Raw genomic sequence first — 57,671 nt, 5'->3', positions numbered from 1 at the left:
CCACCCCGGCCCGGATCCAGCGGGCGTGGGGATCTACTCGGCCCTTGAGCGCCCGGCTGGCTGCGCCGGCGATGACCAGCGGGTCGTCGCTGGGATCCTCCAGGACGACGGTCCGGCCAGCTGAGCAGAACTGCTGGGGCGCATAGGGGCTGGTGGAGCAGAAGACCCGCACCCTGCCGCACAGGCCGTGCTGTCGACGCAGGCGGCGGCAGGCCTTCTGGGCGTAGATGCTCAGCGCCTGGGCCAGGGTGGCGTAGCCCTCTATGGGGTGGGAGAACATGCGCGAGCACAGAATCTGATCGGTGCGCACGCCCCTGGCGGCATCCGCCTCGGGCTCGATGCAGGGTCGCCCCCTCAACTCCAGGACGGTGCGCTGCAGCATGACGGAGAACCGATGCCGGATCAGGGAGGGATCGGCATCGCGCAGATCCAGGGCGGTGGTGATGCCCATGCCCATGAGCCTGCCGGTCAGCCGCCGGCCCACTCCCCAGACCTGGTCGATGGGCACTGATGCCAGAGCCTGGTCGCCATACTGGGACTCCACCTGGCTCCAGAGGGTGATCCCCTCGGTCGAGGGATGGTCCTTGGCCCAGTGGTTGGCCACCTTGGCCAGGGTCTTGGTAGGCGCCACACCCACGCTGACGGGAATGCCGGTGCATCGCAGGACCGCGGCGCGCAGCTCCCGGCAGATCTCGACGGTGCGCTTGTCGTTCCAGATGCTGTCCATGAAGCACTCGTCGATGGAGTAGATCTCCTGGTTGGGCAGGAAATGGGCCATGATGGCCATCATGCGCCTTGAGAGGCTGGCATAGAGCTCATAGTTGGAGCTGCGGGCCACCACCCCGTCCTGCAGGGCCCGGTCGCGAATGGTGAACCAGGGTGTGCCGTTGGTGATGCCCAGGGCCTTGGCCGGGCGGTTGCGGGCCACTACGCAGCCGTCGTTGTTGGACAGCACAACCACCGGGCGATCAGCCAGGGAGGGGTCGAAGACGGCCTCACATGAGGCAAAGAAAGAGTTGGCATCAGCCAGGACCACCCGGCCTGTCAGAGCGGTCCCGGGTGCCGGCTGGGCCGGTCTCTGCGTGCTCATGCCGACCCCCAGCCCGTGGAAGGATAGGCGGGTTTCCGGCCCTGGCTTCCCGTGCGCCTGCGTCCGTGCGGGGTATGTCCGGGATAGGTGACCTGGGGCAGGGGAGAGCCGCTCCGGGATTCGCCCTTGGTGTCCACCCGCTGCCAGTGGTAGTTGCCGATGACCACCCCCCAGATGACCAGTTCCTCGCCCTCCTGGGGCAGGAAGTCGGGGTAGTCGGGGTTCTCGGCCCGCAGCATGGTCCGTCCCTTGCGTCTGGCCAGCCGCTTGACCAGCAGCTCGTCGTCCAGGATGGCGATGACGATGTCCCCCTCGCGTGGCTCCAGTGACCGGTCGACCACCAACAGGTCCCCATCGAAGATGCCGGCTCCGGTCATGGAATCGCCGGCCACATGGATGATGAAGGTGGAGTCGGGGTGGACGATGACGTTCTGGTCGAAGCTGAAGTCGCCGCTGAAGTAGTCCTGGGCCACTGAGGGGAAGCCGGCGTGGACGGCCTCCAGGGCCTGCGGGACAGGGCTGGGGTGCCCTCGGAAGGGACTCAGGGCATCGACCCGGCACTCCGGCAGGGAAGCAGGGGCCGCCTCCGGCGACCCATGGATGGTAGCGACCATGGCACACCTCGAACTCGATGGCATTCGAACAAATGTTCGATTTCATTATGAGCCGAAGTGCGCCTCCCCGTCAATGCGGCGCGTCGGGCCCGCCGGAGCCGTCCCCGTCCCCCTCGTCCTCGTCGGGGTCGCGGTGATATCTGGGCAGGGTGATCTCGAAGTCCGCTCCGCGCGGATCGTCCACCACCTGCACCTGGCCTCCATGCAACTGCGCCGCCCAGCGGGCGATGGACAGCCCCAGCCCGGTGCCGCCTGACTCCGTGCCCGGGCCGGCCTTGCCCTTGACGAAGCGCCGGAAGATATCGGTGCGGGCCTCGGGGGGTATCTGCGAGCCGAAGTTGACCACGTTGGTGACTATGGTCTCCTGCTGCCGGTCCTCGTGGGCCTGGATCAGCACCGTGGTGCCGTCGGCCGAGTGCTTCAGGGCGTTGCTGATGACGTTGGTGAAGAGCTGACGCAGCCGATCCTGGTCGCCCTCCATTCTCAGGCCCTTCTCCAGATCCACCTGGATGTCATGGGCATGCCCGGCGTCGGCTATGGCCAGGGGCTGGAGGGTCTCGTCGATGAAGTCGCCGAAGTCGAAGTCCTCGATCTGCAGGCTGGCGGCTCCGGCCTCCATCCTCGACAGATCCAGCAGGAAGGCGATCAGGTCGGACAGGCGGTGGGTCTGCTCCAGGATCCCCTCCAGGTTGGCTGGCGTGGGCTCGGTCACCCCGTCCGCCATGTTCTCCACCATGGCCTGCAGGGCCGAGACGGGGGTGCGCAGCTCGTGGCTGACATTGGCCACCATGTCCCGGCGCATCTGGTCGGCGTGCTGGAGCTCCTCGGCCATCTCGTTGAAGGACTGGGCCAGGAGCCCCACCTCGTCATGGCTGGTCGTGGTGGCGTGGACCCGGACCGTGTAGTCCCCGTCGGCCATGGCCTCGGCCGCATCCCGCATCTGCCGCAGGGGAGCGGTGAGCCCTCGGGAGAAGAAGTAGGTGATCCCCAGGGCCACCACCAGGGTCAGCGGCATGGCGATCCAGCCGCTCCAGCCCATCTTCAGCAGGAACCAGGCCATGACGAAGGCTATGGCTGTGGAGATGATGATCAGGACGCTCAGCTCCACCTTCAATGAGGCGAAGGATCCAATGGGCCGTTCCCGGTCCACACGCGCACTCAGACTGGGCCCCTTGCGCCGGCTTCTGCCGTCCTTGCTCATAGCGTGCATCCGCAGCCGTTACCGCTGGTCCTGTTCCTGATCCTCGGGCGGCTCGAAGGCGTAGCCCACGCCATGCACGGTGCGGATCATCTGCGAGCCCAGCTTGTGGCGCAGGGCCTTGACGTGGGAGTCCACCGTCCTGGTGCCTGAGGCATCCACCCAGTCCCAGACCTCCTCCAACAGCTTCTCACGGGTGAGCACGGACTTGGGCCGGCGGGCCAGCGTGGCCAGCAGGTCGAATTCGGTGGGTGTCAGGTGAATCTGCTCCCCGCGCAGGGTCACGATGCGCTGGGCCGGGTCGATGACCAGGGATCCGAAGTCCAGCACCTTCTCGTTCTCGGAGTTCTTGGCGATGACCTTGGCCCGCTCCACCCGGCGCAGGAGGGCCTTGCAGCGGGCGATCAGCTCGCGCATGGAGAAGGGCTTGGTCATGTAGTCGTCGGCTCCGGCGCCCAGACCGGTCACCTTGTCGGCCTCGTCGTCCCTGGCGGTCAGAATCAGCACCGGCACCGGCCGCTCGGCCACGATCCGCTTGGTGGCCTCCAGTCCGTCCATGACGGGCAGCATGATGTCCATGATGACCAGGTCGGGCTTGATCTGGGAAGCGGCCTGCACGGCGCTGGCACCGTCCGATGCCACCCGGGCCGTCCACCCTTCGGCGGTGATGCGCTGGGCTATGGCAGTGGCCAGGGTGGGTTCGTCCTCAACCACCAGGATGGTGCTGGGTGTAGTGTAGCGGCTTGTGTTTCTGATCATGCCTACCTCTGTTTTCGATCACTGATCCGCAAAACGATGCTCGTCATGCGGGGTGGAGCCTTGTCGGCATTCGTTCCACCACCGTCGTTTCTTCCAGAATAGTCTTCAGAGCCTCCAGGGGAAGTGTGCTCGCGGAGAATCGCGTCGTCCCAGGGCGCCCGTCAGCAAGTCCATGCGCAATGGCATTATTATATGGTATTTTCTCGACTCGTTCTGGAGGGCATATGGGTTACAAGGTCGGTGACATGGTCGTCTATCCGCGTCATGGGGCCGCCAGGGTGGACGCCATCACCGAACGGACCGTCAAGGGCGTCACCCGCAAGTACCTGCAGCTGTCCGTGCTCTCTTCGGACGGACTGGTCATCAACGTCCCCGTCGAGAACGCGGCCAAGGTGGGCGTCAGGGACATCGTCGACGCCAAGGCGGTGGCCAAGGTCTTCGAGATCCTGCGCACCCCGGTGGTCGAGGAGAAGGAGATGAACTGGTCGCGCCGCTACAAGCTGAATGTGGAGAAGATCGCCACCGGCGAGGTCAACAAGATCGCCGAGGTGGTGCGCGACCTCTCCCAGCGCGACGTGGACGAGCACGGGCTGTCTGCAGGCGAGAAGCGGATGCTGATCAAGGCCCGCAAGATCCTGACCTCCGAGATCGCCCTGTCCGAGAAGCTGGACGAGGACGAGGCCCAGCGCCTGCTGGATGTCAATCTGGGCTATGCGGAGCCCATGCCCGGCGACGACAAGCACCATACCAAGTCCCCCAAGGAGCCGGCTTCCAAGACCCTGGCACGGGTGGCCCAGGAGGCCGCCAAGACCAAGGGCAAGGGCAAGACCAAGGCCAAGCGCTGAGACCGGAGCCGGTCATGGGCCATCCAAGCATTGGACTGGGCTTTGACGCCCATCGCTTTGATCCAACCGGTGAGCGTCCCCTCTGGCTGGCCTGTCTGTCCTGGAATGACGGAACCCCCGGACTGCTGGGCGATTCTGACGGCGATGCAGCCGCCCATGCCCTGATCGATGCCATCCTGTCAGCCGCCGGCCTGGGCGATATCGGCACCCTGTTCGGCCTGGGAGCGCAGGCCCCTGGAGCGGGCATGCATGGGTCGGCCATGCTGGAGAAGACCATGGACTGTCTGCATGAGCACGGTCGCAGGCTGCTCAACGCCTCCCTGGTCATCGTCGGCCAGCGCCCCAGAATTTCCTCGCGTCGTCACCTGGCCCAGCAGGCCATGAGCCAGGCTGTCGGGGCACCGGTTCGGCTGACTGCCACCACCACTGACGGCATGGGCTTTGCCGGCCGCGATGAGGGCGTCGCCGTCATGGCCGCCGCCCTGGTGGACTGACCGGCATCAGGCGCGCAGGGCCGCCCATCCCTTGGCCAGAGCCCAGAAGAGGGTGGACAGGGTCACGATGACGAAGCTGGGAGGGGCCGGCACCATGGCCGAGATCACCAGGCCTCCCCAGATTGAAGCCAGGCAGATCAATCCTGATAGAAGCATGGCCCGCAGGGGAGAGGCCACCAGGATGTTGGCCGTGGCTGCCGGGGTGACGACCAGGGCGAAGATGAGCAGGGTCCCCACTGCCGGCACGGCGATGGTGATGACGCCGGCCATGATGGCCATGAAGGTCAGGTTCATCAGCCCGATGGGCACGCCGCGAGCCTGGGCCACCTGCTCATCCAGGGAGCTGAAGAGCAGGGGCCGGTAGATCAGGGCCAGCAGGATCAGCAGGATCGCATCGAAGATGATGAAGCCGACGACCTGGCCCCGGGTGATGGTCAGGATGGATCCGAAGAGGATGGCCTGCATCTGCTGGGAGGCCGAGCTGGACATCCTGGCGAAGAAGAGCCCCAGGCCGGTGGCGAAGGCCAGGACCGTGCCCGTGGCGATCTCCCTCTGGGAGGCCCGCTTGCCCAGAGCTCCGATGACCAGCGCCCCGCCCAGGGCGAACAGGCCCATGCCGGCAGAGACCGGCAGCCCTAGCAGGACGGCCCCCGTGGCGCCGGGCAGGCCGATGTGGGCCAGGGCGTGGGCGGCGAAGGTGGAGTGTCTGGCGATGGTGAAGTAGCCCATGGCTCCGGCGGCCACGGCGATGCACAATCCGGCCACCATGGCATTGCGCATGAAGGGGGCGGCGAGAATCTCCGTCCAATGGGGGTCGAAGACTGGCGTGGTCATGAGTTCCTTTCCCGGTCCGTCCCGTGCAGGCGGGCCACCTGGCTGGGTTGGTAGCGATTGTGGACGGGCCCGATCGGCTCGTCCATGTCGGGGGCCACGAACATGTCCCCCTGGGGAGTGGTGACCACCTCCACCTTGGTGCCGTAGAGGTGGGTGAGCAGGTCCGAGTCCAGCACGTCGTCCATGCGGGCGTAATGAGGGTGCCCGTCCAGCAGGTAGACCGCCCCGGTCAGCACAGGCAGCAGCATGTTCAGGTCGTGGGCCACCACCTGGATGGACATGCCCAGACGGCTGTTGAGCTGCGCCAGCAGGTGGACGGTGGCGCGCTGCCCGGCCAGGTCCAGATTGGCCAGGGGCTCGTCGAGCATGAGCAGATCAGGATCGCAGACCAGGGCCTGGGCGATGGCCACCCGCTGCCGCAGGCCGCCGGAGAGCTGGGACAGGCGCAGGCGGGCCCTGTCCTGAACGCCGACGAAGCGCATGGCCTCTCTGGCGCGCTCGCGGTCCTGCCGGGTGACGGGGTGAATGCCGAACCGGGTGCCGGTCAGCCCCAGCAGGACGGATTGTTCGGCCGTAAGGTTGGAGTCGATGTCCGAGGTGTAGCTCTGGGGTACGTATCCAATGCGGTCGTTGGCCTGGCCGGCCGGCTGCCCCAGGACCCGCAGGCTGCCGGCGTCCAGGGGGAGCAGGCCCAGCTCGGCCTGCATCATGCTGGTCTTGCCCGTGCCGTTGGTGCCCACGATGGCGGTCACGGTCCCCGAGGGAATGGTGAAGGTCCCCTCCGACCAGATCAGCCGCCCGGAACGGCGGATTGCGGCATGGTCGAAGACGATGCAGGCCTGCGTGGATGTTCTATCCGTGTCCGTATCCATGGCTTCCTTTCCTGCACGGGCTCAAAATGGTGAACCTGCTCTTATTGAGCATGATTCTCATTATCGCTGGGGAGGGGACAGCACGCAACTTCAGCAGTCGAGTCCTCCCAGACCGGCCAATGGACGCTGGTTCCGTCGGGGGAGGAATCTGCGCTAATCTGGCCCAGACGACTTCGACAAGGGTTTGCGCCCGCTTGGATGATGGAGATGTATTGACTGCAGTGAAACTGGACGGCAAGGCGGCGGCTGCGGAACTCAAGGAGGACCTGCGCGCTCGTGTGGCGAGGCTGACGGCCATGGGACGCACTCCTGGCCTGGGGACCATCCTGGTGGGGGATGACCCCGGCTCGGTCAAATACGTAGAGGGCAAGCACCGGGACTGCAGCCAGGTGGGCATCCGGTCGATCAGGATTGATCTGCCCGCCGATGCCGGCAAGGAGCGGATTCTTGCTGCGGTGGATCAGCTCAACCAGGATCCTGCATGCACCGGCTACATCGTCCAGCTGCCCCTGCCCGAGGGCGTGGATCCCACCGAGATCATCGATCGCATCGATCCGGCCAAGGACGCCGACGGCATGCATCCTTACAACCTGGGCCAGCTGGTCCTGCATACCGACGGCCGGGTGCGGACCCCCCTGCCCTGCACCCCGCGGGGTATCCTGCACCTGCTGGACCATTACGGGATTGACCTGGCCGGCAAGGAGGTCTGCGTGCTGGGCCGAGGATTGACCGTGGGCCGCACCATCGGGCTGCTCCTGACCAACCGCGGCGTGGATGCCACCGTGACCCTCTGCCATACCCGCACCAGGGATGTCGATGCCCATATGCGCAGGGCTGACGTGATCATCGCAGCCGTGGGCCGGGCAGGGCTGGTTGGCCCGGACCAGGTTGGCCAGGGTGCCGTCCTGGTGGATGTAGGCGTCTCCCGGATCTGGGATCAGCAGGAGGGGCGCTGGCGGATCAAGGGCGACATCGATCCGGCCGCCAGGCTGTCTGCAGCCGCCTATACGCCCAATCCAGGCGGGGTGGGGCCCATGACCCGGGCCATGCTCCTGGTCAATGTGGTCGAATCCGCTGAGCGGGCCGCCGGAATCCCTGCCTGCGACACGCCCGAGGTCTCCCGGCGACAATGACCGTGGTGTCTCCTATCATGGAGAATGTTCGCGCCTGCCGGCGGGAACACATAACTCAATACGGAAAAAATATCCACCAACTATACAAGAAACAATTTAATTAATGGCAGAGAACAAGAAGGAAGTCCCCCAGGTCGCGGTCAATGACATCGGGTCCGAGGAAGACTTCATCAAGGCAGTCGATTCCACCATCAAGAACTTCGACGATGGGGATCTGGTCGAGGGGACGGTCGTTAAGATCGACCATGACGAGGTTTTGCTGGACATCGGCTACAAGACCGAGGGCGTGATTCCCTCCCGCGAGCTTTCCATCAAGAAGGATGTCGATCCCGACGATGTGGTCCAGGTCGGTGACACCATCGAGGCTCTGGTCGTCACCAAGGAGGACAAGGAAGGCCGCCTGATCCTGTCCAAGAAGCGTGCCCAGTACGAGCGCGCCTGGGGCGACATCGAGAAGATCAAGGAGGCTGACGGCGTCGTTGAGGGCACCGTCATCGAGGCCGTCAAGGGCGGGCTCATCGTCGACATCGGCCTGCGTGGCTTCCTGCCCGCATCCCTGGTCGAGATGCGCCGCGTGCGCGACCTGTCTCCCTACATCGGGCAGAAGATCAAGGCCAAGATCCTGGAGCTGGACAAGAACCGCAACAACGTGGTCCTCTCCCGCCGCCAGTACCTGGAGGAGACCCAGTCCGAGGTGCGCGAGACCTTCATGGCCCAGCTCAAGAAGGGCCAGATCCGCGAGGGCACGGTCAGCTCCATCGTCAACTTCGGCGCCTTCGTCGACCTGGGCGGTGTGGACGGCCTGATCCACGTCTCCGAGCTCTCCTGGAAGCACATCGATCACCCCAGCGAGGTCGTCAAGGTGGGCGACAAGGTCACCGTCGAGGTGCTGGATGTCGATATGGACCGCGAGCGCATCTCGCTGTCCCTCAAGGCCACCCAGGAAGATCCTTGGCAGCGCTTCGCCCGGACCCACGTGCCCGGACAGATCGTCAAGGGCAAGGTCACCAAGATCGTGCAGTTCGGCGTCTTCGTCTCCGTCGAGGACGGCATCGAGGGCCTGGTCCACATCTCCGAGCTGGCCAACCGCCACGTGGAGAACCCCGAGACCGTGGTCAAGCAGGGCGAGGAGATCTTCGTCAAGGTCATCGACGTCGACCTGGATCGCCGCCGCATCTCCCTGTCCCTCAAGCAGGCCGACGACTCCGTCGACCCGACCTCCGAGGACTTCGATCCGGCCATCTACGGCATGCCCGCCGAGTACGACGAGGAGGGCAACTACAAGTACCCCGAGGGCTTCGATCCCGAGAGCAACGAGTGGATCGCCGGCTACGAGAAGCAGCGGGAGGAGTGGGAGTCCCAGTATGCGGCCGCCCACGACCTCTGGGAGCAGCACAAGGCCTTCGTGGCCAAGGAGCTGGAGAACGCCGAGGCTTCGGCCGCCGAGGACAGCCGGTCCTCCCAGGCGCCCGCCTCCGGTTCGCGCTCCCGCCGTCAGAGCTCCGAGGAGACCACCAACTACAGTTCGGAGTCCAGCTCCGAGGGCACCTTGGCCTCCGACGACCAGCTGGCCGCCCTGCGCGAGCAGCTGCTCAAGGAAAAGAAGTGAGCATTTAGCGGTGAATGGAGGGGTCCGGCCTCGGTCGGACCCCTCCATTCGTATCTGCTGTCGCAAGGGATATGCGGGAGGTCGGGATGATACGTGTGGGGTTGACTGGCGGGATAGCGGCTGGCAAGAGCACGGTGGCGGCTCGGCTGGCTCAGGACGGGGCCAAGGTCATCGACTACGACCAGCTCTCCCACGAGGTCATCGCTCCGGGCGGACCCGGCGTAGGGCCGGTCCTGGATCGGTTTGGCACAGACTGCGGGGACGGCCAGGGGGGCGTGGACAGGTCAGCCCTGGCGGCACGGGTCTTCGGCGGGCCGACGGCCGACCGGGATCGCCGGGACCTGGACGGCATCATCCATCCGCTGGTCTACGATCTGGCCGCCAAGGCCGAACAGCCCTGGCTGGAGGGTTCCGGGGTGGTGGTCCATGAGGTGCCCCTGCTGACCGAGGTGGGATCATCCATTCCTTTTCGCTTCGACAGGGTTCTGCTGGTGGAGGCCCCAAGCCAGGTGAGGATTGCGCGTATGGTGAATCAGCGGCATATGACGCCAAGCCAGGCTGTTGAGCGCATCGGTTCCCAGGCCAGCAGCAGTTCGCGACGCGCCCAGGCCGATCTGCTGGTGGACGGATCCCAGCCTATCGAACAAATGTTCGAGTCTGTTGATAGAATATATGAAGAGCTGAAATCCTTGGCCCGGGGGTCCTCGCACAGCGACTGAGGGGCCTTGGCGAATGACGCATCCTGGAAGGGAGTTTCATGGGGTTCAACATTGAGCGGACCGACAAGCCCTTCGTGGTCAAGTCTCCCTACAAGCCCTCCGGCGACCAGCCGGAGGCCATCGAGGAGCTGGCCACGCGGATCGAGAACGGCGAGAACGACGTGGTGCTCATGGGCGCCACCGGCACCGGCAAGACCGCGACCACGGCCTGGCTGATCGAGCGCCTGCAGCGGCCCACTCTGATTCTGGAGCCCAACAAGACCCTGGCCGCCCAGCTCTGCGCCGAGTTCCGCGAGCTCATGCCCGACAATGCGGTCTCCTACTTCGTCTCCTACTACGACTACTACCAGCCCGAGGCCTACATCCCTCAAACGGATACCTATATCGAGAAGGACTCGAACATCAACGACGACGTGGAGCGGCTCCGGCACGCCGCCACGGCCAACCTGCTGACCAGGCGCGACTGTGTGGTGGTGGCCACCGTCTCCTGCATCTACGGCTTGGGCACGCCCGAGGAGTACGCCGGACGCATGCTCTTCCTGCACGAGGGTGACCGGATCAACCGGGACGACCTGCTGCGCAAGTTCGTGGACATGCAGTACAAGCGCAACGACATCGCCTTCACCCGAGGCACCTTCCGCGTGCGCGGCGACACGGTCGAGATCATCCCCGTCTATGAGGAGCTGGCCGTCCGCATCGAATTCTTCGGCGACGAGATCGACCGCATCTCCACACTGCACCCGCTGACCGGTGACGAGATCGCCCATGAGACCTCCGTGCACATCTTCCCCGCCTCCCACTATGTGGCCGGTCCCGAGCGGATGGAGCGCGCCCTGAAGACCATCAAGGAGGAGCTGGACTGGCGTGTGGGCCAGCTGCGCAAGCAGGGCAAGGAGCTGGAGGCCCAGAGGCTGACCATGCGCACCACCTACGACCTGGAGATGCTCACCCAGATCGGCACCTGCTCCGGAGTGGAGAACTATTCCCGCCACTTCGACGGGCGCGAACCCGGTTCCCCGCCCCACACCCTGCTGGACTTCTTCCCCGACGACTTCCTGTTGGTCATCGACGAGTCCCATGTGACGGTTCCCCAGATCGGAGCCATGTACGAGGGGGATGCCAGCCGCAAGCGGACCCTGGTCGAGCACGGCTTCCGTCTGCCCTCGGCCATGGACAACCGTCCCCTGAAGTGGCCCGAGTTTCTGGACAAGGTGGGCCAGACCGTCTACCTGTCGGCTACGCCTGGCGACTACGAGATGGGCCTGTCCGACGGGGTGGTGGAGCAGGTCATCCGACCCACAGGCCTTCTGGATCCCGAGGTGGAGGTCAGGCCTGTCAAGGGCCAGGTGGACGACCTCCTGGACGAGATCAAGGCCCGGGTGGAACGTCACGAGCGGGTTCTGGTGACCACGCTGACCAAGAAGATGGCCGAGGATCTGACCGACTACCTGCTCGAGCGCGACATCAAGGTGGAGTACCTGCACTCGGATGTGGACACCCTGCGGCGGGTGGAGCTCCTGCGGGAGCTGCGCGAGGGCAAGATCGACGTCATTGTGGGCATCAACCTCCTGCGTGAGGGGCTGGATCTGCCCGAGGTCTCCCTAGTGGCCATCCTGGATGCGGACAAGGAGGGCTTCCTGCGCTCCTACCGGTCCCTGATCCAGACCATCGGCCGTGCGGCCAGGAACGTGTCCGGCAAGGTCATCATGTACGCGGACGAGGTCACCGACTCCATGGACAAGGCCATCAGCGAGACCAACCGTCGCCGGGCCAAGCAGATCGCCTACAACAAGGAGCACGGCGTGGATCCCAAGCCGCTGATCAAGAAGATCAGCGACGTCAACGACATGCTGGCCAAGGAGGATGTAGACACCCAGACCCTGCTGGCGGGCGGCTACCGCAACGCCAACAAGGCCGGCAATTCCCACCTGGGCGTGCCCCTCTACGACAAGGAGGAGGCCGACAAGCGACATCAGGAGATACTCCAGGCCGGTCTGCCGGCGCAGGACCTTGCCGACCTGATCCGTCAGCTGAGCGACCAGATGCACACGGCTGCGCAACAGCTGCAGTTCGAGCTTGCGGCTCGTCTGCGCGACGAAATCAAGGATCTGAAGAAGGAGCTGCGGCAGATGACCGAGGCCAAAAAGTAAGCTGCCCCAAAAAGCAAGTTCGGCCTGTGATGTGGAGGCAAGAGCATCACAGGCCCGACCTGCAGACCGCTGCCTGTGAGGATGTCCTACGGGCAGAAGGGGGAGACGAGCACGTCATATCTTGCCGCTAGAGTCTGGTGATATGTCCGAGACACCTCTGCCGTTCATGGTTGTGAGCCTGGTTGTGCTGGCCGTCTTCTTCGTGGTCGATCTTCTGGTGATCGGGCGCCGGCCGCACGTGCCTTCGACCGGCGAGTGCGTCAGGCACATCGGCTTCTTCGTGGTCATGGCTCTGATTTTCGGTGCTTTGATCTGGAAGGTGGCCGGATCCAAGCCGGCCATCGAGTTCTATTCGGGCTGGCTGACCGAATACTCGCTCAGCATCGACAACCTCTTCGTCTTCGTCATCATCATGAGCAATTTCGCCGTGCCCCTGCGGCTTCAGCGCTATGTGCTCAGCGTCGGCATCACCATCGCCCTGCTGCTGCGCGGCGTCTTCATCCTGGCCGGGACGGCGCTGATCACCCGTTTCACCTGGGTCTTCTTCATCTTCGGCTTCTTCCTGCTCTATACCGCCTGGAACATGGTCTCCAGCCGGGGCAAGCAGGAGGAGTACCACGAGAACGGGCTGATCAGGGCCCTGCGACGGGTCATCCCCATCACCAGCCATTACGACGGTGAGCGTCTGCGGACCACCTTCGAGGGCAAGCGCTACTTCACGCCCATGCTGGTGGTCTTCCTGGCCATCGGCACCACCGATGTCATGTTCGCCTTTGACTCCATTCCGGCCATCTTCGGACTGACCAAGGATCCCTTCATCGTCTTCACTTCCAATGTCTTCGCCCTGCTGGGCCTTCAGCAGCTCTACTTCCTGCTGGGATCCCTGCTGGACAAGCTGGAGTATCTGCCCCTGGGGCTGGCTGTGGTCCTGGCCTTCATCGGCGTCAAGCTGATCCTGGAGGCTCTGCACGGCAACACCTTGCCCTTCATCAACGGCGGACGGCCCCTGACAGCCGTGCCGGATATACCGACCTGGGCATCCCTGCTGGTCATCGTTCTGGCCGTAGGCATCGCCGCTCTGGCTTCGGTGCTCAAGAGCCGTCGCCAGTCCCTTGCAACCGCCTCGCAGGGGAAAAACCAATAAACAATCCTTTGAATCACAAGGGTTGTTAGCGCTAACGGGAAATAGTGGTTTCCATCAGGCCGAGTCTGTACAATAGAACGGTAAACAGGAAAAAGAACAGGCAGGTAGCATATGCGCAAAGCCAAGATCGTCGACACCATCGGGCCGGCTTCGGAGTCGCTGGAAAACATTACCAAGCTGGTCAAGGCCGGCATGGATGTGGCCAGGCTCAACCGGTCGCACGGCACCCCTGAAGATCACCTCAAGGTTTACAACAACGTCCGTCAGGCCAGCAAGGAGACTGGACGAAATGTGGCGGCCCTGGTCGATCTGCAAGGTCCCAAGATTCGCTGTGGCTGGTTCAAGAAGAACGAGCAGGGCGAAGACAAGGTCATCCTCAAGGAGGGCCAGGAGTTCATCATCACCACCGACGATGTCGAGGGTGACGAGCACATGACCTCCACCACCTTCAAGGGTCTGCCCGGGGACTGCCACCCCGGCGATCCCATCCTGATCGACGACGGCAAGGTCCGCCTGGAGGTCACCAAGGTCGAGGGCAGCCAGGTCCACACCAAGGTGGTCGTGGCCGGTCCTGTCTCCTCCCACAAAGGCATCAACCTGCCTGGTGTGGCCGTGAGCCTGCCGGCGCTGACCCCAAAGGACGAGGAGGATCTGCGCTGGGGCATCCGCACCGGCGCCGACATCATCGCCATGTCCTTCGTCCGCTTCGCCACCGACATCGACCGCGCCCACGAGATCATGGACGAGGAGGGTCGCCGCATCCCCATCGTGGCCAAGATCGAGAAGCCCCAGGCTGTTGAGAACCTGGAGGAGATCGTCAAGGCCTTCGACGGCATTATGGTGGCCCGCGGCGATATGGCTGTGGAGATGCCCTTCGAGCAGGTCCCACTGGTGACCAAGCGCTGCATCGAGCTGGCCCGTCAGTACGCCAAGCCGGTCATCGTCGCCACCGAGGTCCTGGGCTCCATGGTGCATTCGCCCATCCCCAGCCGCGCTGAGGCCTCCGACTGCGCCAACGCCGTTCTTGACGGCGCCGATGCCACCATGACCTCCAATGAGACCGCCGTGGGCGAATACCCCGACACCACGGTCTCCACCATGGCCCGGATCTCCGACTACGCCACCACGCACGGCTTCGACCGTATCCCGGCCATGCACAACCTGGATATGTCCAACTCTGGCGCCGTCTCCTCCGCCGCCGTGGATCTGGCCGACAAGATCAACGCCAAGGCCATCGTGGCCTTCACCCAGACGGGCAACACCGTGCACCGGATCTCTCGCGAGCGTCCGGCTGCCCCAATCTATGCACTGACCACCAATGAGCACACCTATCATTGGCTGGCCTTGAGCTGGGGCACCGAGGCGTTCCTCTGCGGGCAGGACTACCACGACTTCAATCGCGCAGACCTGATGAACTTCGTGGACTCCACCTTGAAGAAGCAGGGCAAGGTCTCCGACGGCGACTGCCTGGTGGTGCTCAGCTGCGCCCAGGGCGAGCATGAGCCGGGCAACACCGACTGCATCTACGTCCACACCGTGGGCTCCAACGAGTGATTCTCAGATTTGCCGCCTGACTGTCGATTGAGTCAGTCAGGCGGACCCTGAGATTCCCAAGATGCTGATGAAGCAGTGAACCGGTGGTCTTTCCCCGTTGGTAAATGCAGGGGGAGAGGCCACCGGTTCCTTGTCTGAAGGTGCCAGTCTCAACCAGATATGTCAACCTGTGAAAACATGCAGTAGCTCCAGATCTGTGCGTCAGTGCAGGTCGGAAAGTCCGATTTTGGCCCGCAGGATGGCGATGGTGGTTTTGGCGTCCAGTATGGTTCCTGCAATCACCATGTCGTAGGCCTCATCCACAGTGAAGAGCCGCACGTTCTGGTGCGGGGTCTCTGGTGCCAGGCTGGCCGGCTGGACCGGGGTCAGGCCCTCCGCGTAGAAGAGCGTGGTGTGCTGGGTGGAGAAGCTGGGAGTATTGATGAACCTCGCGAACTGGTTAAAGGAGGCAGCCTTGTATCCGGCCTCCTCGCGCAACCGCCTGGTGGCCACATCGATGGGGGCTTCCTTGTCGTTGAGCGGATGCCCGGCCGGCAGCTCAAGGGTCCAGCGGTGGGTGGGCAGACGGTACTGCTCGACCAGCGGTATCCTCCCGTCGTCGGTGATGGCCAGGACGGCGATGGTGTCTCCATGCTTCTCGCTGACGATGCTGCGATCGAAGGTCTGATTGTCGCTGGATTCAAAGGTGACCCTGTCGACGCTGAAGTAGTGGCTGTCCATAATCTGCTTGCGGGCCTTCTCCTGGACGGGGGAGGTGCGCCAAGGATCGAACCGTCGATAGATCTGAGTGGTCATCATGCTCTCCTTCGACTGCTGATGTGCCTGTATACATAACTGTCTTCATTCTAAGGCAGATTCAACACGAATAACCTTGCGTCGTCGCCAAAGTATGGTAGATTCTCTGTGGTAACGAAAAGCCCCCGTATCCCAATTGGTAGAGGAAACGGCCTCAAAATCCGTGCAGTGTGAGTTCGAGTCTCACCGGGGGCACGATAAAGCGAACCCCATCCGCCCCTCATCGGTTTTAGGTGAAGATCGGTTGGACTTTCAGGAAATGAGGTTGAAAGTGGCTTCAGAGAGTAAGAACCGCAGCGATTCCCCCGAAGGGCGGACCGTGGTTGTGGCGGAGGACGAGGCTTTGATCAGGCTCGATACCGTCGAAGCTCTCGAGGATGCCGGCTATGACGTGGTCGGCCAGGCGGCCAGCGGCCAGGAGGCCATTGATCTGACTCGCGAGCTGAGGCCCGACGTGGTGGTCATGGATGTGAAGATGCCCGGCACTGACGGCATTACCGCCGCCACTGAGATCGGCAAGGAGAACCTGGCCCCGGTGGTTATGCTGACGGCGTTCTCCCAGCAAAGCCTGGTTGAGAAGGCGGCTGATGCAGGAGCCATGGCCTACGTGGTCAAGCCTTTCGCTCCTGAAAAGCTGCTGCCGGCCCTTGAGGTGGCTATCTCGCGCTTTGACCAGATCAACGCCCTGAAGGACGAGGTCACCGACATGAAGGCCCGTTTCGAGGCTCGCAAGCGGGTGGACAGGGCCAAGGGTCTGCTCATGGAGAGCATGGGCATGACCGAGTCCGAGGCCTTCCGCTGGATCCAGAAGACCTCCATGGACCGCAGGCTGACCATGCAGGAGGTGGCCGACGTGGTCATCAACAACGTGGCCAACCAGAACGACCGTTAGCCCTCCCATGGAAGACCAGACGAAGAAGCAGGACAAGGACGGCCGCACCCTGCTGGTCGTCGACGGACATTCGCTGGCCTTCCGGGCCTTCTATGCCCTTCCCGTCGAGAGTTTCACCACCTCGACCGGGCAGCCCACCAACGCGGTGTGGGGATTTGCCACCATGCTGGCGGATGTCATGGCCAAGGAGAAGCCCACCCATATGGGCGTGGCCTTTGACGTCAAGGGCGGCACCTTCCGCAATGCCATGCTGCCCCAGTACAAGGGCACCCGTGAAGCCGCCCCCAAGGAGTTGCTCAGCCAGCTGCCCCTGATCCAGGACCTGCTCAAGGGCCTGGGCATCACCTATATCGAAAAGCCTGGCTACGAGGGCGACGACATCATCGGCACGCTGGCCACCATGGGGGAGCAGGCCGGGTTCAAGACCCTGGTCCTGTCAGGGGACCGGGATGCCTTCCAGCTGGTGGATGACGACGTCACTGTGCTCTACCCCGGCCACCACTTCAAGAACCTCAAGCACATGACCCCCCAGGCCATCATGGACCGCTACAAGGTGACCCCGCAGCAGTATCCGGACCTGGCTGCCATGCGCGGCGAGGGGGCCGACAACATCCCCGGAGTGCCGGGCGTGGGCGACGGCTATGCCGCCAAGTGGATCAACAAGTACGGATCGCTGGATTCCATTCTGGAACACGCCGACGAGATCGGCGGCAAGAAGGGCCAGGCCCTGGCGGAGAACGCCGACCAGGTGCGGCTCAACCGGAAGGTCAATGCCCTGGTGCGGGATCTGGACCTGGGCGTGAAGGTGGAGGATCTGCGTTTCGGCACCATCCATACGGATCAGGTGCTGCCCATCTTCGAGCAGCTGCAGTTCGGCCCGCAGACCCGCAAGAAGATCCTGCGCGGATTCAACACGGTCGCCGATTACGACTATTCGCCGGCATCCGCCCTGGTCGATGTCAGCAACAAGCAGGAGGAGTTCATCCAGCCCGAGCGCGATAAGACGGAGTCCGCCGACCAGCTGCGGGACTGGTGCCAGAAGCATCTGCCGGACAAGGCTCTCTGCCGGCGCTCGGCCGACCATGTCAAGGCCATGGCCGATTCCTTGGACAAAATCAAGGACATCGGCGACTCCGACCAGAATGCCATGCGCTGCAGCGAGGCCATGAAGGAGCACTGGGTTCTCCACGCCATCGGCTGGGCCAAGCACGGCGACTACGGCTTGGAGGAGCTGTCCATTCTCTCCATGGACGGCCACGGCCTGGTCCTCATGGCAGAAGACATTGACGAAGCCATGCGTGAGGCCATCCAGGAGCTGATCGACCAGCGGATCGGCACCTGCGTGGTTCATGGCTACAAGGAGCACCTGCACCTCTTGGAGAGCCAGGGGCTGCACATGCCCCTGCCCCTGTTCGACACCAAGCTGGCAGGCTATCTGGCTGAGCCTGATTTTCATGCCGACAACCTGGAACAGGCTGTCGCCCATTTTCTGGCCATCCCAGTAGAGGAGGAGCCTCAAGCCACACAGGGGGCCCTGGCACTGGACGGGCGAGAGGAAGAGGACGAACGCAGGCGGGGGACCCGGATTCTGCGTCAGGCCCAGTACGTCATGATGGTCTCCGAGCGGCTGCAGGAGCTGATGGACGAGCGCCACCAGTACGGCCTGCTGCGCACCATAGAGCTGCCCACCTCCGCAGTCCTGGCGCAGATGGAGACCGAGGGCGCCAAGGTGGATGATGCCCGCCTGAAGGAGATGCACGACCGGTTCGCTGCCGAGGCCCGCCAGGCTCAGGAAATCGCCTGGGATAGGGCCGGCAGCCGTGTCAACCTGCAGAGCCCCAAACAGCTGAGCAAGGTGCTCTTCGACGACATGGGCCTGGTGCCCACCCACAGGACCAAGACAGGCTCCTATTCGACCAACGTCTCAGTCCTGCAGGACCTGTACATCAAGTCAGTCAACAACGAGCGGGCCAACGACTTCCTGGGCGCCCTGCTCAAGCACAGGGAGACCAACAAGCTCAAGCAGATCGTGCAGACCCTGCGCGAGGCGGTCAACCCGCGGGATGGGCGGCTGCACACCACCTACGAGCAGACTGTGGCGGCCACCGGACGGCTGAGCTCGGTCGACCCCAACCTGCAGAACATCCCCAACCGGGATGCCCGAGGCCGTGAGATCCGCTCGGCCTTCGTGCCTGGCAGCGGCTACGAGGCGCTGCTCTCCTCGGACTACTCCCAGGTGGAGCTGCGGATCATGGCCCATCTTTCCGGGGACCAGGCCCTGATCGATGCCTTCAAGTCTGGCGCTGACTTCCACCGGTACGTGGCCAGCCTGGTCTACGACATCCCCATGGAGGAGGTCACGGGAGACCAGCGCTCCCACGTGAAGGCCATGAGCTATGGCCTGGCCTATGGACTGAGCACCTACGGCCTGGCCCAGCAGCTCAAGATCAGCCCGGCTGCGGCCGACGTGCTGCGCGCCAAGTACTTCGCCACCTTCGGCAAGGTCCATGAGTACCTGGAGTCCCTGGTGGCCGACGCCCGCGAGAAGGGCTACACCGAGACCATGTTCGGTCGGCGGCGCTACTTCCCCGGGCTGCGCTCCAAGCGTCGTCCCACCCGCGAGGCTGCCGAGAGGGCCGCTTTGAACGCGCCCATCCAGGGATCGGCTGCGGACATCATGAAGATCGCCATGATCAAGGCCAGCCGTGCCTTGTCCGACCAGGGGCTGAAGAGCCGCATCTCCCTGCAGATCCACGATGAACTGCTGGTGGAGATCGCTCCCGGAGAGACCGACAAGGCCACCAAGCTGGTCAAGGATTCCATGGAACATGCCGTTGAATTGGCTGTGCCCCTGGACGTGTCCACCGGCATCGGCCAGGACTGGGAGCTGGCTGCTCACTGACCTGACACGGGGGTGGCCTGGGCCCAGCAGGATCCGAGGAGGGATCGTCATGCCTGATGAACAGGATGAGCCCCAGAGGCCTTCGGTGCCCCTGGGCCAGGTGGTGGATCTGTTGGAGGAGCTCTACCCTCTGGACTACGCGGAGGACTGGGATCATCCAGGTCTGGTGGCGGGGGATCCGTCCTGGCCAGTCAGAAGGATCTGGTGCGCTGTGGACCCTCGGCCCGATGTGGTTCAGGAGGCCCTGGACCACAAGGCCGACCTGCTGATCACCCACCATCCGCTCTTCTTCAGGTCGGTGCACCAGGTTTCCGGCCTGGGCTTCCGCGGGGATATGATAACCAGGCTGATCGAGGGCCACTGCGGGCTCTGGGTGGGGCATACCAACGCTGATGCCGCCTACCGTGGCGTGGCCCAGGCGGCTGCCGATGCCCTGGACCTGCAGGAGGCGAGACCGCTGGCCCCTCAGCCGGTCTCAAACCGCGACCTGCACGCCGATCAGGGAATCCAGGTAGGCCTGGGCCGTTGGGGACGGCTTCCCAAGCCCGCGTCTTTTGAGGATTTGGTCCATACCGTGGCGGGCCTCCTGCCCAAGACGGCTCTGGGCGTTCAGGCGGCCGGTCCGTCCGATGCCATGGTCTCCACAGTCGCCCTGCTGCCCGGCTCGGGGGATTCCGAGTTCGACCTGGTCCGGTCCACGGGGGCCGATGCCTACATCACCAGCGATCTGCGCCATCACCCTGCCACGGACGCCTACCAACAGGCCCTCTACGAGGCCCGAATGGCCGGTCGACCCAACCAGCCCCGACCCATGCTGATCAACACCCCGCATTCCGCCATCGAGAGCCTCTGGTTCCGCTACGCCAAGGGAGACATCGCCGGGGCTCTGGAGACGGCCACCGGTGTTCGCCCGCAGGTGGAGGTCTCATCCATCGTCACTGATCCCTGGACCATGGTGGTGCGCTGACGGCTGAGGATTGATGGTTGAGGAGGAGCGATTTCATGAGCGATGAAGCACAGGATTTGCAGGCACGATTGGCCGCCAGGCTGGACGGCCGCGATGGCCAGGGGCCCAAGGGCATCGATATGACCCGCGCTCCCGAGCTGATGGATGACAGGGAGGTCTTCCGCGGCCCGATATTCGTTATCGACCAGCAGCGGGTGGCCATGTTTCGGCGTGATGGTTCCAAGGAAACCATTGACCGGCAGCTCATCCGTCACGACCCCTGCGTGGTCATGCTGGTGCACGACTGCTCTGCCGATGCCTATCTGCTGACCCGCGAGTACCGGGTGGGCGCCCAGGCCTATGTCTTCGGCCTGCCGGCCGGCTTCATCGACCCGGGGGAGAGCCCCGTCAAGGCCGTCCTGCGCGAGCTGCGTGAGGAGACCGGTCTGGTGCCCGGGCCTGAGGGTGCGCCGGGCTCAGAAAGCCACCTGGATCCGGAGGACGGTTGGATCGATGCTGCTCCCGATGTTTACTCCTCTCTGGGGATGAGCGATGAGCTCGGCCACATCGTGGTCATGCATCTGCGTCGCTGGCATCAAGGATCCACCGACTTCGACCCGGGCGAGCATATCCAGTCGGCCTGGGTCTCCTGGCAGGAGCTCTGTGCAGCGGGAGTCGCCGATGCCAAGGCGGTGGTGGCCATTCAGCATGAGGCCATCCGTCGCCTGCAGAAGGATTAAGGTCCCAGGCATCAACGCCTGTGATTGGGCGAGTAGAACATACCGGTGGTATGATAGGTTCTTGTCAGAAAAGATGGTCAGGTCAGAATGATCAGGCATTGTTGCGCTGACAGGAAGAGGAGCACTGCATGGGCACGCCGAAGGATCCCGAAGGACATCGCAATCAGATCCTCGATGTAGCCCAGCGGCTCTTCCTGGAAAAGGGCTACGACGGAACCAGTATCCAGGACATCGTCGATGGTCTGGGCGGCATGACCAAGGGGGCGGTCTACTACCATTTCCCCTCCAAGACGGCTATTTTCCACGCGGTTACCGAGCGTATGGCCTCGTCCTCATCCCAAGGTGACTGGCTAGGGGACTGGCCTGGCGAGACCGGGTTGGAGAAGCTGCGCAATGAGCTTATCGCCTCCCTGTCGGCATACTCGCGTCTCGATGTCACCTTTTCCGCCAGAACCCTGCTGAAGAGCCCCCGTATGGTAGGCCAGATGTACTTGAAATCCATGGACAGGATTGTGGATGTGATCACTCCTTATGTCCGTGAAGGTGTGGAAGACGGCTCCATCGCCCCCTGCAATCCTGAGGATCTGGCCCAGGTGCTCTACATCCTGCTCAACATGTGGATAGGGATTCGATTCTCGACCATGACCCGGGACCAGGTGGTCTCCAAGTTCTCCCTGTTGGCGGATATGCTCAAGGGAATAGGGGCGCCTGTCGTCGATGATCGGGTTATTCGTGCGGCCGTGCATTTGCACGCACATCTGAAGAGCAATCCTTTGACTGCTACCAGCGGGGAGTCCACGCAAGAGGAATCTGACAAGAATCAGGACCAAGGGGTCTCTTAGAGCCGATAGATATCTTAAGGCCAAGAGGGTTCTGTCTACTAGCAAGATTCGGGCACTCAACGAGTAATGGTTTTTGTTTCCACCAAACATACCAACGGTATTTTTGAAAGGAGTTTTATGCAGGTGCTGAAGGCGGACGGAATCGTCCAAGTGTTTGAAGGCAGGGAGGTGCTGTCCGGACTGGATTTGACCCTGGGGCAGGGCGAGATTCTGGGCTTGCTAGGTGCCAACGGGGCTGGCAAGTCCACGCTGTTGAAGATCCTGACCGGAATGCAGAGGCCTGTCGGCGGCAGAGTCTGTTTTCTGGGGAGGCCTCTGAGCGAAGACTACCCGGGCAATCTGGCCAGGATGGGAGTGTTCATCAACGAGCCGGTCTTTTATGAGTCCCTCAGCGCTAGGGAGAATCTTGAGATTGACCTGACCTACCTGGCATTGGCAGACCGGGAGCATAGGGATGCCGAGCCTACCGGGATCAGCAAACTTTTGGACAAGGTCGGTTTGGCCGCCGATTCAGCCACGCCTGTCGGCAGGTATTCCATGGGCATGAGGCAGAGGCTGGCCCTGGCCAGGTGCATGGGCCATCATCCTGACCTTTACCTACTGGACGAGCCGCTCAACGGACTGGACCCTGTGGCCATCGGACAGCTGCGAGATAGCCTGCGCAGCCTGGCAGCCCAGGGGAGTGCAGTCCTCTTTTCCAGCCACATTCTCTCCGAAGTGTTGCGCACGGCCGACCACGTGATGGTCGTGGCGGACGGCAGAGTCAGCCTGCGGGCCAGCGTGCCGGAGCTCCTCAATCAGGGCCAGGAGGTCGCCGAGCGAACCCTGGTCAAGGCCATGGAGGGCTGATATGAAGACGCTGCTGAAATTAGAACTGAAAAAGACCAGGCTATGGCCCTGCATCTTCGGAGGGCTGGCAGTAGTGGCCGCAGCCTTGGCCATCGGAGGCATGTTCCTGGCCATTGGCCACACTAGCGGACGGTCAGATCCTCGGTTGTCAAGCCTGGCCTTCGTGCTGCAGATGGCCATGGTCATCCTTCTGGTGGGCTTTTCCCTGGTGGCTGCTGCCCTCTGCAACCTGGTCTTCATTGAGCCCTATACGGGGAGGAACCTGGCGCTCACCCTCTCATTGCCCATATCGCGGAGCCGAATCCTGCTGGCCAAGTTGATCTTCGTCGGCCTCTTCACTGCGCTCTCCTACTTGGCTGGGACGGCCACCACCCTGACCGTCATGCTACTGATCGACCGTCTTGTGGGTGCGCTTGGAACGGGCTCGCCAAGCAGTCTGCTTGAACAGGTTCTCCTCATGCTGGTTACCAGCCTTGCCGGACTGGTGGGGTTGGTTGGCATCGCCCTCTCTATAGGCTTCTGGAAGCGTTCGCTGCCCATCATGTTCGCGGTCCTGCTCCTGCTGGACGCTGTAGTGGGCAACTTGCTCTCCCAATCCCCACTACTGTCTGCTCTGCTGCTTCTGATCATCTTTCTGGCCTCCCTGCCGGCATGGTGGCTGCTTCATCGGACTCTCATGAAGATCGAACTGCCCTGATCGACGGCTGACCATGCAGGAGCTTCTGAAGAACAAGCCTTTTGTGACCATGGTTCTGGCCAGTCTGTTGAATACGGTCGGAGGCGAGCTCTTCAACATCGTCTTCATTGTCTATGCCCAGACCATGCCCTTTGCCGGACTGGCTGTCTCCATAGCCTCGATGGCCTGGGTGGCTCCAGCCCTGACGGCCATCCTGACCGGATACCTGGCCGACAGGACCGTGCACAAGACGCGGATGCAAGTGGTGATCAAGCTGATTCAAGTGTGTATCTATCTGGTTATTGCCATAATGATCGGCAGGTCCAAGAGCCTGCCCGTCTTTGTGCTGCTGGTAGCCATGGACATGACATCTTCCATGTTGGAGGGATATGCAGGAAGTCTGTGGATGCCGGTCCTCAAACACCTGGTCCAGCCAGGCCAGCTCCATCAGGCGACCTCAATCACCTCCGCTGCATCCAATGTCGCGGCTGTCATCAGTGCAGGCGGAGGTGCGGTGTTGATCGCTATCCTGGGCAACAGATTCGCTGTATTTGCGCTGATCAACGCCCTCACCTTCCTTCTGGCGGGGATCCTCGTGGCTGTTGGCTATAGAAAATTCGCCAGGGCGGAGGTCTCAGTCAATGGCTCACCTGTGGGCAAGCATGTGGGACTAGCATCCAGCCTTCATGTGATCTTGGGGGAGTTCCGCCACTCCGCCTTTCTGGTTCTGATGGTGGGTTTCGGATGCATGGTCAACCTTCTGGGGACGGCCCTGCAGCCCCTGCTCAACCTGGGGCTTATCTCCATGCCCCAGGTCTGGTGGGGAAGCTACGGCACGACCATAGCCGCCGTCAACGGCATCTCCTCCCTAGGACTCATTCTCGGCGCACTCCTTGCCGCAGATCCACTCAAGCGGTTGCCCATGGCCCATCTGCTGACCGGAGTCATGGCCGCAGCTGCCTTAGTAGGGGTCAATCTGGTCTGGCTGCGCATTCCTGCCCTACTGTTCTTTCCTCTCCTGGCCATGAACTATCTTCTGGGCAAGATCAACCCTAGGTTCATGACCATGCTCATCAGCACGGTGGCCGAGGACCACTTGGCCGCAACTATGGGAGTGGTCCAGACTGTCATGATGATCGGAGCGCCTCTGGGGCAGATGGTCTTTCTGACGCTGGGTAATCTGGTCGGCATCCCCATCACCATGTCCATTTATGCAGGCCTGACGGGCCTTCTTGCTCTGACGATTTTCTCTGTGGGATTGCTGGGCATGAATGCCAAGGATCCGACTCCCGACATGGGACGAAGGCAAAAGTCGGGCTAGCCGGATTTGAACCGGCGACATCCTGCACCCAAAGCAGGCGCGCTACCAAGCTGCGCTATAGCCCGGCACCCATAGGCATCACCGTATGGGCACAATGTATCAATATAGCACAGGGTCGGGTCCCGGCCGGTCCTGTGGGGGTGAGCAGGGAGCAAGAACAGCTCTGCGCCTGCGGTTACCATGGTGACCATGACAGTGGAAGAGACATGGGCGGCGCCGCAGGCCGATGGCCCCTTGGAAGCAACGGTGACCATACCGGGAAGCAAGTCCCTCTCGAACAGGTATCTGATTCTGGCGGCCCTGGGAAGCCGCCCCGTCAGGCTGACTGGTCTGCTCAGGTCGCGTGATACGGACCTGATGATCGGGGCCCTGGCGGCCCTTGGCGTGGACTGTCGGGTTGACCCGAACAAGGCTACGAATGTGACCGTCATTCCACCGGCAGGCGGGCGATTCCGCGGTGGCGCTCGCGTGGACTGCGGACTGGCCGGAACCGTCATGCGCTTTGTGCCGGGCCTGGCCATGCTGGCTGATGGCCCCACACGATTCGACGGAGACGAGCAGGCCTATCGCCGTCCCATGAGGCCTCTGCTGGAGGGGCTGGCCCAGCTGGGAGCCAGGATCGAATACCTGGGCCAGGAGGGCTTCCTGCCCTTTGTGCTCACACCGCCGGATCGCTTGGTGGGCAGGGAGGTGACCATAGACTCCTCTGCTTCCTCGCAGTTCATTTCCGGCCTCCTGCTGCTGGCTGCCAGGGCTGAGGGCACTATGACCATCGTCCACTCTGGTCAGCATCTGCCCAGTCTTCCGCATATCGCGATGACCGTTGAGGACCTGCGTCAGGCCGGAGTCCGGGTCCAGGCCAATCCCGACCGCTGCAGGTGGAGCGTTGAGGGCAGAGGGACTGCAGGGACAGGGCTGCCTGATCAGGTCCAGGTGGAGCCCGACCTGTCGAATGCGGCCCCCTTCCTGGGAGCGGCCCTGATCGGAGGCGGGCAGGTCAGCGTGCCCAACTGGCCAGACCATACCACCCAGCCAGGCGGCTTGCTGCCCGGGTATCTGGAGACCATGGGTGCGCAGGTAGACATGGTTCCCGACGGGCAGGGCAGTCCCACCTGCAGGGTCACCGGCGGGGAAGCCATTCATGGGCTCGGCGACTTCGACCTTTCCCCGGCGGGGGAGATCGTGCCTTCGATTGCAGCAATCCTGGTCTTTGCCGACGGGCCCAGCCGCCTGCACGGTATCGGCCACCTGCGCGGTCATGAGACCAATCGGCTGAAGGCATTGGCCACCGAAATCAGCAGAATAGGCGGTCAGGCCCGCGAGCTGGATGATGGCCTGGCCATCCAGCCCGTGCCTGTCCAGCGTATGCACGGGGCCGTCATGGAGACTTATGCCGACCATCGCATGGCCACTTTTGCTGCCATGATTGGACTCAGGATACCTGGCATCCGAGTACGCAACATCGGCACCACGGCCAAGACCATGCCCGACTTCCCGGGGATGTGGAAGCGGATGCTGGCAGGCGAGGACCAAGGCCGAGCCGCGGCGAATCGAGCGAAAGGAGCCGTGTTATGAGCATCGAGGCTGAAGGGCAGAACTGGCAGGAGGATCTGGACCTGGCCATCGCCATGGTTGACCGGGCGGATCAGGTCACCATGGGCTACTTCAAGTCGCCGGATCTTCACGTGGAACGCAAGTCGGACAATACCCCGGTCACCCAGGCTGACAAAGAGGCGGAGGCGGTGATTCGTCGCGTGCTGGCCCAAGCAAGGCCAAATGACACCATTTACGCCGAGGAGCTGGGAAAGCAGGAGTCCAACGGCAGACGGTGGATCATTGATCCGATTGACGGGACCAAGAACTATGTGCGCGGAGTCCCTGTCTGGGCGACCCTGATCAGCTTGGAGGCAGACCATCAGATGGTGGTCGGTGTGGTCTCCGCCCCCATGCTGGGCACCCGCTGGTATGCCGCGCGGGGTCAGGGAGCCTACATGGCTCGCCAGGGCGAAGCCCCCAAGGCCATCCACGTATCAAGAGTGGACCGGATGGAGGACGCCTCCATGTCCCTGTCATCGCTGACCGGCTGGAAGGCTATAGGGCGCCGGGAGCGACTTCTCGACCTGACCGATCGAATCTGGCGTCTGCGTGGATTCGGCGACTTTTGGCAGTACATGCTCCTGGCCCAGGGTGCCATCGACCTGGCGGCCGAGCCGGAACTGGACCTCTATGACATGGGCGCGCTGGTCCCCATCGTGACCGAAGCCGGGGGCAGCTTTACGGATCTGGCCGGCAATCCGGGTCCTTGGGGTGGCAATGGCCTTGCCAGCAACGGTCTTCTGCACAAGGAAGCCCTGGACGCTCTGGGCGACTGACCTATACGAGAAGGCCGGTGACCACATGCATTGCTGTGGTCACCGGCCTCTTTCTGCTCTTAGGACCAGGTTCCTAGAACCAAACCTTGAACTCAATCATCCCTCATTCAATCATCAATCAGATTGAGGGGACAGGTCCGGTTAACGGTCAGGCTTGGAACTTGTTGCCATAGGCATCGCCCTGGCTGGCGACGACCTCGGCCTGGCGGGCGATGGAGAGCTCTTCGTTGGTGGGGATGACGCAGACGGCGACCGTGCTGTCAGGAGCGGAGATGATCCGGGCCTCCTTGGACCGCTGGTCGTTCTTCTCCTGGTCCAGCTTCACGCCGAAGGGCTCCAGCTGCTCGATGACCCGACGGCGGACGATCTCGTCGTTCTCGCCCACGCCGGCCGTGAAGGTAATGGCATCCAGGCCGCCCATCTGGGCCGTGTAGTTGCCGATGTAGCCGACAATGCGGTGAACGTAGATATCCAGGGCCAGCTTGGCATCCTCATCGCCCTCGGCGATCAGCTTGTGGACCTCGCGCATGTCGCCATGGCCGGTCAGGCCGGTCATGCCGGAGCGCTTGTTGAAGAGGGTGTCCAGCTCATCCACGCTCATGTGGGCGTTGCGGATCAGGTGGAAGACAACGGCAGGGTCGATGTCACCGGTGCGGCCGCCCATGACCAGACCCTCCAAGGGGGTCAGGCCCATGGAAGTCTCGACGGGATGCCCGGAGACCTGTGCCGAAGCGGAAGCCCCGTTGCCGATGTGCAGGACGATCTGCCGCAGGCCCTCTGCAGGCTTGCCCAGGAGGCCGGGAACCAGCTGGCCTACATACTGGTGGCTGGTGCCATGGGCGCCGTAGCGACGGATGTGGTACTGCTTGGCGATGTCCTTGTTGAGGGCGTAGGTGGAGGCCTTCTTGGGCAGTTCGAAGAAGAAGGAGGAGTCGAAGACGAAGACCTGGGGGGTCTGCGGCATCAGCCTGCTCATGACCTCGGCGCCCTCAGCCTCGGGTCCGTTGTGCAGGGGGGCCAGCACGGCCAGATCCTTGACCTGGCTCAGGGTCTTCTTGGTCAGGAGAGCGGGCTTGGGGAAGATGGCTCCACCCTGGACGACACGGTGGCCAACAGCGATAATGCCGGCCTTGTCCAGATCAGGGCCATACTCCTTGAAGAAGCCCAGGACGCGCTTGAGCCCGACCTCATGGTCGTGGATGGGCTCCTCAAGCTCGTGCTTTTCGCCGTTGACCTCGTGCTTATAGTGGCCGTCGGTGGGCTCGCCGATCTTCTCGACCAGACCCGAGGCCAGGCTCTGGCTGGTCTCCAGATCGACCAGCTGGTACTTGATCGAGCTTGAACCCGAATTGATGACTAGGACGGTTTTCGCCATTGGGGCATCCTCCTGATGTGCTTGTATAGAGCCTGCGCTCCTCAATCAGTCTTCAAGATTACTCGTCGGCCCTTACAAGGCGCGGTATATAGCCAGGCCGACATGGTTTTGGGGCTGCTGCCGGAACCTTCTTCAAGATAAGATCCAGCAGCAGCCCCAAAGGTTTGCATAGACGTTATAAGACGGTCGTCAGTCCTGGGCCTCGACGGCGGTCAAGGCCACGGTGTTGATGATGTCGGCCACCAGAGCGCCGCGGGAGAGGTCGTTGACTGGTTTATTGAGGCCTTGCAGCACCGGTCCGATGGCCAGGGCGCCCGAGGTGCGCTGTACGGCCTTGTAGCCGATGTTGCCGGCGCTCAGGCTGGGGAAGACGAAGACGTTGACCGTTCCGGCGACCGGATCGCCCTTGGCCTTGGTGGCCGCCACAGTGGGGGACCAGGCCGCGTCGAACTGGATGGGGCCCACGATGGGCAGGTCCGGCGCCTTCTCCTTGGCCAGGCGGGTGGCCTCTTCCACCAGGTCCACATCCGGGCCCTTGCCTGATCCCAGGGTGGAGTAGGAGAGCATGCCCACTCGCGGGTCCACGCCGAAGGAGCGGGCCGTCTGGGCCGACTGAATGGCTATGTCAGCCAGCTGTTCGGATGACGGGTTGAGATTGATGGCGCAGTCGGCGAAGACCGCCACATGGTCGGGGAAGCACATGAGGAATGCTCCGGATACCAGCGAGGCACCCGGCTTGGTCTTGATCACCTGCAGGGCTGGGCGGACCGTGTTGGCGGTTGAGTTGATTGAGCCGGACACCAGACCGTCGGCCTTGCCCAGCACCACCAGCATGGTGCCGAAGTAGGAGGGATCCGCCAGCTGCTTGCGCGCCTGCTCCGGGGTCATGCCCTTCTTGGCGCGCAGCTGGCAGAGGCGATCGACCATGGGTGCCAGCACCTGCTCGTCGTCCATGGGCTGGAAGGAGGCCTTGTCCAGGTTGTTGAGGCCAAGCTCCTTGCCGCGGGCCAGAATGGAATCCTTGTCGCCCACGATGATCAGGTCGACGATGTTGCGGGCCAGCAGGTAGTCGGCCGCCTTGATGATGCGGTCCTCGCCGCCTTCGGGCAGGACTATGGTCTTCCTGTTGGCCTTGGCCTTGGCCAGCAGATCGTTCTGGAATGCTACAGGCGTGGTGGCCTTGGGGCTGGCGGCGTCGGCGGCCTTCAGCACCTGGTCGACGTCCACTTCCTGCTGGAATGTCTGGCTGGTGGCCTGGCGGGCCTGATCGGCGGACGGATCCGTGTCGAAGTCCATCTTGGAGACGGTCCAGGTCGGCAGATCATACTCTTGGAAGGCCTGAGCAAGAGGTGCCTTCTGCTCAGACTGGCATCCGGTGATGAAGATCCCGGCAAGCACGGCTCCCTGGGCCTCGATGGTCCGGCGGCAGGCAGCCACGGTCTTCATGACCTGGCCGGGTTCCCTGCCGATAGTGCAGACGGCCAGCATGACCGGGGACCTCAGGTCGGCGGCGACCTGTGCATTGAGAGCAAACAGGCCGGGGTCGAAGAGCTTTGAGGCATCGCTGCCCACGATCAGGACGCGCTCTGGATGGGTGGCCTCCACCAGACCGTCATAGGCGTTGAGGACATCGGCCCGGGTCTGCATCGTGTCCTCAGTGGCGTGCCCAGGGCACTTGCCACGGCAGATCTCCGGATCCGTGCCCGGGAATGAGCTGGCTGCAACCAGTTCCGGGGTCAATGGGTGCTTCCTGCAGGCGATTGGCCTGAATACGGCCGTTTTGGCTTTGGCGCTCAGGGCCTTGGTCAGGCCGTAGGCCACGACATTGCGGCCGTTGGCGGCTTCTGGGCTGATGATGGTGATGCTTGCAAGACTCACTGTGTCTTCTCCTGTCCGGATGTGGTTGCCTTGATGACTGCTTTGTTCACAACCTTGTCCAGTATACAGAAACCGCCCGCCATGCGGGCTGCGCATGACGGGCGGTTTCAGGGTCGGATCAGCGTATCACTCGTTGTCTCCGGCGGTCGCGGCGGTGGCGGAGATGGTCTCCTGGCCGGCGCGGTTGGCATCGGGCCAGACCCAATCGGTGTAATCGGGGTGGTCGTAGCCCTTGTCCACGGCGAACTGGAAGGCCTCGTCGCGGAACTTGGTCCACTTGTCGATCTGGTCGGCGTACTTGCCGGCATCCACCAGCTTCAGGGCGGAGGCGGCCAGGCACCAACGATCCATGTTGTTGACGCGCACCATGTCGAATGGCGTGGTGGTGGAGCCCTGCTCCTCGTAGCCATGCACGGAGAAGTTGTCGTGGTTGGGACGTCCGTGGATCAGGCGGTAGATGGAGCCGGGGTAGGCGTGGAAGGCGAACAGGACCGGCTTGTCCTTGCTGAAGAGCTCGGTGAACTCCTCGTCGGACAGGGCCTGATCGTTCTCCTCGGTGTCCTGGATCTTCAGCAGGTCGACCACGTTGACGAACTGAACCTTGAGGCCCAGCTTCTGCAGCATGTCGTCGGCGGCCAGGGCCTCCTGGGTGGGGATGTCGCCCGCGGTGGCGATGACGACATCAGCATCCTCGGCATCCTTGGCGTTGGAGGCCCAATCCCAACGGGCGGCCCCCTTCTCCAGCTCGGCGGCGGCCTCGTCCACGCTCTGGTAGGTGGCGGCGGGCTGCTTGCCGGCGAAGATGGCGTTGATGCAGTTGGTCGACTTGTAGCAACGCTCGCCCACGTTCAGCAGCATGTTGGCATCGGCGGGGAAGTAGATGTTGACCACGTGATCGTTGTTGAAGTTCTTGTTCAGCAGGATGTCGACGAAGCCGGGATCCTGGTGGGAGAACCCGTTGTGGTCCTGACGCCAGACGTGCGAGGTGACCAGGAGGTTCAGTCCGGCGATGGGCTTGCGCCACGGGATTTCGCGGACGGTGGCCTCCAGCCACTTGGCGTGCTGGTTGATCATGGAGTCGATGACGTGCACGAAGGACTCGTAGGAGCTCCAGATGCCGTGGCGCCCGGTCAGCAGGTATCCCTCCAGGAAGCCTTCCATCTGGTGCTCGGAGAGCTGCTCGATGACCTGGCCGGTGTGGGCCATATGCTCGTCGGTCAGCTCCGACAGGTAGTCGGCATCCCACTGCTTGTTGGTCACTTCGTAGGCAGCGGCCAGACGGTTGGAAGCCGTCTCATCGGGCCCGAAGATGCGGAAGTCGGTGGGGTTCTTGGCCAGTACGTCGCGGGTGTAGTAGCCCAGGACGCGGGTGGCCTCGGTGGCGCCCCAGCCGTGGCCGTGCTTCTTGATGTCGATCTCGTAGTCGTGGATGTCAGGCAGCTCCAGCGGTTTGAGCAGCCGGCCGCCGTTGGCGTTGGGGTTCTCGCCGATGCGCAGGTCGCCCTTGGGCATGAAGCTGGTGACCTCGGGACGCAGGGTGCCCTTCTCGTCGAAGAGCTCCTCGGGCTTGTAGGAGGCCAGCCAGTTCTTGAGGATCTGGAAGTGGGCCTCGGTGTCGCGGGCGGAGGTCAGCGGCACCTGGTGGGCGCGCCAGGATCCCTCGGTCTTCTTGCCGTCGATGAACTTGGGGCAGGTCCAGCCCTTGGGGGTGCGGAAGATGATCATGGGGTAGAAGGGACGGGTCATGTCGTCGGTTTCGGCCCGGGCCTTGATGTCGCAGATCTTGTCGAAGACGGTCTCCAGCATGTTGGCGAAGCGACGGTGGATGGACAGATGGTCCTCGTCGTCGAACCCTGCAACGAACTCGAAGGGCTCATAACCCATGCCATGGAAGTACTCATGCAGCTCCTCGTCGGAGATGCGCGAGAGGATGGTCGGGTTGGCGATCTTGTAGCCGTTCAGATGCAGGATGGGCAGGACGATGCCGTCGGTGCGGGGGTTGACCAGCTTGTTGGACTGCCAGCCGGTGGCCAGGGGGCCGGTCTCGGCCTCGCCGTCGCCCACGATGCAGGGCACAAAGAGGCTGGGGTTGTTCATGATGGCGCCGTAGGCGTGGGAGAGGGCATAGCCCAGCTCGCCGCCCTCGTGGATAGACCCGGGGGTCTCAGGCGCGAAGTGGGAGGGGATGCCGCCCGGGTAGGAGAACTGGCGGAAGAACTTCTGCAGGCCAGCCTCATCGTTGGTGATCTTGGGGTAGTACTCGCTGTAGGTGCCGTCCAGGTAGGACTGCGAGGTGCCGGCGGGGCCGCCGTGGCCGGGGCCCATGATGATTACGGTGTTCTGCTGATGGTCGGCGATCAGACGGTTGATATGGCCCAGCAGGAAGTTCAGGCCGGGGGTGGTGCCCCAGTGGCCGACCAGACGATGCTTGACATCCTCCCGAGTGAAGGGCTCCTTCATCAGGGGGTTGCTGCGAAGATAAATCTGTCCGATGGAAAGATAGTTGGCCGCCCGCCAATACTTGTCGACGGCCTCGAGGGTCTCCTCGGCGATTGGGGTCTCCAGCTTCGCCCAAGGGGTGCCGATAACAGGATTCGTCATGTGTACTCCTGCACTATAGTGCGATTGTTTATTTACCTCGGTTACGGGCTCGTACGGTGTCATTTCAGGCATCCGTCGGGTTCGTACCCAATGCCTACATGGTACGTGAACGAGCAGACTTTTCTGAACGTTTTCTTGCAGTGTGTGTTCGCTCTTGTGAGAAAATGCGAGGGAATTGTCTGCTTGCAGACTTGAATTTCCGCCGGGGGTGCCGACCAGGGCTCAATGACGGTAGCATTGTCGAAAACTGCAACCATACTGGACTTGTCCGCGGGCGTTGAATCGTCGCTCTCGGGCATCCATGGCAGATACAGCATACCTATATATAAGGAGTCTTATGGCACAGGGTCCCGTCCTGGTGGTCGATTTCGGTGCGCAGTACGCCCAGCTTATCGCTCGTCGAGTCAGGGAGGCGGGGGTCTACTCCGAGCTGGTGCCTCATTCGATGAGCCTGGACCAGATGCTGGCCAAGGATCCCAAGGCGGTCATCCTCTCCGGCGGCCCGGCCTCCGTCTACGTGGATGGGGCACCTTCCATAGATAAGAGGATTTTCGAGGCAGGGGTGCCCGTGCTGGGCATCTGCTACGGCTTCCAGGTCATGGCCCATGAGCTGGGCGGCGAGGTGGACAAGGCGGCCCTTGGGGAGTACGGCAAGACCGAGGCCTTCATCGACAGCGCCAAGGGAATCCTGCAGGATTCACCCGCAAGGCAGGATGTGTGGATGAGCCATGGCGTCGCCGTCAACCGTGCGCCTGAGGGATTTGAGGTCCTGGCGCATACCGAGGGTGCTCCGGTGGCGGCCATGCAGGATCCTTCCCGGGGGCTGTACGGGGTCCAGTGGCATCCCGAGGTGACCAACACCCCTCTGGGGCAGGACCTGATCGACCGCTTCCTGCACCAGTGCGCCGGACTGCCGTCGGACTGGAACGCCTCGGGCATCATCGAGCAGCAGGTGGAGAAGATCCGTAGCACGGTGGGTGACGACCAGGTCATCTGCGGCCTGTCGGGCGGCGTCGATTCAGCCGTGGCGGCCGCTCTGGTCCACAGGGCCGTCGGCGACCAGCTGACCTGCGTCTTCGTGGATCATGGGCTCTTGCGCAAGGGGGAGGCCGAGCAGGTCAAGCATGATTTCGTAGCCGCCACTGGCATCAAGCTGATTGCCGTGGATGCCTCGCAGGACTTCCTGACCGCCCTCAAGGGTGTTTCCGAACCAGAGCGCAAGCGCAAGATCATCGGCGAGAAGTTCATCCGCACCTTTGAAAAGGCCCAGCGGCAGGTGATTGAGGAGGCCGGCAAGACCGGCAAGGAAGTCAAGTTCCTGGTGCAGGGCACGCTCTACCCCGACGTGGTCGAATCGGGCGGCGGAGACGGAGCGGCCAATATCAAGTCCCACCACAATGTGGGCGGTCTGCCCAAGGACGTCAAGTTCCAGCTGATCGAGCCCCTGCGCACCCTCTTCAAGGACGAGGTCCGGGCCATCGGCACCGAACTGGGCCTGCCTGACCAGATCGTCTGGCGTCAGCCCTTCCCGGGCCCTGGTCTGGGCATCCGCATCATCGGCGAGATCACCCAGGAACGTTTGGAGACTCTGCGTGAGGCTGATGCCATCGCCCGCGAGGAGCTGTCCAAGGCTGGGCTGGATCGGCAGATCTGGCAGTGCCCGGTGGTGCTGCTGGCCAATGTGCATTCGGTAGGTGTGCAAGGCGACGAGCGCACCTATGGCTCGCCAATCGTGCTGCGTCCGGTCTCCTCCGAGGACGCCATGACCGCTGACTGGACGCGTCTGCCCTATGACGTGCTGGCCACTATTTCCACGCGGATTACCAACGAGTGCCCGGGCATCAACCGCGTGGTTCTGGACTGCACCTCGAAGCCTCCGGCAACCATCGAGTGGGAGTGAGCATATGGGCCGACAAGTTTTATGTCGATACGTCATATGGTTCATCGGCCCATTCGGTAAGCTTCCGACTTCTTGAACGCCAATAGCCAATAACGCCAGTAGCCAATAGGAGAGCTCAAGTGTCGCAACTGCTCATCTGATGGGCGCTTTCAGCGAGCGTTCATATTCCTGTAGCCATTCCTTGGTCACTGGCTCGATTCGTGTTCCGCCTTTGCCGTCTGGATTGGCCATGAGTATGCGTATCCGTTCGCCCTTCGTTGCTATGCAGAAGGTGAATTCTACGTTGGTGGCAACCCCCCATTCCCCTCTCCTGTTGAGAGCGATCAAAGAGATCTCGCCGGCCTTGCCGTAGCGGTTCCGCAGGAGGTCGTCGAATTCGTAGACTGCGGAATCGCAGGCTTCCTGCGGGCTCAAGCCGCTTCCCATCAGGGCAACGATCCGGTAGGAGAGGCACCCTTTCATGATGTCTTCTCCAAGCCCGGTGGCGGCCGCCCCTCCGATGGCGCTGTCCACATAAAATCCCGAGCCGGGTAGGGGAGAATCGCCTACTCTGCCAGGTTCCTTCATGAAGAGCCCCGATGTTGATGTGCCGGCAGCCATCGAACCATGCGCATCCAAGGAGATGGTCCCGACAGTATCGTGCCCTCGATAGGGACCGGCAGACTCCGGTCTTGCGGCCTTGGCGGCTTCCAACTCCCAGCGCCTTCTGGCCCTGTCTGTCAGCATGTTGCGCATTTCGAAGCCGTTGAGCTGGGCGTAACGGGTCGCTCCCTGGCCGACCAGGAAACTGCTGGTATGGCGACGGCTGAGTCGTCTGGCCACGGATATGGGGTGTAGTACATGCTGGATGCCGGCCACGGCGCCCAGGGCCATGCAGTTACCGTCCATGAAGGCGGCGTCCATCTCCATATCGCCTTCCCGGTTTGGCAAGGCGCCATAACCGACGGAGGTGTAATCCGGGTTGGCCTCAACCTCTTGAATCAGCGTCTCGACAGCATCGCTCGCCTGGCCACCCTCTTCAAGACCGGAACTGGACTTGACCATACCTTCATAGGCCATTCGCCAGGTTGCGATGGATGCCCAGGTGGACTGATTATGGCTGACTATCTGTGGGGATGAATCACTCATTTCCTCGGTTCTTTCTGTCGGCATGGACGTTGACTGCTCTTGAGCGGAGCGCGGATGCTGTTTTCGGGCAGAAGAGACAGCGGGTCCTCAGTCGGTCGACGAATGATCGAGCTGATATACCGTGCTCTTCATAGGGCGAGCCGTCGGCAGCGGGCTTGCTCTGCCCGCCTGCTGACGGCAACTTTGCCCTCTGTCCTATCTACTCTGCCAATGATAATTAATAAAGACACTTTTTGTTTCGGAATGTCCTGTCAGCGCTCCAATCGTTTGATAAGCATAAGCTCTTGCCTGCACGTCTTAAGGCTTACTTAAAAGGCCGGGATCCAGCAATTTGTTTGGTGATCGCTGGATATCGGATCCCGCAAATTCTGCATGACGCAACATGATCGGCATGTACAGTTTTCAATTTGATATATACTATTAACAAACTATTATCTCTTGAAATAGTTCGGGACCAAGATGGTCCATGGAATCTGGTTGTTTGCAGTATATGAGTGAATCAATCGCTCGCCATCGCGAAGGGAATGCGATGACTGTTCCGAGGAAGGGACTTTCATGGAGTCGAAAGAGAAACAGGTGAATACCAGTTCACCGATTTTGATGCTGGGCATCTTGTCCATATCATTCCTGATGTCGGTTTCCAATGCCGTTTCAGGGACAATCCCATTAATGAAGCAGTACTTTTCCAACATCTCGGAGGCCAACATCGAGCTGCTGGTCGTCATCCCCACAGGCGGCGTCCTGCTGGGAACCGTGGTCAGCGGCCTCATATCCAACAAGCTGGGCAAGAAGTACACGGTCCTTTTGGGACTCATCGTCTCCCTGGTCTTCGGAGTCATCCCTGCTTTCTTCTACAACTACCCGGCCATCTTCCTGTCGCGAGCCATGTTCGGCGTGGGCATGGGCATCTTCACCCCGCTGAGCGTCTCCTACATCACTGATGTCTTCCCTGAGAAAATCAGGAACAGGCTTCTGGGATGGAGGAACTCCGTCGGAGCCATCGGCGACTCGATCATGCTCTTCATTGCAGGGTTCCTGATCAACATCTCCTGGCATGCCACCTATCTGGTCTTCCTCTTCCTGATCGTGCCCATTGTCCTCGTCTCCCTCTTCGTCCCCAAGCGGCTTGATCGGGTCATTGTGGAGGATGGCAAGGAGGTCGAGGAGGACACCTCCATCAAGCCGTCCACCAACGGCGGCGTCATCCAGCTGGCCATTCTCTTCCTCTTCGTCTGCCTTTTCTATTCGGCCATCTCCCTGAAGCTGGCCAGCCATATGGTCGATTCACATATAGGCTCTGCAGCTGACGCCACCAGGATCTTCGGCTTCCTGGTGCTCTGTTCGATCATCTCCGGCATCGCCTTCGAACAGCTCGCCAAGCGGTGCGGACGATACACCGTCTTCATCTTCGAGGTGCTGACAGCAGTGGTCATGATCGCCATGCCCTTCACCAACTCCATTCCGGTCTTGCTGGTTCTGGTCCTGGTGGCAGGGTTCTGCAACGGCATCATCAACCCGGCCCTGACGGCACGCATGGTGGCCTATTCGCCCAAGGGCTCCATGAACCTGACCACTTCGATCATCCTGATCGGCATCAACATCGGCTCCCTGGTGGCTCCTTACTTCTTCCAGGCTCTGGGCGGGGTGCTTGGCAAGAATGACCCAGGTTTCATGATCATGTGCGCAGGGGTCTGCTACGTGATCCTGGCCCTTTATGATGCCTTCGTCGTCAAGAAGGACAAGCTGACCATCTGAGGCCGGTCATTGCAATTCGTGTCAATCAACAGAAACAGAGGTAAATAATGAGCAATACCGTGGAATGGTTCAAGCAGGCCAAGTACGGCATGATGATCCACTGGGGTCTCTATTCACTCCTGGGAGGAGAGTACCAGGGGAAGTCGTCGAGCAACTATGCGGAATGGATCCAATCCAAGCTCCAGATCCCCAACAAGGAATACGAACGCCTGACCCAGGCCTTCAACCCGATTTATTTTGACGCTGATGCCATAGTCGACCTGGCCAAGCGCTGCGGCATGCAGTATCTGGTCGTCACCACAAAGCATCACGACGGCTTCGCCATGTACCGGTCGTTGGTGGATCCCTACAACGTCTATGACGCGACGCCGTTCCATAGGGATGTGATCGGGGAGCTGTCCTTGGCCTGCCGCAAGGCTGGTCTGCGATTTGGCCTCTATTATTCGCAGGATCTGGACTGGCATGAACCGGATGGGGGCGGATACCTCTCGAACGACATCGAGACTGCAGGCACCACCTGGGACAACAGCTGGGACTTCACAGGGGAGAAGAACTACGACCGTGCGTTCAAGCACAAGATCATGCCGCAGATCGAAGAGATCATGAGCAACTATGGAGAGATCTCGGTTGCCTGGTTTGATGTTCCCATGACCCTCAGCGACGAGCAGAGCCAGACCATTTACGATACGGTCAAGCGCCTGCAGCCCGACTGCCTGATCAATTCCAGGCTGGGTAACGGCCGCTACGATTATGTCTCTTTGGGAGACAATGAGATTCCAGAAGACTCGGACGCCAGCGACAAGGCCGCTTCGGATGGAAATGTCGATTACAACTCGATCGAAGGATTCAAGCCCTCAAAGCTTGGTCTCTACGAAACCGCCGGGACCATCAACGATTCCTGGGGATTCTCCTACCATGACCAAAACTGGAAGAGCCCGCAAACCATTCACGATTACAAGGCCCATCTGAACAAGTACGGCATCAACTACCTGCTCAATGTCGGTCTGGATGGATTGGGACGCGTCCCTATGGCGGCCGAGCAGGCACTCCTGGGGGCACGAGCTCTGGAGGCCTGAAAAAACGGAATTCTGTGAATCAGCCAGAGGGTCTTGTCGGAAGGATGCCATTCCAATCCGACAAGGCCTTTGGCAGATTGTCTATTGTCATTCGTAATTCTGTTAATTTGCTGTGCGTCAGCGAGTAAGATGTACTTACAATTTTGGAGTGACTTGTTTCTCAACCGATAGGAACCTGTGAATATCTACTTTCTCGTGAGACAAGGCGTTAGTCGTTTAATTCGTGTTTGAAAACAATAACATTAACCAAGAATTTTAGGTTAATGCAGTATTCTACAGTTATCCCCGCTATTGCTTTTTAGTTTATTTTCTTTAATTAAGACTATTCGATTCTATATTTTTCATTTACTTTGAATCGCTTCTTATTTTTTGTAAATGACCTAGAGAGAGCAGTTCAGAAGGCAAATTGCGAACGTATAGTACAGCTGTAAAGGATGCCTTCACGCTACAGAGCAAATCCTGTCAACAATGATTAGTATCTATTTGTGCTTTTTTGAGTGTTATTCTGAACCGAAGGTCAGTTGTATCGCACTAATTAGCGGATTTGCGAGAATATTTTAAGATTGCACTAACTTTTTATATTGATAATTCTATCTATTCTATCTAGAAGATCGTCATAAGTAACAATGTCTACAACATGTGAGTATTGCCGCCTAATTAAATCGAAGTCACGTTGTTCATCTTCGGTAAATACGCAAGAGCCAATAAGTAGTAAGCCATGCGGATTGAGAAATTTAAGCTTAAAATCATCAGGGAGGTCTATGCCATTATCAGCAAGTCGCTTTTTACATGTATCGGAGAATCGTTCTTCCCCTGAAAGACCTAAATGATTTAAGTAGAAGATATATTTTTCAATTTGTGAGATTCCGCCAGTCAATTCACGAGCAGGGATGAAGTTATCTCGATATGTCTTCTTCATTAGGAGATTATTCTTTCCTAATGGCGATTTAATTTCTAAAAGATCCACATTGCCAGAAGCATCGATGAGGAGGTGATCAATCCGTCGAAAATTGGTTTTTCCGTGATTGCTTATTTTTTCTGGAATAACAGCTTCTCGCAGAACGGCGATGTATTGGGGATATACAGCAGGTAGTATAGACAGAATGATCTTTTGCCAGTAATCTTCATGCTGATCGCTATTCTCCTCAAGAGCATGTACGAGAACGTTACGAGCTTCAAGCAAAGACTGGTGCCGGAACTGGTTGATTTGTTTAGTTCCAATCGGACCGCTCTCGTCAATGGAATTTATGTGTTTGATTTTCCTCTGAACAAAATTGTTGTAGATTTGCTCGTAGTCTTCTTTGGGTGTGAGGTAGTCTCCCAATATTCTAGTTATTTGCAGCTCACCATAGTGTTTGAGTTGTGCTGTAGTAGGAAATTGCTCAAGCAAATTTGTAAAAACATCCCATGGTATTGAATTATCTGCAGAACCGCCAACAATAATATTTGAGTCTTCTGAGGATATAAGTGATGAAATTCTTTCGAATACTGACGTTTGTCGATCAAATCCGACCGCGAACAATTTGATGCTGACTTTTTCTTCAGTTGTTATATAAATATCCTGTGTGCTATCTAAGATCCTGCCAGGTATGTGATAATAACTTTCATTTCCTTTTAACTCAATGCTCGCAAATCGAAACGCCATTGTATATTCAGGAGTTGATAACGAGTCAATGAGATCTTTCTGTGAGAAGTTAAAGACCCTTCTGATTGAAATGGAGTAGCCATCTTGCAACACGGGCCTTATACTCTTTAGTTCATAAGGAATGGTCTCGTCGTCGTATTTGATCAGATGCTCATTTTCATCCCATGCAATGCCTAACTTAGCCTGCACGTATTCTACGCGTAAAGGTTCGACATAATACAGAATCAGTGAGGAACCAACTTCTTGGAACTTAAGGTTAGACATAAAGCCTCCGTTATCACCCGACATTTGCATAGTAATTGAAATTGTCAACGTCAGAAATAATATTCCGTTTTTATTTTAAATATACTCGTCTTAATTCAATTCATTAAAGATGAAATGAGGTACTAAAAAAGGATCCCGGCTCGGTTGTTACTTGTAATGGGTAATAGGTTCTTGGGTTTATTTTTGAGTAATTCAATTTATTGTAAAAGATTCTATTCGTGTGCGGATGTTCAAACAGGTTAACTCTTCATTTAAAGGTCTTTGGCATGTATCATCAGGTAGTCCCAGGCACGGGTGGGGAGGAGGGTATGAAGAGCGACCAGAGGTTTGGCGCCGAAGCCCAGAAGGTAGCGTGGACGGGGGTGGCGTACCGTCGAGGCGCGAACGATGGCTTTGGCGATGACCGATGGTTGGGTCAAATGCCTGCTGGAGTACAGCTTGCGCAACCCGGCAGCAGCTCGGGATCCTGACTGTTGATATGCGCTTTTGCGGGTTACCTTCAGAAGATGGTCGGCGGCTATTGCGCCCCAGTTGGTGGCAATGGCTCCGGGCTCAATCAGGACTACGTCGATGCCGAAGGGGCGCATTTCCATACGCAGTGCGTCGCTGAAGGCTTCAAGGGCATACTTGGTGGCATGGTACCAGGCACCCATATAGGTGACCATTCGGCCTGCCATGGATGAGGTGTTCACGATTCGGCCGCATCTGGCTCGGCGCATGGCGGGCAGTACCAGCTGGGTCAATCGGGCAAGGCCGAATAGGTTGACTTCGAATTGTCGACGTACCTCGCCAATGGAGACCTGCTCGACCGGACCATAGGAGCCGTAGCCGGCGTTGTTGATCAGCAGGTCGACCCGCTTTTCCTGCTGCAGAATTCGTGCGACAGCCTTCTGAATGGATGCAGAATCGGTCAGGTCCATCTGCACGGCTGTCACCCCTTTGTCGGCCAGTGGCTTCAGTCGTTCGACTCGTCGTCCTGCAGCATATACCTTGTATCCATGATCGGCGAGCAGGCCAGCGGTTTCATACCCGATGCCGCTAGTGGCTCCGGTGACCAGCGCCACTCGATTGGTCATACTTATCACCCCTTCTGGCTGGTGTCTGTGAATCGTGGCTCCTGCTTTTCTTTGAGGCACAGTATATGACGGCATTTCGTTGCAAGGACATAAAAAGCCAGACGAGGGCGGTCTACCCGTCCACGCCTGGCAATGCGACCATAACGAATACCTTATGCCTGCACCCTTTCCAGCAGGAGGTCGTTCAGCTCGGCAGCTGTTGGATAAGCCTTCTGGGTGCCGCGGCGCGTGACGCTGATTGCAGCGTATCTGTTGGCGTGCCCCAGAGCGGTTGGCACATCCTCGCCCTGCGTGTAGTAGTGGGCGAACGAGCCGATGAAAGCATCTCCGGCGCCAGTGGTATCCACGGCTTCAACCGTGACTGCAGGCACCAGCAGCTCCTGGTCGGCGCTGACCCATAGGGCGCCCTTGCCGCCCATGGTGACAATCAGGTTGCCTACTCCGCGCCTTACCAAGCTCCGTGCTGCGGCTTTGATCTCATCCAATGTCCCTGTGGGCATTCCTGTGAGCGTGGCCAGCTCGGTCTCATTCGGTGCGAAGAAGGCCACTCTGGAGACATAGTCGATGTTCAGATCGTCATTTGCTGGAGCAGGGTTCAGCAGTACAGGCACGCCGTAGTCCTCTGCCAGTTCAATGGCATGGTAGTTGGTCTCCAAGGCGATCTCCTGTTGGAGAACGACCAGTTTCGATCCCTTGATCAGGTCTTTTTTATCGTCCAAGGCGGCAGGCGTGAGCTGTTTGTTGGCGCCTTTGACGATCAGGATCCGATTGTCGCCGCTGGTGTCCACAAAGATGGGCGCCACGCCGCTGCTTCCATCGGCGATGCCGATTCCATCGGAGCTGATGCCGTTGCTGCGATAGTTCTCCAGCTGCTGTCTGCCGAATTCGTCCTTGCCGACCATGGTGATGAAGCTGACCTGTGAACCCAGACGGGCGGCGGCGATGGCCTGGTTGGCCCCTTTGCCGCCGAATCCCATCTCGAATTCAGGAGCTTCCACGGTCTCTCCTTCCACCGGCATGCGATCGACAAAGGTGGTCAGCTCATACATGTTGGAACCGATGACGGTGATGTCAGCCATGATGTTCCTTACCTTTCCAGGCCGGTGGTGACCAGGAATGAACGTGTTTCCTGGGGCTTGAGGTGGATCAGGGTGTCTGCCTTCTCAGCGGCGGCGCGGCCCTCGGGCGTGCTGGTGCCGGGCAGCGCAAAGGCCGCCACCTGTTGATCGGCGTTGTACAGGATCCAGCGGGTGACGATGGGGAATTGCTCCGTGCTGAACCGTGTCAGGAAGTTGTGTTCGGCATTCAGATGGAGCCGGAACTCGGCCACATCCGTAAACTTGGTCAGGTTCTGGGAGAAGAAGACGATCTCAGGATCGTAGTGGCTTTCGTCGTTCAGGTCGTTGATCAGATCACCGCTGGCCTTGAGCTCTTCGTTGTAGGCCAGCCATTGCGGGGTGGGATGGACGTGGGCGGGAACGGTCTGGCGCAGACGGAAAGCCTCGTCAGGCACGTTCTGCTCCATGTGCCCGTCATGCACGTAGGCGTAGTTCATATGGCACATGTATTGCAGAGGCATGGCCTGATAGTTGGAGAGGTTGGTGACCTCCAGACCGATGTCGAAGAGACCAGAATCCGTGTGCAATGTTACGGATGGCCTACTCAGGTAGTGGTCGCCGAACCCTTTGACATATTCAAATTGCCCATGTATTGACATGGTCCCATCTCCGAATTCCAGCCAGGCACTGTCCATGCGACTGGTCGGGGCCTCGCCGTGGAGTTGGTAGTCGTCCTCCGGGGCCGGGGTTCCGCCGCCAAGGAGTCCTGACGTGAACTGGAAGCAGCCGTAGGTATCTGCTATGGCCGTGCCGGGAAGGGGTTGCGAGAACATGTCCTTCATCTTCAGGCTGATGGAGTCGAAGACCGCATCCCAGATGATCAGGCCCATATAGGGCAGGACGGTGAGCTGGCCGCGGGAGTTCTCCAGACGGACCGCTTCAACTCCTGAAGGGTAGGTGAAGGTGACGGCTTTGAAATCGTCGTCCTGATAGAGGGTGAACTCGGCCGGGCCGAACATGTCATGATTGAGGTGAAGCTGTTGCATGATTGGTTTTCCTTTCATTGGTTTTTCTGAGCGCCTTCAGCCTTGAAAGCGCGCATCTTTGCTGTGGAATAGACGCAGACGACCGCGAAGCAGACCACATCGACGAGGAAGGACAGGGACATGTTCGAGATGTCCGCGACGAATCCCTGCGCTACAGGCATGAAGGCCCCGCCCACGATGGACATGACGATGATGGCTCCCGCTGTTTCCGTATGGCGTTTGTCGGTCACCGTATCCAAGGTCTGCGAGTAGATGGTGGCCCAGCAGGGTCCGAACAGGCCCGAGACGATGATGGCCGCATAGACGGCGCTCATGTTGCGCACCAGGAGGATGTAGACCAGGGCAGCCAATCCGAATGCCGAGAACCACTGCAGGACCCGGGAGGGGTGCATGGACTTCATCATGAAGTTGGCGATCACCTTGCCTACGAAGAAGGCGACATAGCTGTAGATCATGAAAGTCGATGCCGAACGTTCATTGATTGAGGAATTGAGCTCCATGGCTAATCTGATGGTGAAGGACCATACAGCCGTCTGCATTCCTATATACATGAATTCGGTGAAAATTCCCCAAAGGAAGCGGCGATTGTGCGCAAGATAGGCCAGTGTCTCGCCGATGCGCGCCTGAGGCTGCTGCTTGGTGGAATCCACCCTGGGCTTGCCTGAAGGGAACTGCGTCAATGCGAAAAGCACTAGGGCGACCAGCAGGACGAAGATGATGTATTTGTAAGGCAACAGCGTATGTTGAAGGGCGCGCTCGCCGAAGGTGATGCGGGCCTGTCCGTGAAGCCCTTCCATCTGCTTTTCCAGGCTCTGGCCTGCACCGAAGATCAGGTATTTGCCCAGCAATATGCCCGCTATGGCGCCGAGCGGGTAAAAAGTCTCAGAGATGTTAAGCCGCAGAGTGGCATACTTCTTAGGTCCCATGAGGGAGCTGAAGGTGTTGGCCGAGGTCTCCAGGAAGCTTAAACCGCAGGCCAAGGCGAACAGGGCGATCAGGAAGAAGCCGTAGGTGGCCATGCGCGAGGCTGGGAAGAAAATCGAACAGCCGATGGTGTATAGCGAAAGGCCGATCATGATGGCGACCTTGTATGAGGTCTTCTTGATGATGAGTGAAGCCGGTATGGCGATCAGAAAGTAGCCCAGATAAAAGGCTGTCTGTACAAAGGCGCTGGCGACATTGGACAGGGTGAAGATGGTCTTGAACTGGGTTATGAGTATGTCATTGAGACTGGCGGCCGCTCCCCAAAGGGGGAATAGACAGGAGAGCAGGATGTACTGGAGCATCGGCGTCCTGTCCAGGTATCCATCATCCAATTCCTGCGCGCGCAGTCTGAATGGATGAAAGGATGCTTTTGGACGCTTCTGTAAGGTTGTTGATTGCATGAACCCCTCCTTGGGTTTGCATTCGGTGGCCGCCGCATTGCGTGTGCCGAGAATATAAGAGTCGGTCCGGGGGGCCGGCCCCCGGACGCCGAGGTCAGGCCTTGCCGATGATGGCCATGCTGGAGCTGGTGCCCAGCCGTTCCACACCTGCCTTGATCAGGGCCTCAGCCTCTTGCCTGGTGTGGATGCCGCCGGCGGCCTTGATGTGAATTCTGTCGCCGACTGCTTGTTTGATGACTTCGATGTCGTGCACACTGGCGCCACGGCTGGCGAATCCAGTGGATGTTTTGACGAAATCAGCGCCTGCGTCGGCCACCAGCCTGCTGGCCCGCGCGATCTGCTTATCGTCAAGCAGAGCTGTCTCGATGATGACCTTGATGACTTTTCCTGCCTGATGCACGGTCTCGACGACTGCACGAATATCCTTGGCAACGAGCTCCTCTCGACCGCCCGTCATTTCGCCGATGTTGATCACCATATCCAGCTCATCGGCTCCGTTTGCGATGGCTTCCCGGCTTTCGGCGACCTTGCTGGCTGTGGTGTTGGCACCCAGGGGGAAGCCGATGACGCAGGCAGTCAGGACATCCGAACCTTTGACCCGCTCATGGACGTGGGAAACCCAGTAGGGATTGACCATGACCGAATAGAAATGATTGTTCAGGGCTTCGTCGATGACCTGGTCGATCTGAGCGAGTGTTGCCTCCGGCTTGAGTAGCGTGTGATCGATTAGGCGATTGATCTGCATGATTGTTACCTCCTTGTGGGCATCACTGTAACAGTCAATGCACGGAAGTAAAATGCTAATATGAACATATGTTCAAAAACTGAAGCTCGAACATCACATGACGTGACGCTGTCATTGGCTGCTGTTTCCGCACGACTAGGAGAAGAGGAAGTTTCATGATCGACGATGAACAGCATAGGAATCAAGCTGTCACAGTCTGTCACTGGTATTACGAGGAGGGCTTGGGTCAAAACGCCATCGCCCGCAGACTGGGCGTTTCTCGCCCGACGGTTTCGCGTCTTCTGGCCTACGCCAGGCAAGAAGGGCTTGTTCGGGTTATCATCGCGGACCCTCATGCTGATTTGCAATCCCTGGCCAGAAAACTCAAAGTGACTTTCGGCCTGCGAGATGTCAGGCTGTCATATGATTCGACAGGTGACGAAGAGGCCATCAGGGATAGACTAGGCGCGGTTACAGCGGATTATCTGGCGGAGATTGTCGGCGATCACGACCGTTTGGGGATCAGCTGGGGGAGGACCCTCAAGGCTGTAGCCGATCATCTGCGACCTAATGAGCACAAGGATGTATCGGTGGTGCAGCTCAAGGGAAGTGTCTCCGCATCTGACTTCAACAACTATGCCGCGGATATCGCCTTGAAATTCGGCATGGCCTTCGGCACCACCACTACAGTGCTGCCCCTGCCGGTCATTTTCGACAACGCATTGACTCGGGATATTGTGCTCAAGGACCGTTTTATAGACAGGATTGTTCGTCAGGGCGATCGGACCGATATCGCCTTGTTTACCTGCGGAACCGTTCGTGACGATGCCATGCTCTTCAAGCTGGGATATCTCTCCCGTAGGGAGATTGCCATGCTGCAGCACAAGGCTGTCGGCGATGTGCTTTCACGATTTATAGCTCCTGACGGCTCCATTGCGGATGATGGCATTAACGCGAGAACGGTGGGGATACAGCTTGATCGGTTGCGCAAGAAGCCATGTTCCATATTGGTGGCGGGAGGGCCTTCCAAGATAGCATCCATGCGTGCGGCGCTTCTGGGCGGCTATGCCAATGTGCTGATTACGGATTCCCAGGCTGCCATGCGTCTGCTTGAGGAATGAGCGGGTCTGTGCAATTAAGGGGGTTACGCCGTCTGGTGTGGCTCTTCAGATGCCTATCGCGTCCATAATCACGCAACGGCTTGGTCAAATAATGGTCGCCTTTTTGGATTGCTGAAACTTCGCTGTACGCTAATTGCTAATGCTGATTGTAGATTCCGCAGGAGGTTTCAGCATGCAGGGCACACGATTTACCTATTGGTGGCACGGATTCGATCTGTGACGCCGCGTGCCTTGTAGGAACGGTTGCATGGATCGGAACCCACCGGCCCTGCAGTCGTCGACAGCATTTCCCGTGCATCGTCACCGCATAGTCGGTAGGGCAGCACCAGCGACAATGGTTGAAGTAACCGCATGGGAAAGGACAAGCCAATGACATTGGCGGATCATATGAATGCCAGGGTCAAAGCTCTGGCGCCGAGCGACATTCTCGAGTTCAACAAGGAGATCGCCGGAATAGACGGCATCGTGAAGCTGACCCTGGGGGAGCCGGACTTCTTCACCCCTGAGCACGTCAAGCAGGCGGGCATTCAGGCCATCCAGGACAACCACAGTCATTACACCGAAAGTCGCGGCATGCCCAGCCTTCGCAAGGCGGCGGCCGACTATCTTCAGGCCAAGTACGGGCTGGACTACGACCCTGACACGCAGATGGTGATTACGGCCGGGGCCACCGGGGGCATCTTCTCGGGCCTGACCGCCATGATCAACCCGGGCGACACGGTCATCCTGCCCACGCCCATCTTTCCGCTCTACATCCCCATTGCCCAGCTGAGCGGTGCCAGGACCGTCTTCGTCGACACCTCCGATGACGGCTTCATTCTCAAGCCGGACAAGCTGGAGGCCGCCATCGAAAACAGCGACAGTCCGGTCAAGGCCCTGGTGCTCAACTATCCGACCAACCCCACCGGGGTGACCTATGCCCGTGAGGATCTGGAAGCACTGGCCCAGGTGGCGCGCAAGCACGGCTTCTTCGTGCTCAGCGATGAGATCTATGCCGAGCTGACTTACCAGGGCACCCATGTGTCCATGGGCACCATTCTGCCTGAGCAGACGGTCGTTCTTGGCGGGGTTTCCAAGTCCCATGCCATGACTGGATGGCGGGTCGGCATCGCCGCCGGCCCGGCCGACGTCATTGACCAGATCAGCAAGGTCAACGAGTTCAGCATCACTTCGGTAACCACCAACGCCCAGTATGCGGCCCAGGAGGCTCTGACCAAGGGGATGAATGACACGGATCCGATGCGCGAGGCCTACCGCAAGCGGCGGGACTATCTGGTCAAGGCCCTGCCCGAGGTGGGTATGGACGTCATCGATCCCAAGGGGGCCTTCTATATCTTCGCCCGGCTGCCCAAGGGCATGCGCGACAGCTGGAGCTTCGTCTACGACCTGGCTCGAAAGGCCAAGGTGGCGGTAATCCCCGGAGCCAGCTTCGGGCCCGGGGGAGAAGGCTACGTCCGCATCTCCTATGCCGCCTCTATGGAGGATCTGCATACCGCCGTGGAGCGGATCGGCGACTATATGCGCGCTCAAAATCGCGGGTGACTCCGCCGGCGATTCATGCGACAACCACCATCTGACAACCATCAACGAAGACAGTTACCAAGGACTAGAAAATGACTAGCATTCTCATATATTCAGTACGCCCCGACGAGCAGGAGGCCATTCAGGCCTGGGCGCAAGCCAATGACATTCAGGTGGATACCACTGACCACGATCTGGGTATGAACACCGTGGACATGATCAAGGGATACGACGGTATCGTCATCCAGCAGCACGCGGCCCTGCCCGAGCCCGAGCTCTACCAGCGGCTCAAGGAGTATGGCCTCAAGCAGCTGACCCTGCGCATCACCGGCTATGACATCGTCAACCTGCAGGCCGCTCGGGAGAACGGGCTGGTCGTTACCAACGTGCCTGCCTACTCGCCCCGGTCGGTCTCCGAACTGGTCCTGGCCCAGGTCATGCGTCTGGTCCGGCATCTGGGGGAGGCCAGCGCTCGCGAGGCCAAGGACGACTATACCTGGGCTGGGCTTCAGGCCCACGAGATCCACAACCTGACCGTGGGGATCATCGGAGCCGGCAAGATCGGATCGGCCGTGGCCAGGATCTTCCGGGCCCTGGGCTCCACCGTGATCGCCAACGATCCGGTCCACCGCCCCGAGCTGGCAGACACCCTGGATTACGTGGACCTGCCTACCCTTTTGAAGCGGGCCGACATCGTCACCGTTCATACGCCGCTGGACGAGACCACCCACCATCTGATCAACGCACAGGCCCTGGATGCCATGAAGCCCTCGGCCTTCCTGATCAACGCCGCCCGCGGCCCCATTGTGGACACCCCGGCACTGATCAAGGCCCTGCAGACCAAGTCCATCGCCGGTGCCGCCATCGACACCATCGAGGGGGAGGCCGGCATCTTCGAAAAGGACCTGAGCGGAACCAAGGTCGACAACCAAGCCCTGGAGACCCTCAAGGCCATGCCCAATGTGGAGGTCTCGCCCCACATCGGCTTCTACACCGATGCTGCCGTGAACGCCATGGTCAACATCTCCCTGAACGATGTGAAGACCATCCTGGAGGGCGGCACCAGCGAGCATCAGGTGGACTGACCGTATTATCTCCGCGACCCGGACCGGACTCCGACCGACTCAGTCGGTATTCTGAGCAAAGGTGATGGTGCCCCGGTCCGGGTCCATGCTTTCCACAATGGCCAGGGACTTGAGGTTGTAGCCCTCGTTGCGCAGGGTGCGGCCGCCCTCCTGGAAGCCCTTCTCCACGGCGATGCCGATGCCCTCGATGATGACCTTGGCATCATGGCAGATGTCGATCAGACCGTGCAGGGCGTTGCCCTTGGCCAGAAAGTCGTCAAGGATCAGCACGTGCTCGCCCTCCTTGAGGAAGCGCTTGGCCACGATGACTGGGTACTCACGCTGCTTGGTGAAGGAGTAGATGCGGGCCGTGTACTGGTCGCCGTCAAGGTTGATGGACTGGGTCTTCTTGGCGAATACCACCGGCACGTCCCCGAAGTGGCGGGCGGCCAGGCAGGCGATGCCGATGCCGGATGCCTCGATGGTCAGAATCTTGTCGATCCGGTGACCGGCAAACAGGCGGGCCCATTCAGCGCCCATGTGGTCGAAGAGCCGCACGTCGCACTGATGGTTGAGGAAGGCGTCCACCTTGAGTACATTGCCAGGCTTGACCGTGCCCTGGCGGCGGATTCGCTCCTCAAGTTCCTGCATGTCATCGTCCTTGTCGTCATGAAAGCGGGGCCCCTATGGTCCCGACGGATAGACACCAAGATAACCCGGTTCTGGGACTGTGGCCAGGCTGCCCTGATCCGCCAGGTTTCACCTCCAGCTGATTGGAGTGTCTTCCTGGCGTGTCAGCCCGTCAATGCGCGGATTCAAGGCCCTGACTGTTACAGTGAAAATTGACCGCAATGGTCACGCATCGTCACGGTGCGTTCAAGGACCTAAGGAGGACCATATGGGGATTCTGGATGATGCAAAGGATGCCATGAAGTCTGCCGGCGAGAAGATTTCCGATGTCGCTGGCGATGTAAAAGACACCGTTATGGACAAGGCATCCGATGCCAAGGACGCCGTTGCCGATAAGATGGGCGACGCCAAGGACGCTGCCCAGGACAAGATGGGCGACGCCAAGGACGCCGCCTCCGATAAGATGGACCAGGCCAAGGCCGATGCTAAGGTCGGCAAGGCCAAGGCTGAGCAGGGCGCCACCGAGGCTGTCAACAACGCCAAGGACCAAGTGCGCAACTGACTGGGTCATCTCGACTTCCCCGACTAAACCCCGTTCGCTTTCCCTATTCTCAAGGCGGACGGGGTCTTTTATGTCTGCTGGTACGTCTGCTGGCTAACCCATGAGCCAAGATCGATGACACCGCTTTGTGGTAGAAATAGTTGTCTGCCGGGTGTGCGCCATCCGGCCTGAGACGGTGACCGAGACCAGATGGCAAGAGGTGGCTTGTGAACGAGGAACCGGACTTGATCCAGCGCAGCGCCAAGGAGCTGCTCAAGGGGCTCAATGATCGTCAGGCCGAGGCGGTTCAATACCAGGGCCCGGCCCTGCTGATCGGAGCAGGCGCAGGCTCGGGCAAGACCAGGGTGCTGACCCGCAGAATCGCCTGGATCCTCAGTCAGTTCGGCGCCTGGCCCAGCCAGATTCTGGCCATCACCTTCACCAACAAGGCGGCCTCCGAGATGCGTGAACGTCTGCGCAGGCTGATCGGGCCCGTGGCCGACCGCATGTGGGTGTCCACCTTCCACTCGGCCTGCGTGCGCATTCTGAGACGGGACGGCAAGGAGATCGGCCTGCGATCAGGCTTCACCATCTATGACACAGCCGATTCCGAACGCCTGATCAAACTGATCGGCAAGGATCTCAACATCGATCTGAAGCGCTACACCCCCAGAAACATTTTGAGCCGCATATCCGACTACAAGAACAACCTGCAGGATTGGCGCACACAGCTGCAGGAGTACGCCCCCGACTACCGGCCCGGGCAGCGCGGCCAGCAGATCACCGCCCGCTTCGGCAACGAGGAGGAGCTCTACTCCGTGATCTACGCCGAGTACGAGCACCGGCTGGCCCAGGCCAACGCGGTCGACTTCGACGATCTGATCGTACGCACGGTCCAGCTGCTCCAGCAGTCCCCAATGGTGGCCCAGTATTACCACCATCGATTCCGCTACGTGCTGGTGGACGAGTACCAGGACACCAACCATGCCCAGTATGTGCTCATGCGCGAGCTGGCCGGTGCCGATGCCGACAAGCAGGACCAGGCCTGGATCACCGTGGTGGGCGATTCGGATCAGTCCATCTATGCCTTCCGAGGGGCTGACATCAGCAACATCAGGGACTTCGAGAAGGACTTCCCCGGAGCCCGGACCATCCTCCTGGAGCAGAACTACCGCTCCACCCAGACCATTCTGGATGCGGCCAATGCCATCATCGTCAAGAACGAGGGTCGCAAGCCCAAGAAGCTCTGGACAGCCCTGGGCAAGGGGGAGCCCATCGTGGGCTATGCCGCCGACAACGCCCAGCAGGAGGCCGCCTGGATCGCCACCGAGATCGCCCGGTTGCGCAGCGAGGAGGGCATTCCATACTCCGACATGGCCATCATGTACCGGGCCAACGCCCAGTCCCGCGCCCTGGAGGAGGGGCTGATCAACGCCGGCCTGCCGTATCAGCTGGTGGGCGGGACCCGCTTCTACGAGCGCAAGGAGATCAAGGACGCCCTGGCCTACCTGCACGCCATCGCCAATCCCCAGGACGATGTGAACATGCGACGGATACTCAACGTGCCCAAGCGGGGCCTGGCCGCACGTGCCGAGGCGGCGGCGACCTCCTATGCGGATCTGCATCAGGTCTCCTTCTGGGAGGGGGTGCAGCATATCGAGGAGGTGCCCGGGGCCTCCACGCTGATGGTCAAGCGGATGAAGGCCTTCAGGGATCTGATCACCTCCCTGACCGACTTTGCCGCAGAGCACGATACCAAACCCTCCCAGATTGTTGAGAAGGTTCTGGAGGAATCCGGCATGCTGGACGAGCTGCGCAAGTCGGTGGACCCGCAGGATGCCTCCCGGCTGGAGAACCTTGGCCAGCTGCAGTCCGTGGCCGCCGAGTTCGAGCAGAAGACCCCCGACGCGACGCTGGCGGGCTTCCTGGAGACCACGGCGCTGGTGGCCGACTCGGACCAGCTGCCGGGCCTGGGCGACGACTCGGGCAAGGTGACGCTGATGACCCTGCACACGGCCAAGGGCCTGGAGTATCCGGTGGTCTTCCTGACCGGCATGGAGCAGGGAACCTTCCCGCACTCCCGCTGCCTGGAGGATACCGATGAGATGCAGGAGGAGCGTCGACTGGCCTATGTGGGCGTGACCCGTGCCAAGCGGCGCCTTTACCTGACCCGGGCGGCCGTCCGCTCACAGTGGGGGCAGGTCAATGAGATGCTGCCCAGCCAGTTCCTGGATGACATCCCTGACGATCTGATCGACTGGAAGCGTCGGCAGGCCGGCAACGAGCGGATGCGCGCAGGCTGGGACCTGGGTGACGACGAGGACGAATTCGGCGGCTTCGAGGATGAAAGCGACGGCCGTGCATTCGGTCATCGTTCATTCGGCGGGTTCGGCTCATCCCGCAATGGGTACGGGCGCTCGCGGGCCTCCTCGCAGCGGTCGTTCGGATCATCAGGTTACGGCTCCCGCGGCTCCTCCTCCAGAAATGGAAGGGTCACGACCCGACGGAGCACGACAAGCCCGTCGTCAACCTCACACGCTGGCAGGGCCTCGGCCCAGCCCAAGTCGAACGGCCTGTCCATTCAGGACTTCTCCCTGGGTGACAGGGTTGCCCACGACCAGTATGGCCTGGGCAAGGTGGTCGACATTCAGGACAAGGGGCACAACTCGGTCCTGACTGTGGACTTCGGTTCCGAGGGAACCAAGCGGCTGATGCTGCGCCTGGCGCCGATCGAAAAGCTCTGAATGATCGAGACTCCAAAAGCTGTATGCTCACGACTCTTGTGCAGACAGCCATTCCACAGCGAGCTGGGTGCGGTTGGCCAGGTTGGTCTTGGCCAGGATGGCGGAGATGTGATTGCGGACGGTGCCTTCGCTAAGATAGAGCCGCCTGGCGATGGCCTGGTTATCGAGGCCGTCGGCCACCAGAGCGGCGATTTCACGTTCACGGTCAGTCAGGGTTTGGAAGCGCCGGGGAGCAGGCTCAGCTGGGTCCTTTCGCGCCTGATCCTCCTGTTCGCCAAGCGATAGGTTGGCAACGGCTTCAGCTCCAAGAACCGTCTGACCGGCCATGACGGCTTGGAGGGCCGGCACCACTGAGGCCACGTCCTGCTTGATCACATAACCCTTGGCACCCAAGGCCAGGGCGCGGGAAATGTACTCCTTGTCTGCAAAAGTGGTCAGAAAGAGCACCCGAGCAGCCGGATCCACGGCGATGATGCGCTCCGCCGCCTCCAGGCCGTCCATGCCAGGCATCTGCACATCGAGCAGCAGCACGTCAGGCCTGCCGCCAGTCGCTTGGAAACAATCCAGGGCTGACTGGCCGTCATTGGCTGTCCAGATCACGTCTGCAGTACCGGTTGCCGTCAAAATCGTTGACAGGGACGAGCAGACAATCGGATCGTCATCAGCGATAGCGACTTTCATGCCATGACCTTCCTATCCTCTCCATGCTCAGCTGCGCTGTGGTCGGACCAGGGCTCCTTGGGCAAGGATACGAAGACCTTCCATCCTTGTCGGTTGGGGCCGCTGTTGGCCGTGCCTCCCAAGGCCCTGGCCCTGGCCTCCATATCAGCCAGTCCCATGCCGCGGCTGTCAGGCTGCGACTGCTGAGACCCGCCGTCATCCTGCACCACCATCTGCCAGAAGGCCGGGAGGTCGCGCAGAATGACTTGCGCTGAACTCGCCGAAGAATGGCGGACCGTGTTGGTAAGGGCCTCGCGGACGATGGTGGCCAGGCAGCGGCACACTGGTGCGGGAGCTGTTTCGATGCCGTTGTTCAGATCGACCTTCAGCCGCCCCATAGAAGCCTCGGAGCTGGCATCCTCCATCTGGGATGCGAAGTCGGTGCCTGCATCTTCCAAGTCATGCACCGAACGACGGATTGTGGTCATGGCCTCGTCCAGGGTCTTGCCGACATCATCCAGTATCCGCTCGGCACTCTGATCGCCCTTGCTCTGCGCAACCACCCGGCCAGCCTGGATCTGCATGATGGCTCGGGTGAGCAGGTGGCCCACATTGTCATGAATATCCCGAGCGATCCGGGTCCGCTCGGATAAGTGCGCCATCCGGGTCGCCTGGGCCCGCTCCTCGTCCAGGTCGTTGATTCGGCCGTGCAGTTGGCGAATCCGGTAGCGTTCGGTGTCCTCAATCTGCCAGACACGACCCTTAGCCACGGCCAAGTGTGCACATGCCAGTCCGCCGCCTTGCGCCAGTGCTGAGATCAGCAAAGCCAGCAGGGCATAGCGTTGGGCGAGGCCTGTAAACAGTATGAGGTCGACCATGGTGGGTATCAGCCAAAAGAAAGCCGGCAGCAAGGCCAGGATCAGCCTGGGCCGGGCCAGCCCGGGGTCCTTGGTCTGAGTGCCCTTCGTGCCGGCCGATCCGGTAGCCGGGACGATGCTTCCGAGTCCGACCCCCGCTTCGAAGGCCAGGGCTGGCAGGAAGAAAAGCCAGACTGGCATGAACGTTGTCAAAAGCGACACCAGAGCGCCGCCCCACATGGAACCTGGCGCCGGCAGCAGCCATTCACACAGGGCTCCTGCGGCTAGAGAGGCCAGGAGGCCGGCGATCAGGGTTGCTGAAACCCCTGAACCATACCATGATCCGCATAAGGTCCCCAGACCAAGCAGGACCAGCCAGCCAGCTATCCTGCCCATGAATGTCTCCTCGCCCTGTTGCCCTGTTGTCTCAAATAGTAATTGGCGGGCTACCCCTTCCTGCGCCTGTCCACATGCGGGAGCACCCATGACAAATGTCATAGATCTGATTCGACCATCCACAACATTGATGACGGCTGTCACGGTGTTGGGCCAGCCGTAGCTGGGATGATGGAATCATGAACAGTTCACGTGAGCAAGAGCCGGCCTTGAAGGTCAGCGCATTGGTGAAGCGCTACGGTGACATGGTGGCCTTGGACCACTTCGACATGGAAGTCGGTCGTGGTGAGGTATTCGGACTGCTTGGCCCCAATGGTTCAGGCAAGTCAACCGCCATCAACTGCATCCTGGCACTGCTCAGCTACGAATCGGGGACGGTTCGCATATTCGGGCAGGAGATGACCCCGACCTCCTACGACCTGAAAAGCCATATCGGCGTGGTTCCACAGAATGTGGCCGTCTTCAACGAACTGAGCGTGCAGGAGAACATCGACTATTTCTGCTCCCTCTACGTGCCCAGGAAGGCCGACCGCAAGGAGCTGGTCGAGCAGGCCATCGACTTCGTGGGGCTGGGCGAATTCCGCAAGTTCCGACCCGGCAAGCTGTCGGGCGGTCTGCTGCGCAGGCTCAACATCGCCTGCGGCATCGCCCACCAGCCGGACCTCATCTTCTTTGACGAGCCCACCGTCGCCGTGGACCCCCAGAGCCGCAACGCCATCCTGGAGGGCATCGAACGGCTGAACGCCCAAGGGGCCACCGTGGTCTACACCAGCCATTACATGGAGGAGGTGGAGCAGATCTGCACGCGCATCATGATCATGGACCACGGCCGTCAGATCGCCCTGGGCACTGCCGAAGAGCTCAAGGGCATGGTCCAGGCCGGCGAGCAGGTCACCGTCGAGACACTGGACCTGCAGGATTCCACGCTCGCCCAGATCCGTGCCCTGCCCCTGGCCCAATCCGCCGACTATGACGGCAAGGAGCTGGTCATCCACTGCCGGCAGGGCGAGCACAACCTGCAGGACGTGCTGACGGTCCTGGAATCCACCCAGACCAGCTACGGCCATCTGACCAGCCGTCCGCCATCCCTGAACGACGTGTTCCTGGAACTGACCGGCAAGGAACTGCGCGACTGAGCGCAGTCCATAGGCTCGATTGCCGTAAAGGAGCACCTATCCATGTGGAACTCATTCCTGATCAACGTCAAGACCTCGATACGCAACACCTCCTCCCTCTTCTGGGTCCTGGCCTTCCCGGTCATTCTGGCCGCTCTGATGCTGGGCATCATAGGCAACCTGCAAGACAGTTACACTGCCGAGGCACAGCACTTCGCCATAGTCTCGGATGCCAACTGGAAAGCCAGCCCAGGTGCTGACGAACTGGTCTCATCGCTATCGAAGAAGCCCAAGGCTGGGTCTGACGACACTCAGCTGCTTATCCCGACGACAGTGGCTTCCAGGGAGGAAGCGAACACGCGTCTGGATAGCCGGAAGGATATTGGCTACCTGTACGCGGGCTCTGACGGACTGGTCAACATGGTCCTGTCCGACCGCGAAGCCGCCAGCATCCAATCCGATGCCACCGCCTCCGAAGGCATAGCGGTCTCCATTCTGTCCGCCTCGTTGGGCAGTTTCAACCAAGCCAACTCCGCAAGGGCAGCCATGGCTTCACCAAGCAACCGAATTCTGCTGCAGTCCGGCGGACCGACCTACACCAGGCAAATCCGCCTGACGCACATCCACCCTTCTATGACCGCGCCCTACTTCTTCGCCGTGCTCGCCATGGCCTGCCTTATCGGTGCCAGCACCGCTGCCGAGATGATTGCCAGGACCCAGCCCAACCTTTCAGCCCTGGGAGCCCGACGGGCCAGTTCTCC

Annotated in this window: 48 protein-coding genes and 2 tRNA genes (2 of these 50 only partly in view); 29 read left to right on the top strand and 21 right to left on the bottom strand. The window is 60.6% G+C overall.

All coding sequences use genetic code 11. The features are described from left to right. From QRX40_RS04880 to QRX40_RS04865, 4 genes are all read right to left on the bottom strand, one after another. Positions 1–1,090, bottom strand: the 5' portion of a protein-coding gene (locus QRX40_RS04880; RefSeq protein WP_313836682.1) for a DUF4113 domain-containing protein. Its footprint begins 263 nt before the window's first position; only the first 1,090 of its 1,353 coding nucleotides appear in the window; its start codon is at positions 1,088–1,090; the stop codon falls past the left edge of the window. Beyond that, on the bottom strand, positions 1,087–1,704 hold the full coding sequence (locus tag QRX40_RS04875; protein ID WP_144085689.1) for a LexA family transcriptional regulator: 618 nt from the start codon (positions 1,702–1,704) through the stop codon (positions 1,087–1,089). The genes QRX40_RS04880 and QRX40_RS04875 overlap by 4 nt, the downstream gene beginning before the upstream one ends. Positions 1,705–1,774: 70 nt before the next feature. Further along, positions 1,775–2,905 carry a cell wall metabolism sensor histidine kinase WalK gene (locus tag QRX40_RS04870; protein ID WP_045924565.1) on the bottom strand — a complete coding sequence of 377 codons (1,131 nt, stop codon included), beginning with the start codon at positions 2,903–2,905 and terminating at the stop codon, positions 1,775–1,777. A gap of 18 nt (positions 2,906–2,923) precedes the next feature. Continuing rightward, positions 2,924–3,661, bottom strand: coding sequence for a response regulator transcription factor (locus tag QRX40_RS04865; RefSeq protein ID WP_045924564.1), 738 nt, complete (start codon positions 3,659–3,661; stop codon positions 2,924–2,926). Positions 3,662–3,885: 224 nt separating this feature from the next. On the opposite strand from QRX40_RS04865, the gene QRX40_RS04860 reads away from it, so the two are divergent. Both QRX40_RS04860 and QRX40_RS04855 read left to right on the top strand, forming a co-directional pair. Beyond that, positions 3,886–4,506 carry a CarD family transcriptional regulator gene (locus tag QRX40_RS04860; RefSeq protein ID WP_024627346.1) on the top strand — a complete coding sequence of 207 codons (621 nt, stop codon included), beginning with the start codon at positions 3,886–3,888 and terminating at the stop codon, positions 4,504–4,506. 14 nt (positions 4,507–4,520) lie between these two features. Next, on the top strand, positions 4,521–5,000 hold the full coding sequence (locus QRX40_RS04855; RefSeq protein ID WP_313836678.1) for a 2-C-methyl-D-erythritol 2,4-cyclodiphosphate synthase: 480 nt from the start codon (positions 4,521–4,523) through the stop codon (positions 4,998–5,000). A gap of 6 nt (positions 5,001–5,006) precedes the next feature. Here the strand turns inward: QRX40_RS04855 and QRX40_RS04850 are convergent, their stop codons facing one another. Beyond that, the gene (locus QRX40_RS04850) at positions 5,007–5,834 is read right to left on the bottom strand and encodes a metal ABC transporter permease (RefSeq protein WP_045924561.1); all 828 of its coding nucleotides are present in this window, start codon (positions 5,832–5,834) and stop codon (positions 5,007–5,009) included. After that, complete coding sequence (locus tag QRX40_RS04845) at positions 5,831–6,706, bottom strand: ABC transporter ATP-binding protein (protein WP_313836676.1); 876 nt, start codon at positions 6,704–6,706, stop codon at positions 5,831–5,833. The genes QRX40_RS04850 and QRX40_RS04845 overlap by 4 nt, the downstream gene beginning before the upstream one ends. A 212-nt stretch (positions 6,707–6,918) precedes the next feature. On the opposite strand from QRX40_RS04845, the gene QRX40_RS04840 reads away from it, so the two are divergent. The 6 genes from QRX40_RS04840 to pyk all read left to right on the top strand — a co-directional run bounded on the left by QRX40_RS04840 (position 6,919) and on the right by pyk (position 15,015). Further along, positions 6,919–7,839: a bifunctional methylenetetrahydrofolate dehydrogenase/methenyltetrahydrofolate cyclohydrolase gene (locus QRX40_RS04840; protein ID WP_313836674.1), complete on the top strand. Its 921-nt coding sequence runs from the start codon at positions 6,919–6,921 to the stop codon at positions 7,837–7,839. Positions 7,840–7,942: 103 nt separating this feature from the next. Beyond that, positions 7,943–9,448, top strand: coding sequence for a 30S ribosomal protein S1 (gene rpsA / locus QRX40_RS04835; protein WP_198177695.1), 1,506 nt, complete (start codon positions 7,943–7,945; stop codon positions 9,446–9,448). Positions 9,449–9,519: 71 nt separating this feature from the next. Then, positions 9,520–10,167, top strand: a complete 648-nt coding sequence (gene coaE / locus QRX40_RS04830; protein ID WP_313836671.1) for a dephospho-CoA kinase — start codon at positions 9,520–9,522, stop codon at positions 10,165–10,167. Between the two features lie 38 nt (positions 10,168–10,205). Further along, complete coding sequence (gene uvrB / locus QRX40_RS04825) at positions 10,206–12,317, top strand: excinuclease ABC subunit UvrB (RefSeq protein ID WP_045924557.1); 2,112 nt, start codon at positions 10,206–10,208, stop codon at positions 12,315–12,317. A 142-nt stretch (positions 12,318–12,459) separates the two neighbouring features. Beyond that, entirely contained in the window at positions 12,460–13,461 is a 1,002-nt protein-coding gene (locus tag QRX40_RS04820) for a TerC family protein (RefSeq protein ID WP_313836667.1), read from the top strand. Between the two features lie 111 nt (positions 13,462–13,572). Beyond that, a complete protein-coding gene (gene pyk, locus QRX40_RS04815; protein ID WP_045924555.1) occupies positions 13,573–15,015 on the top strand; it encodes a pyruvate kinase in 1,443 nt (480 codons plus the stop codon). Between the two features lie 201 nt (positions 15,016–15,216). Here the strand turns inward: pyk and QRX40_RS04810 are convergent, their stop codons facing one another. Continuing rightward, positions 15,217–15,810, bottom strand: coding sequence for an NUDIX hydrolase (locus QRX40_RS04810; RefSeq protein ID WP_024627356.1), 594 nt, complete (start codon positions 15,808–15,810; stop codon positions 15,217–15,219). 121 nt (positions 15,811–15,931) lie between these two features. Between QRX40_RS04810 and QRX40_RS04805 the strand changes: the two genes are divergently transcribed. The 9 genes from QRX40_RS04805 (at position 15,932) to QRX40_RS04765 (ending at position 24,978) form a co-directional block, all read left to right on the top strand. Further along, positions 15,932–16,005 (top strand) — tRNA-Leu (locus tag QRX40_RS04805). 64 nt (positions 16,006–16,069) lie between these two features. Continuing rightward, on the top strand, positions 16,070–16,702 hold the full coding sequence (locus QRX40_RS04800) for an ANTAR domain-containing response regulator (protein WP_197071164.1): 633 nt from the start codon (positions 16,070–16,072) through the stop codon (positions 16,700–16,702). 7 nt (positions 16,703–16,709) lie between these two features. Continuing rightward, positions 16,710–19,604, top strand: coding sequence for a DNA polymerase I (gene polA, locus QRX40_RS04795; RefSeq protein WP_313836664.1), 2,895 nt, complete (start codon positions 16,710–16,712; stop codon positions 19,602–19,604). A 49-nt stretch (positions 19,605–19,653) separates the two neighbouring features. Then, complete coding sequence (locus QRX40_RS04790; RefSeq protein WP_313836662.1) at positions 19,654–20,571, top strand: Nif3-like dinuclear metal center hexameric protein; 918 nt, start codon at positions 19,654–19,656, stop codon at positions 20,569–20,571. Positions 20,572–20,606: 35 nt separating this feature from the next. After that, a complete protein-coding gene (locus tag QRX40_RS04785) occupies positions 20,607–21,290 on the top strand; it encodes an NUDIX hydrolase (protein WP_313836661.1) in 684 nt (227 codons plus the stop codon). Positions 21,291–21,418: 128 nt separating this feature from the next. Further along, a complete protein-coding gene (locus QRX40_RS04780; RefSeq protein ID WP_045924551.1) occupies positions 21,419–22,132 on the top strand; it encodes a TetR/AcrR family transcriptional regulator in 714 nt (237 codons plus the stop codon). Positions 22,133–22,249: 117 nt separating this feature from the next. Continuing rightward, the gene (locus QRX40_RS04775) at positions 22,250–22,981 is read left to right on the top strand and encodes an ATP-binding cassette domain-containing protein (protein WP_313836659.1); all 732 of its coding nucleotides are present in this window, start codon (positions 22,250–22,252) and stop codon (positions 22,979–22,981) included. Position 22,982: 1 nt separating this feature from the next. After that, on the top strand, positions 22,983–23,678 hold the full coding sequence (locus QRX40_RS04770; RefSeq protein WP_313836658.1) for an ABC transporter permease: 696 nt from the start codon (positions 22,983–22,985) through the stop codon (positions 23,676–23,678). Between the two features lie 13 nt (positions 23,679–23,691). Then, positions 23,692–24,978, top strand: coding sequence for an MFS transporter (locus QRX40_RS04765; RefSeq protein WP_313836657.1), 1,287 nt, complete (start codon positions 23,692–23,694; stop codon positions 24,976–24,978). Here the strand turns inward: QRX40_RS04765 and QRX40_RS04760 are convergent. Further along, positions 24,970–25,043: transfer RNA gene (locus tag QRX40_RS04760), tRNA-Pro, on the bottom strand. The genes QRX40_RS04765 and QRX40_RS04760 overlap by 9 nt on opposite strands. 115 nt (positions 25,044–25,158) lie before the next feature. Between QRX40_RS04760 and aroA the strand changes: the two genes are divergently transcribed. Next, complete coding sequence (gene aroA / locus QRX40_RS04755) at positions 25,159–26,553, top strand: 3-phosphoshikimate 1-carboxyvinyltransferase (RefSeq protein ID WP_313836655.1); 1,395 nt, start codon at positions 25,159–25,161, stop codon at positions 26,551–26,553. Then, positions 26,550–27,350: a histidinol-phosphatase gene (gene hisN, locus QRX40_RS04750; protein ID WP_313836653.1), complete on the top strand. Its 801-nt coding sequence runs from the start codon at positions 26,550–26,552 to the stop codon at positions 27,348–27,350. The genes aroA and hisN overlap by 4 nt, the downstream gene beginning before the upstream one ends. A gap of 148 nt (positions 27,351–27,498) precedes the next feature. Here hisN and QRX40_RS04745 read toward each other — a convergent pair whose 3' ends face one another. The 3 genes from QRX40_RS04745 to QRX40_RS04735 form a co-directional block, all read right to left on the bottom strand. After that, positions 27,499–28,725, bottom strand: coding sequence for an acetate kinase (locus tag QRX40_RS04745; protein WP_313836651.1), 1,227 nt, complete (start codon positions 28,723–28,725; stop codon positions 27,499–27,501). A 189-nt stretch (positions 28,726–28,914) separates the two neighbouring features. Beyond that, positions 28,915–30,603, bottom strand: coding sequence for a phosphate acetyltransferase (gene pta, locus QRX40_RS04740; RefSeq protein WP_313836649.1), 1,689 nt, complete (start codon positions 30,601–30,603; stop codon positions 28,915–28,917). A gap of 126 nt (positions 30,604–30,729) precedes the next feature. After that, the gene (locus QRX40_RS04735; RefSeq protein ID WP_313836647.1) at positions 30,730–33,204 is read right to left on the bottom strand and encodes a phosphoketolase; all 2,475 of its coding nucleotides are present in this window, start codon (positions 33,202–33,204) and stop codon (positions 30,730–30,732) included. Positions 33,205–33,541: 337 nt separating this feature from the next. Between QRX40_RS04735 and guaA the strand changes: the two genes are divergently transcribed. Beyond that, the gene (gene guaA / locus QRX40_RS04730; RefSeq protein WP_313836645.1) at positions 33,542–35,104 is read left to right on the top strand and encodes a glutamine-hydrolyzing GMP synthase; all 1,563 of its coding nucleotides are present in this window, start codon (positions 33,542–33,544) and stop codon (positions 35,102–35,104) included. A gap of 132 nt (positions 35,105–35,236) precedes the next feature. On the opposite strand, the gene QRX40_RS04725 is transcribed toward guaA, so the two are convergent. Next, complete coding sequence (locus QRX40_RS04725) at positions 35,237–36,232, bottom strand: N(4)-(beta-N-acetylglucosaminyl)-L-asparaginase (RefSeq protein WP_313836643.1); 996 nt, start codon at positions 36,230–36,232, stop codon at positions 35,237–35,239. Between the two features lie 555 nt (positions 36,233–36,787). Between QRX40_RS04725 and QRX40_RS04720 the strand changes: the two genes are divergently transcribed. Together QRX40_RS04720 and QRX40_RS04715 are read left to right on the top strand one after the other, a co-directional pair. After that, a complete protein-coding gene (locus tag QRX40_RS04720) occupies positions 36,788–37,987 on the top strand; it encodes an MFS transporter (RefSeq protein ID WP_313836641.1) in 1,200 nt (399 codons plus the stop codon). A 47-nt stretch (positions 37,988–38,034) separates the two neighbouring features. Next, entirely contained in the window at positions 38,035–39,063 is a 1,029-nt protein-coding gene (locus QRX40_RS04715) for an alpha-L-fucosidase (protein WP_313836639.1), read from the top strand. A 568-nt stretch (positions 39,064–39,631) separates the two neighbouring features. Here the strand turns inward: QRX40_RS04715 and QRX40_RS04710 are convergent. The 6 genes from QRX40_RS04710 to deoC all read right to left on the bottom strand — a co-directional run bounded on the left by QRX40_RS04710 (position 39,632) and on the right by deoC (position 46,282). Further along, the gene (locus QRX40_RS04710; protein ID WP_313836638.1) at positions 39,632–40,972 is read right to left on the bottom strand and encodes a Shedu immune nuclease family protein; all 1,341 of its coding nucleotides are present in this window, start codon (positions 40,970–40,972) and stop codon (positions 39,632–39,634) included. Between the two features lie 251 nt (positions 40,973–41,223). Then, the gene (locus tag QRX40_RS04705; protein ID WP_313836637.1) at positions 41,224–42,048 is read right to left on the bottom strand and encodes an oxidoreductase; all 825 of its coding nucleotides are present in this window, start codon (positions 42,046–42,048) and stop codon (positions 41,224–41,226) included. A gap of 152 nt (positions 42,049–42,200) precedes the next feature. Beyond that, entirely contained in the window at positions 42,201–43,127 is a 927-nt protein-coding gene (gene rbsK, locus QRX40_RS04700) for a ribokinase (RefSeq protein WP_313836635.1), read from the bottom strand. A gap of 8 nt (positions 43,128–43,135) precedes the next feature. Further along, a complete protein-coding gene (locus QRX40_RS04695) occupies positions 43,136–44,152 on the bottom strand; it encodes an aldose 1-epimerase family protein (RefSeq protein ID WP_313836633.1) in 1,017 nt (338 codons plus the stop codon). Positions 44,153–44,166: 14 nt separating this feature from the next. Continuing rightward, complete coding sequence (gene fucP, locus QRX40_RS04690) at positions 44,167–45,537, bottom strand: L-fucose:H+ symporter permease (RefSeq protein ID WP_313836631.1); 1,371 nt, start codon at positions 45,535–45,537, stop codon at positions 44,167–44,169. A gap of 94 nt (positions 45,538–45,631) precedes the next feature. Continuing rightward, the gene (gene deoC / locus QRX40_RS04685; RefSeq protein ID WP_267430489.1) at positions 45,632–46,282 is read right to left on the bottom strand and encodes a deoxyribose-phosphate aldolase; all 651 of its coding nucleotides are present in this window, start codon (positions 46,280–46,282) and stop codon (positions 45,632–45,634) included. Between the two features lie 155 nt (positions 46,283–46,437). Between deoC and QRX40_RS04680 the strand changes: the two genes are divergently transcribed. From QRX40_RS04680 to QRX40_RS04670, 3 genes are all read left to right on the top strand, one after another. Beyond that, positions 46,438–47,382 carry a sugar-binding transcriptional regulator gene (locus QRX40_RS04680; protein ID WP_313836630.1) on the top strand — a complete coding sequence of 315 codons (945 nt, stop codon included), beginning with the start codon at positions 46,438–46,440 and terminating at the stop codon, positions 47,380–47,382. 369 nt (positions 47,383–47,751) lie between these two features. Next, the gene (locus tag QRX40_RS04675; protein ID WP_313836629.1) at positions 47,752–48,924 is read left to right on the top strand and encodes an aminotransferase class I/II-fold pyridoxal phosphate-dependent enzyme; all 1,173 of its coding nucleotides are present in this window, start codon (positions 47,752–47,754) and stop codon (positions 48,922–48,924) included. A gap of 71 nt (positions 48,925–48,995) precedes the next feature. Further along, positions 48,996–49,988 (top strand): D-2-hydroxyacid dehydrogenase, encoded by a 993-nt coding sequence (locus tag QRX40_RS04670; protein ID WP_313836628.1) that lies wholly within the window; start codon positions 48,996–48,998, stop codon positions 49,986–49,988. Between the two features lie 39 nt (positions 49,989–50,027). On the opposite strand, the gene QRX40_RS04665 is transcribed toward QRX40_RS04670, so the two are convergent. Then, a complete protein-coding gene (locus QRX40_RS04665) occupies positions 50,028–50,618 on the bottom strand; it encodes a xanthine phosphoribosyltransferase (protein WP_313836626.1) in 591 nt (196 codons plus the stop codon). A gap of 247 nt (positions 50,619–50,865) precedes the next feature. Here QRX40_RS04665 and QRX40_RS04660 point away from each other — a divergent pair, with 247 nt between their 5' ends. Together QRX40_RS04660 and QRX40_RS04655 are read left to right on the top strand one after the other, a co-directional pair. After that, positions 50,866–51,159 carry a hypothetical protein gene (locus QRX40_RS04660; RefSeq protein WP_045924523.1) on the top strand — a complete coding sequence of 98 codons (294 nt, stop codon included), beginning with the start codon at positions 50,866–50,868 and terminating at the stop codon, positions 51,157–51,159. Between the two features lie 206 nt (positions 51,160–51,365). Beyond that, positions 51,366–53,882, top strand: coding sequence for a UvrD-helicase domain-containing protein (locus tag QRX40_RS04655; RefSeq protein WP_313836623.1), 2,517 nt, complete (start codon positions 51,366–51,368; stop codon positions 53,880–53,882). A gap of 27 nt (positions 53,883–53,909) precedes the next feature. Here the strand turns inward: QRX40_RS04655 and QRX40_RS04650 are convergent, their stop codons facing one another. Both QRX40_RS04650 and QRX40_RS04645 read right to left on the bottom strand, forming a co-directional pair. Next, entirely contained in the window at positions 53,910–54,563 is a 654-nt protein-coding gene (locus tag QRX40_RS04650) for a response regulator transcription factor (RefSeq protein WP_313836622.1), read from the bottom strand. After that, the gene (locus tag QRX40_RS04645; RefSeq protein ID WP_313836621.1) at positions 54,560–55,795 is read right to left on the bottom strand and encodes a histidine kinase; all 1,236 of its coding nucleotides are present in this window, start codon (positions 55,793–55,795) and stop codon (positions 54,560–54,562) included. Before QRX40_RS04645 ends, QRX40_RS04650 begins: the two co-directional genes overlap by 4 nt. Before the next feature lie 179 nt (positions 55,796–55,974). Between QRX40_RS04645 and QRX40_RS04640 the strand changes: the two genes are divergently transcribed. Both QRX40_RS04640 and QRX40_RS04635 read left to right on the top strand, forming a co-directional pair. Then, entirely contained in the window at positions 55,975–56,931 is a 957-nt protein-coding gene (locus tag QRX40_RS04640; protein ID WP_313836620.1) for an ABC transporter ATP-binding protein, read from the top strand. Positions 56,932–56,973: 42 nt separating this feature from the next. Beyond that, on the top strand, positions 56,974–57,671 hold the 5' portion of the coding sequence (locus tag QRX40_RS04635; RefSeq protein WP_313836619.1) for an ABC transporter permease. It continues 496 nt past the right edge of the window; the window shows 698 of its 1,194 coding nt (coding positions 1–698); the start codon lies at positions 56,974–56,976; its stop codon lies off the right edge, out of view.

It is taken from the genome of Bifidobacterium sp. H6bp9 (assembly GCF_032193695.1).
Lineage (GTDB): Bacteria > Actinomycetota > Actinomycetes > Actinomycetales > Bifidobacteriaceae > Bombiscardovia > Bombiscardovia kimbladii.
Note: the sequence above shows the minus strand (reverse complement) of the source record. Positions and strands in the feature narration are given on the sequence as shown.

Coding starts and splice junctions, on each gene's coding strand:
- QRX40_RS04770 (WP_313836658.1), top strand. CDS start 22,983: ATGAAGACGCTGCTGAAATTAGAACTGAAAAAGACCAGGCTATGGCCC.
- QRX40_RS04860 (WP_024627346.1), top strand. CDS start 3,886: ATGGGTTACAAGGTCGGTGACATGGTCGTCTATCCGCGTCATGGGGCC.
- QRX40_RS04640 (WP_313836620.1), top strand. CDS start 55,975: ATGAACAGTTCACGTGAGCAAGAGCCGGCCTTGAAGGTCAGCGCATTG.
- QRX40_RS04735 (WP_313836647.1), bottom strand. CDS start 33,204: ATGACGAATCCTGTTATCGGCACCCCTTGGGCGAAGCTGGAGACCCCA.
- QRX40_RS04695 (WP_313836633.1), bottom strand. CDS start 44,152: ATGCAACAGCTTCACCTCAATCATGACATGTTCGGCCCGGCCGAGTTC.
- QRX40_RS04845 (WP_313836676.1), bottom strand. CDS start 6,706: ATGGATACGGACACGGATAGAACATCCACGCAGGCCTGCATCGTCTTC.
- QRX40_RS04670 (WP_313836628.1), top strand. CDS start 48,996: ATGACTAGCATTCTCATATATTCAGTACGCCCCGACGAGCAGGAGGCC.
- QRX40_RS04720 (WP_313836641.1), top strand. CDS start 36,788: ATGGAGTCGAAAGAGAAACAGGTGAATACCAGTTCACCGATTTTGATG.
- QRX40_RS04855 (WP_313836678.1), top strand. CDS start 4,521: ATGGGCCATCCAAGCATTGGACTGGGCTTTGACGCCCATCGCTTTGAT.
- QRX40_RS04645 (WP_313836621.1), bottom strand. CDS start 55,795: ATGGGCAGGATAGCTGGCTGGCTGGTCCTGCTTGGTCTGGGGACCTTA.
- QRX40_RS04745 (WP_313836651.1), bottom strand. CDS start 28,725: ATGGCGAAAACCGTCCTAGTCATCAATTCGGGTTCAAGCTCGATCAAG.
- coaE (WP_313836671.1), top strand. CDS start 9,520: ATGCGGGAGGTCGGGATGATACGTGTGGGGTTGACTGGCGGGATAGCG.
- polA (WP_313836664.1), top strand. CDS start 16,710: ATGGAAGACCAGACGAAGAAGCAGGACAAGGACGGCCGCACCCTGCTG.
- QRX40_RS04780 (WP_045924551.1), top strand. CDS start 21,419: ATGGGCACGCCGAAGGATCCCGAAGGACATCGCAATCAGATCCTCGAT.
- hisN (WP_313836653.1), top strand. CDS start 26,550: ATGAGCATCGAGGCTGAAGGGCAGAACTGGCAGGAGGATCTGGACCTG.
- QRX40_RS04820 (WP_313836667.1), top strand. CDS start 12,460: ATGTCCGAGACACCTCTGCCGTTCATGGTTGTGAGCCTGGTTGTGCTG.
- QRX40_RS04725 (WP_313836643.1), bottom strand. CDS start 36,232: ATGAGTGATTCATCCCCACAGATAGTCAGCCATAATCAGTCCACCTGG.
- deoC (WP_267430489.1), bottom strand. CDS start 46,282: ATGCAGATCAATCGCCTAATCGATCACACGCTACTCAAGCCGGAGGCA.
- QRX40_RS04665 (WP_313836626.1), bottom strand. CDS start 50,618: ATGCAGGAACTTGAGGAGCGAATCCGCCGCCAGGGCACGGTCAAGCCT.
- guaA (WP_313836645.1), top strand. CDS start 33,542: ATGGCACAGGGTCCCGTCCTGGTGGTCGATTTCGGTGCGCAGTACGCC.
- QRX40_RS04785 (WP_313836661.1), top strand. CDS start 20,607: ATGAGCGATGAAGCACAGGATTTGCAGGCACGATTGGCCGCCAGGCTG.
- QRX40_RS04765 (WP_313836657.1), top strand. CDS start 23,692: ATGCAGGAGCTTCTGAAGAACAAGCCTTTTGTGACCATGGTTCTGGCC.
- QRX40_RS04810 (WP_024627356.1), bottom strand. CDS start 15,810: ATGACCACTCAGATCTATCGACGGTTCGATCCTTGGCGCACCTCCCCC.
- QRX40_RS04865 (WP_045924564.1), bottom strand. CDS start 3,661: ATGATCAGAAACACAAGCCGCTACACTACACCCAGCACCATCCTGGTG.
- QRX40_RS04790 (WP_313836662.1), top strand. CDS start 19,654: ATGCCTGATGAACAGGATGAGCCCCAGAGGCCTTCGGTGCCCCTGGGC.
- QRX40_RS04850 (WP_045924561.1), bottom strand. CDS start 5,834: ATGACCACGCCAGTCTTCGACCCCCATTGGACGGAGATTCTCGCCGCC.
- QRX40_RS04680 (WP_313836630.1), top strand. CDS start 46,438: ATGATCGACGATGAACAGCATAGGAATCAAGCTGTCACAGTCTGTCAC.
- QRX40_RS04710 (WP_313836638.1), bottom strand. CDS start 40,972: ATGTCTAACCTTAAGTTCCAAGAAGTTGGTTCCTCACTGATTCTGTAT.
- QRX40_RS04705 (WP_313836637.1), bottom strand. CDS start 42,048: ATGACCAATCGAGTGGCGCTGGTCACCGGAGCCACTAGCGGCATCGGG.
- rpsA (WP_198177695.1), top strand. CDS start 7,943: ATGGCAGAGAACAAGAAGGAAGTCCCCCAGGTCGCGGTCAATGACATC.
- rbsK (WP_313836635.1), bottom strand. CDS start 43,127: ATGGCTGACATCACCGTCATCGGTTCCAACATGTATGAGCTGACCACC.
- uvrB (WP_045924557.1), top strand. CDS start 10,206: ATGGGGTTCAACATTGAGCGGACCGACAAGCCCTTCGTGGTCAAGTCT.
- QRX40_RS04660 (WP_045924523.1), top strand. CDS start 50,866: ATGGGGATTCTGGATGATGCAAAGGATGCCATGAAGTCTGCCGGCGAG.
- QRX40_RS04675 (WP_313836629.1), top strand. CDS start 47,752: ATGACATTGGCGGATCATATGAATGCCAGGGTCAAAGCTCTGGCGCCG.
- aroA (WP_313836655.1), top strand. CDS start 25,159: ATGGTGACCATGACAGTGGAAGAGACATGGGCGGCGCCGCAGGCCGAT.
- QRX40_RS04715 (WP_313836639.1), top strand. CDS start 38,035: ATGAGCAATACCGTGGAATGGTTCAAGCAGGCCAAGTACGGCATGATG.
- pyk (WP_045924555.1), top strand. CDS start 13,573: ATGCGCAAAGCCAAGATCGTCGACACCATCGGGCCGGCTTCGGAGTCG.
- QRX40_RS04800 (WP_197071164.1), top strand. CDS start 16,070: ATGAGGTTGAAAGTGGCTTCAGAGAGTAAGAACCGCAGCGATTCCCCC.
- fucP (WP_313836631.1), bottom strand. CDS start 45,537: ATGCAATCAACAACCTTACAGAAGCGTCCAAAAGCATCCTTTCATCCA.
- QRX40_RS04775 (WP_313836659.1), top strand. CDS start 22,250: ATGCAGGTGCTGAAGGCGGACGGAATCGTCCAAGTGTTTGAAGGCAGG.
- QRX40_RS04650 (WP_313836622.1), bottom strand. CDS start 54,563: ATGAAAGTCGCTATCGCTGATGACGATCCGATTGTCTGCTCGTCCCTG.
- QRX40_RS04870 (WP_045924565.1), bottom strand. CDS start 2,905: ATGAGCAAGGACGGCAGAAGCCGGCGCAAGGGGCCCAGTCTGAGTGCG.
- QRX40_RS04875 (WP_144085689.1), bottom strand. CDS start 1,704: ATGGTCGCTACCATCCATGGGTCGCCGGAGGCGGCCCCTGCTTCCCTG.